A 57,671-nucleotide genomic window follows, 5' to 3' on the forward strand; every position below is an offset into this window, starting at 1 on the left:
TTCTTCGGCCATTCTCTCTATCGCTCCTTGCCTGGCGGGCTATTCAAAAATGAATTCGTGAATTGCCAAATCGTACAATTGTGGAGGAGCGAAGGATCGCCCACAATGGTCTTCAGGCGATGCCACAAGGGGAACGCGATGCAGGAGAACGTGATGCGCGACACCGTATTGATACTCGGCGCCAACGGCCGGCTCGGCCGCACCTTGGTGGACGCCTTTGCCGCCGCCGGCTGGACCGTGCTGGCGCAGGCACGCCGTGCGCTGGCCGGCACTGTGCCGCAAAATGTGCGCGGCCTGGCCATCGACGTGGCCGACACCGCGCAACTGCTCGCCGCGGCGCGCGGCGCCAGTGTGGTGGTGAACGCGCTCAACCCGGTCTATACCGAGTGGGAGCAGCACGCCGAAGCGCTGGCGCGCAGCGCGATGGCGGTGGCGCAGGCGCTGGACGCCCTGCTGCTGTTTCCCGGCAACGTCTACAACTTCGGCGAGTCGATGCCTGCGCTGCTGCGCCCCGACACCGCCGAGCGGCCCAGCGCGCGCAAGGGCGAGATCCGCCGCGCCATCGAGGCCGCCATGCGCGAGCGCGCGCCCGGGCTGCGCAGCGTGATCATCCGCGCCGGCGACTTCTTCGGCGGCCCGGGCCGCGGCGCATGGATGGACCTGGCGATCGCCAAGTCGCTCGATCAAGGCAAGGTGGTCTATCCCGGCCCGCGCGACCGCGCGCATGCCTGGGCCTACCTGCCCGACCTGGCGCAGGCCTTCGAGGCGGTGGCACGGCGCCACGCGGATCTGCGGGGACACACCGTGCTGCATTTCGCGGGATATACGCTAACGGGCGATGAACTGGTGAGCGCGCTGGCCGAAGCCAGCGGCATGCCGCACGCACCGCGCGTGGGGGGCATGCCGTGGTGGCTGATCCGCACCGGCGCAGCGGTGGTGCCGATGTGGCGCGAGCTGGCCGAGATGGCTTACTTGTGGAAGGTGCCGCACGCGCTCGATGGCACGGCGTTGGCAGCCTTGGTGGGCGAGCTGCCGCGCACGCCGCTCAAGCAAGCGCTGCGCGCAAGCCTGGGCGAACTGGGTTTGCGGGTGGCGGCCTGAGCGCGGGCTAGGCTTGCGCAATGATGTCGGCGCGTGTCACCACGCTGCCGAAATGATGCCGCCACAGCTTCGCGCCCAGCGCACCGGAAGGATCGAGAGAAGACCCGACGGTGAGGTCGGAGATCAGCGTAGGCTGCAGGCCCGCATCAAACAGCGCGAAGCCCGCAGCCAGCACGCAGGTCTCGGTCTGGATGCCTGCAACAAGGACACGTTCCGGCGCCAGCTCGCCCAGATACGCAATCGCGTCGGCGGACGGAAGATAACCATGCTTCACGAACACGCGATCCGCCGGAATCAGGGACTGGTCGCCGGTGCCGGGTGCCCAGCCGAGCTGGCGCATGAATGGCGTGCGCGATTCGTCATGGTGTTCCACGGTCGCCACCGAAGGCATCTGGCCGATCAGTGGCAGCAGGCCATCGATCAGCCATTGCGGCGGCGAGAACGTGGGCTGGACATCGACGATCAACAAGGCTTGTCGCAAGATATCCTCTCCGGCGGTCGCATCGAAATGCTTGGCCGGGAGATTATAGGAGACGGAGCCCGCGCCCGACAGCGCGCATTAGTCCAGCATCGCCGCCAGCGTAGGCGGCAACCCGCGATTCGGCTTGCGCGGCGGCCGCGCAAAGCTGCCCTCCGCCGCGCCTGTGGGCGCTAGCGCAACCAGGCTCTCGCAATGCCGGATCGCGCTCGACACGCCATCCACCACCGGCACCGGAATCCGGTCCTTGAGCGTACGCGCCAGCCCGGCCAGCGGCGCGCCGGCCACGATGATCACATCCGCGCCATCCTCGCGCACCGCCTTCAGGCTTAGCTCCTCCAGCCGCGCCGCGTGATCCTCCTGCACGCTGCCGATATCGCGCAACGGCTGCTGCAACGAACGCACGCTGGCCAGCCGCGAGGTCAGCCCGTTGGCCGCCACGCACTCGCGGTACCAGGCCTCGATCCGGTGCGAAATCGCAATGATGGAGAAGCGCTGCCCAAGCAGGCACGCGCTGGCCAGCGCCGCTTCCGTCATGCCCACCACCGGCACGTTGAAGAGTTCCTTCAAGCCCGCCAGGCCCGGATCGCCAAATGCCGCTACCACCAGGCCGTCGAACTGCCCCTGATGCTCGGCGGCCGCGCAAGCCGTCGCATAGCCGCCCACCAGCGCCTCGAACCGCGTCTCGATATAAGCCACGCCGAACTGCGCGGTAGCCATCGTCAGCGAAGTGCCAGGCGAAGCGGTACGCGTGGCCTCCGCGCGAATCAGCTCGGTAACGCTCTCTGAAATATTGGGATTAACAACAAGAATACGCATGATCGTGTCCGCAAAAATCAAACCAGCGAAGGCGCCCCCGCCGGCAAGAACCTTCCCCGCCCCGGCGCCGGCTCCAGGTACTTCCCATCCTCCACCAGCAACTCCCCACGCGAGAAGCAATGCACCGGCCAGCCGGTGACTTCGATGCCTTCATAGGGCGTGTAGTCCACCGCATGATGCAGGTCGCTATTGGCGATCCGCACCTTGCGCTGAGGATCCCACAACGCGATATCCGCATCGGCGCCCACGGCAATCGTCCCCTTGCGCGGATACAAGCCATACAGCCGCGCCGGCCGGTACGAAGTCAGCTCGACAAACTGATGCAGCGAAAGCCGGCCTTGCGCGATGCCGTTGAACAGCAGCGGCAGGCGCGTCTCGATGCCGGGCACGCCATTGGGAATGTGGTCGAACGGCTGAGCCGTGCCGCCCAGCTTCTTGCCTTGCGGATCGTCATAATTGAACGGCGCATGGTCCGAGGAAAACACGCTGAACACGCCATTGGTCAGCGCACGCCAGACCGCCGCCTGGTTCTCGGGATCGCGCGGCGGCGGGCTGCAGACGCACTTGGCGCCCTCATAGCCATCATCGCCAGGCAACCCCATATCCTCGGCGGTCAGGTACAGGTACTGCGGGCAAGTCTCCGCCAGGATCGGTAGTCCCCTGCCCTGTGCCCAGCGAATCTGCTCGATCGCTTCCTTGCCGGAAACATGCACGATCAGGATCGGCACATCGACCAGCTCGGCGAACGTGATCGCGCGGTGCGTGGCTTCGCGTTCCACCAGCGCCGGGCGCGCCATGCCGTGGAAACGCGGCGAGATGCGTCCTTCCCCGACCAGCTTCTCGGTGAGCCAGGAAATGCAGTCCGCGTTCTCGGCATGCACCATCACCAGCGCATCGTTGCGCTTGGCCACGTCGAGCACGTCCAGCATCTCGCGGTCGGACAACTTCAGGTCGTCGTAGGTCATGTAGACCTTGAACGAGGTGTAGCCCTTGCGAATCAACTCGGGCAATTCGTTTTGCAGGACTTCCGGCGTAGGATCCGCCACGATCAGGTGGAACCCGTAATCCGCCACCGCGCGGCCTTCGGCGCGGCGATGGTAGTCCGCCACCGCTGCCTTGAGCGAGCCGCCCTTTTCCTGCGCCGCGAACGGGATCACCGTGGTGGTGCCGCCGCACACCGCCGCGCGCGTGCCGGTGAAGAAATCATCCGCCATGCGCATGCCGTCGGGCATGGGCTGGTCCAGGTGGACGTGGCCATCCACGCCGCCCGGCAGCGCCAGCAGGCCGGTGGCATCCATTTCGCGCGCGGCGCGCGGCAGGTCGTGGCCCAGCATGGCGATGCGGCCGTCGCGCACGCCGATATCGCAAGTGAAGCGGTCGGAGGCGGTGACCACTTCGGCGTTGCGGATGACGAGATCGAGTTCGGTGTTCATGCGCCCTGCTCCTTCATTCCACTTCGGCAAACAGGCGGCCCCAGCCGCGCAGCGCGCGCGTGTCCACGCCGGCCAGGCGCAGCGATTTCCACACCACGGTGGAGATGGTGTCGTAGACGGGGATGCCGGTCTCGGCTTCCAGTTCTTGCACCAGGTGCGCGGCGCGCAGGTTGGTGCAGAAGGTGGTGATGGCTGACGGCTTGTGCTGCGCCACTTCGCGCACCATGCGGCGGATGGTGTCTTCTTCCACGTCGGCGAAGCTGTAGTTCACGTGCAGGTCCAGGTGACGCTCGGCCGTGCAGCTAAAGCCGTTGCGCTTGTAGTTCTGCACGATGCGTTGCTGCACGTCGTCCAGGTAAGGCGTCACCAAGGCGAAGTCGCCCGCGCCGGTCTTCTCCAGGATTTCGTTCAGCGCCAGCACCGAGGTGGTGGCGGGAATGCCGGTGGCTTCGGTGATCTGGCGGCACAGTGCCTGGTCTTTCTCGAAGCCGAGCCAGCCGGACGAGGTGCCGTTCCACGCGATCACGTCCACGCGCGCATCGGCCAGCAGCTTGGCCGCGCCGATGATCTTGTCGAGATCGAACTGGCCCAGCGCCTGGTCGCGCAGCGAGATCTCGGTGACGGTGAAGCGCGAGAAATGCGCGCTGACGTTTGGCAGGCCGCTCACCATGGCGCTGGTGATGGGCTCCAGCGCGGTGTTGGAAGACGGCGTGAGCATGCCGAGGAGGGTGCGTTTGGTCATGGGAATAAAGCTCTCAGGAGATGGCGTGGCCCGATGCGATGCGCCGCCCGGGCCATGCTCGTTATTGTTCGGGCTTGTCGTTGAAGGCGAGGGCGGTGCCGGGCTTGCCGTGGCTGGCGCGGGCCAGCACCAGCTCTTTCTGCAGCGCCGCTTGCCGCGCTGCGTCCGGCCTGACCTTGTTGCCGGCTTGCAGGGCAGGCAGCACGTAGTCGTTGACCATCTTGCGGTAGAGATCCAGGTAAGCCGCGTCGCGCAGGCCGCCGGCGGTGGACATGATGCTGTTCATCACCACCACGGTGTTTTGCTGCGGCAGCACGGTGATGAACTGGCCCTTGAAGCCCATCGCGCTGAACTCGCGCTCGCTCTTCACGATGTTGTTGACCCAGCAGTAGTAGCCATAGTCGGCGGCCGGACCGGCGGGCGTGGTCATGCGCGCCACCCAGTCAGCGGGCACGATCTGCTGGCCTTGCCATTTGCCCTGGTTGAGCATCAGCAGGCCGAGCTTGGCCATGTCGATGGAGCGCAGCCGCAAGCCCCAGCCGCCCGAGACCGCACCCTTGCCGTCGGCGCCGTCCCAGCGGTAGTGCGACATGCCGAGCGGCTTGAACAGGCGCGCCTCGGCATAGCGTTGCTCGGGCTGGCCGCTGACCTGCGTGATGGTGGCGCCCACCAGGACGGGGTTGACGTCGATGTAATCAAACTCCGTGCCGGCCTTGGTGCGCACCGCGGCGGAGGCGGCGACCTTCAGGCGGTCGGGCACGCCGTAGTAGAGCGTATCGGTGCCTTCCACCAGCTTATAGGACAGGCCGCTGGACATCGACATCAGGTGGCGCAGCTCGATGTCCTGCTTGTCGGCCAGCGCCGGCGCCAGGTCCGGGCGCGCCGCGGCCAGCAGCGGGGCGGGCTTGTCCTGCGGGGTGAGTTTGCCGTCGCCCACCAGCGTGCCGACCAGCAGCGCGCTGATGAACTTGGTGACCGAGTACAACTCGTGGTTGTAGTCGCGGCCGAGTTCGTCGCCATAGCGCTCGAACACCAGCTTGCCATCCTTGATGATGAGCAGGCTGCGCACGTCGAGCTGGTCGCGGCGGATCCATTGGGATAGCTCGATGAGCTTGCGCGAATCGACGCCGACGGCTTCGGGCTGGGCCGTGGGCAGGTCGGCGGACTGCGTGGCGGTTTGCGCTGCGGCCGGCGGCGCGGCGTTTTGAGCGTGGGCGTTGCCGAGCAGCAGCAGGGCGGCCAGCGTGGCGGCGCGCGCCAGCTTGCGTTGACTTGCTTTCATGAGGTGTCTCCTCCACCGCCCGGCGCGGGGTGCGCTGCCAGGACGGGAGCGGTTCATGCCGCGACGCTGCCGGTAGGTGCCGGCGCGGCGCGGGCTTGGGGTGGAACGGGTCGTGGAGATCGCGCCGGGCTCAGACCGGCAGCTTCTTCTCGTAGTCGATCGCGGTCGAGGACAGCAGCAGGCCCACGCCGGCGGCGGCAAAGAACATCAGCGCCAGGAAGTACGAGCCGGTGAACTGCACGATCATGCCGACGATGATGGGCACGGTGATGCCGCCGATATTGCCGCCCAGGTTCATGATGCCGCCCAGCACGCCCACCTTGTTGCGGGTGCCGAGGATGGACGGAATGCACCAGAACAGGCCGCACCAGCGCAGGAAGAACAGCGTGCAGGAGAGCAGGACCACCACGACTACCGGATCCTTCACATAGGCCACCGAGAAGATCGACACGGTAGCCACCACGGCGGCGATGCCAAACAGCGTGCGCATCACCAGGTTGGGCCTGCCGCCCGCCGCCTTCCACTTGTCCGCGATCCAGCCGCCGACCAGTTCACCAACGAAGCCGGAGAAGAAGATGATGAAGCTGGCGCCGCCCATCTGCTTGATGTCGAAGCCGTGCACCTTGTTCAGGTAGTTGGGCATCCACGTCAGCAGGCCGTAGAACACGCTGTTGAAGCACATCCAGCCGATTGCCATGCACCACACGGAGCGGTACTTGAGGAAGTCGAGCGAGCGGCCCGACAGGTTGGCCGGCTCGGCGCGATGCTCGGTGGCTTGCGCGGCTTCGATATAGCTGGCTTCTAGCTCATTGACGCCACGGTGCTCGCGCGGGGAGTTGCGCACGTAGTACCACGCTGCCAGGCCAGCCAGCACGGTGCCCACGCCGGCGACCACGAAGGCCAGGCGCCAGGAACCCAGCGCGGTGATCAGCCAGGTGATGATGATGGCGCCGAGCGCCGCGCCCAGCGGCGCGCCGCCATCCAGCAGGGTGGCGCCGCGGCCGCGTTCGTTCTGCGTCATCCAGATCGCGTTTAGCTTGCCGCCGGCCGGGTAGATCGGCGCTTCAGCCGCGCCCAGCCCGAGCCGGGTCAGCAGCAGGGCGCCGGCGCTGGTGCACACCGCCGCCAGGGCCTGGAAGGCGCCCCAGAAGATGGTGGCGATGGCGATCACGATGCGCGGCTTGTACTTGTCCGCCAGCATGCCGCCGGGAATCTGCATGACCGCGTAGGTCCAGAAGAAGGAACTGAGGATCAGCCCCTGCATGGTGGGGCTGAGGTCGAACTCCTTGGCGATCAGCGGCATCGCTACCGAGAGCGAGGCCCGGTCGATGTAGTTGATGGCGATGAGGAACAACATCATCAGGAAAATCTTCCAGCGTACGGAGCTCTTCGTCTCCGTTAGCGCTGCAGCCCGGCTTGTCGTTTGCATGACGCTTGTCTCCTTTGGGGGAATGGTAGAGCGGTTTGTGTTGTGTGTCGCGCAACTTGGACGGAGTATAGGATACGTAATCTGTAATTACAACTGTCGTAAGTCATTGATTTTATTGTTAAGAAAACGCACAATTTTGGGATGTGTTAGCCTTCTTGTGGTGCATGTTCCCCATCCCGATGATGTCTGTGACTCAAACGCTTCCTAAATCCACCCGCCTGCGCACCCTCGGCATGTCGGCCGAAATCGCCGCCCGGCTGCGCACCATGATCGAAGAGGGCGAACTGCCCCCGGCGCGCGCATCGACGAGCGTGCCTTCTGCGAGATGTTCGATGTCTCCAAGACGCCGCTGCGCGAGGCGCTCAAGGTGCTGGTGTCCGAAGGCCTGGTGCTGCATCGGCAGTACATCGGCTACCGCGTGGCGCCGCTCGACTTCGATGAGCTGCGCTCCACCTTCGAGACCCTGCACGGGCTTGAAGCCACGGCCGGCGAACTCGCTGCGGCGCGCCTGTCCGAGGCGGCCATGGCGCGGCTCGAGCGCAAGCACCAGGCCATGCTGGAGGCCCATGCCGCCGGGCGGCGCACCGAGTACTTCCGCACCAACCAGGAAATTCACCAGCTGATCATCGACGGCGCCGCCAATCCGGTGCTGGCCGGCATCTACGCCACGCTGATGAGCAAGGTCCACCGCGCGCGCGGCGCCGCCAATGCGGATATGCTGCGCTGGCAGGAGTCGCACGAGGAACACGAGGCCATCATGGCCGCGCTGCGCGAACCGGGCCGCCTGCGGCTGGCGCAGGTGCTGCGCCAGCATTCCGAGAACACTGCAAAAGAAGTCCTGACCGTGGTCGCGCGGACCCTTTCCGAGCCCGCCGGCCGCATCGCCACCGAAGCCAAGGGGAAACGATGAAACTAGTACGTGTGGGTAAGCCGGGCGCGGAGCGCCCGGGTCTGATCGATGCCGAAGGCCGCGTACGCGACCTGTCCGGCGTGCTCGACGGCCTCGGGCCGCGGGAGCTGTCCGCCGAGGCGCTGGCGCGCCTGGCCAAGCTGGACCCGGCCACGCTGCCGGTGGTGCAGGCAGAGCGCTTCGGCGTGCCCTGGACCGGCATCGGCAAGATCGTGGCGATCGGCCTGAACTACGCCGACCACGCCGCCGAGGCCGGCATGGCGCTGCCGGCCGAGCCCATCGTCTTCCTCAAAGCCAACAGCTCGCTCAACGGGCCCAACGACACGGTGATGCTGCCGCGCGGCTCCGAGAAGACCGACTGGGAAGTGGAGCTGGGCGTGGTGATCGGCAAGGTCGCGCGCGACGTCCCGCTCGCCGATGCGCTCTCGCATGTGGCCGGCTACTGCGTGGTGAACGACGTCTCCGAGCGCGAATTCCAGATCGAGCGCGGCGGCACCTGGGACAAGGGCAAGGGCTGCGACACCTTCTGCCCGGTCGGCCCGTGGCTGGTCACGCGCGACGAAGTGGCCGACCCGCAAGCGCTGGGGCTCTGGCTGGAGGTCAACGGCGAGCGCGTGCAAAGGGCAGCACCGCCACCATGGTGTTCGACGTGGCCACGCTGGTGAGCTACGTCAGCCGCTTCATGACGCTGCACCCCGGCGACCTGATCTGCACCGGCACGCCGCCGGGCGTGGGCATGGGCTTCAAGCCGCCGCGCTTCCTCAAGGCGGGCGACACCATGCGCCTGGGCATCGACGGCCTGGGCGAGCAGGGCCAGACGGTGGTGGCGTACGCGTAGGCTGGGTTATCCGAAAGACGCGAAGAAGGGCGGCCAGCAATGGCCGCCCTTCTTGCTTGTTGGCAAGCCTGGGGCATTAGCCGAAGCCGACAGGCCGGGCCAAAGCCGCGCGCCATGACGACGTCTGTTTCTCCCTCTCCCCTCAGGGGGAGAGGGCCGGGGAGAGGGGTGGCTTAGTCAATATGACTCCCCTGGGGCAAAGAGGGCTGGCCCGCCGCGAGGAATCAAACGCGGGTTAGCATGACTGCCAGAGCCGCATGGTGTGGACAGCGCCACACCCGGCGATTTCCAGCGCGGAGGCCAGCATGGAACACGATAGCACTTTGTACGTGGGTCTTGACGTCCATAAGGACTCGATCACGGTCGCCTACGCACTCGGCGCGGGCGAGGTCGAACTGCTTGGCAAGATCGGTACCTCGAAGGCCGATATCGATCGCCTGTGCAAGCGCCTGCAGTCTAAAGCGAGCCGGATCCGCATCGTCTACGAGGCAGGCCCTTGCGGCTATGGCCTTTACCGGCAGCTTGCAGGGAAGGGATTCGAGTGCATGGTGTGCGCGCCGTCGCTGATCCCGAAGAAACCCGGCGAGCGCGTCAAGACCGATCGGCGCGATGCGGTCAAGCTCGTGCGATCGCTGCGCGCCGGCGACCTCTCGGCGGTGTACGTGCCCAGTGTGGAGGACGAAGCGTTCCGGGATCTGTCACGCGCGTGGGTCAGCGCCAAGGACGATCTGAAGCGCGCCCGGCAACGGCTGAAGGCCTTTCTGCTTTCACATGGGGTGCGCTACAGCGGCAGAGCCGACTGGGGACCGGCGCACCGGCGCTGGATCAGTACCTTTGCGTTCGACACCGTGTGGCAGCAACTTGCCTTTGACGAATATCGACGTGCCATCGAGGATCGGCTCGCGCAATGCAGCCGTCTCGAAGCGGCCTTGCGCGAAGCCGTGGTCAACTGGCGCTTCTATCCGGCCGTACTGGGCTTGCAGGCCATGCGCGGCGTGCAGTTCACCACGGCGATAGGCATGCTCGCCGAATTGGGCGATCTCTCGCGCTTTGTGCATCCGCGCCAACTGATGGCCTGGCTCGGGGTGACGCCCGCCGAACATTCATCGGGGGAAAAACGGCGCCAAGGCAGCATCACCAAGAACGGCAATAGTTATGCAAGAAAGCTGCTAATCGAAGCCGCCTGGAGTTACCGGCACCCGGCACGTGTGAGCCCCGAGATTCAGCGACGGCACGAAGGCATCCCGAAGGCCATCGTTGACCGGTCCTGGGACGCCCAGGTTCGACTGTGCCGGCGCTATCGAAGACTTGCCGCGCGCGGCAAGAACCCGAACATTGCGGTGGTTGCGGTGGCCCGCGAACTGAGCGGGTTCATCTGGGACATCAGCCGGCTCGCCATGTCGCTTGCCATACCGAACGCGGCGCAGACAACGTAACCCAGCGCCAAGGTACCAACCTATCTGCCACCTACTGTGGAGCCAGTTTCCTGAAGGGCGACGTAGCCCGGCACACGAGCAACCCGCGACCTAGCTAGGCAACGGATTTCATCCGACTTGCGGCCTTAGATAGCGGCAGGCTCATTGGGCGGACCTCTGTAATGCGGTAACCAACCCGCGGATATCAGCGTGATCCACCGTCGAGACTTACTGCTACGTCGCCCTCCAGGAAATTGGGGAACAACCATGCAACCGTGAAACTGAATCAAACCAATCTCGATTGACACGGGGAGTCATATCAGCTAGGAGCTACTTGGAGCAAAGCCCGTGGTGTTTTCCAGCAAGCAGGCGTAACGAGCGCCCGCCCTCTCCCCCAGCCCCTCTCCCGCACGCGGGAGAGGGAGCATGACAACGCAGATCCGGCTTTTTGCCTGTCGCTTGTACCGCTGTCGACACCGGCGCCGCACACCTGCACCGCACGCCTGCAAATCTCCCCGCTATCCCTTTGAGCGCGGGATCGTCCCCCGTTCGCAACAGTTGTTCCCCTGATTTCGCTACAAAGGGTTAAACCGTTTGCGCTCTGCGCCCAGCGTGAAATACTGTTTTCTATACGCCCCGCAAAGGCCTCAGAAAAACGAGTACTGCCATGTCAGAACACGCCCCCGAACTGATCGAGTCACTTCTTGCCGACTCGCACGCGACCCGATCCGCCGCCGCCTCTCCCTCCACCTCCCGCGCTTCACGATTCTGTGAGCTGGCCGACACCATCGACAGCCGCGCCGAGCTGGAAGCCATCCGCCACAGCATCCACCAGCACCCCGAGCTCGCCTTCGACGAAGTGCGCACCGCCGAGCTGGTCGCCACCTGGCTCGAAGCCTGGGGCTACGAGGTGACGCGCAGCGTCGGCGGCACCGGCGTGGTCGGCACGCTGCGCGAAGGCGGTGGTCCGCGCAGCATCGGCGTGCGCGCTGACATGGACGCGCTGCCCATTCATGAGCGCACCGGCTTGGCGTACGCCAGCATCCACGCCGGCAAGATGCACGCGTGCGGCCACGACGGCCACACCACCGTGCTGCTGGGCGCGGCCCGCCAACTGGCCCGCACGCGCAACTTCAACGGCACCGTCAACCTGATCTTCCAGCCCGCCGAAGAAATCGGCTCCGGCGGCGGCGCCGAGCGCATGCTTGCCGACGGCCTGTTCGAGCGCTTCCCCTGCGACGCGATCTTCGGGCTGCACAACCACCCCGGCGTGGAAGCCGGCACCTTCATGTTCCGCGCCGGCCCGTTCATGGCGGCCTGCGATACGGTCGCCATCACCATCCGCGGCAAGGGCGGCCACGCGGCCCGCCCGCACCAGTCGATCGACCCGATCCTGGTCGCCGGCAGCCTGGTGATGGCGCTGCAGAGCATCGTGTCGCGCAATATCGACCCGAACGAAACCGCCGTGGTCACCATCGGGACGCTGCATGCCGGGCATGTGCCCAATGTGATTCCCGAGAGCGCCAAGCTGGAGCTGAGCGTGCGGTCGTTCAGTCCCGATGTGCGGCGCACGCTGGAAGATCGCATCCGCAAGCTGGTGACTTCACATGTGGAGGGCTATGGCGCTACGGTGGAGATCGATTACATCCGGGGCTACCCGGTGCTGGTCAACAGTGAGCGCGAGACCGAGTTCGCTCGCCAGGTGGCTGAGGAACTGGTTGGGCCTGACAACGTGGTGGCGAATTTCCCGCTGATCGCCGGGAGTGAGGATTTTGCTTACTTCCTGCAGCAGCGGCCGGGGTGTTTTGTGCGGATGGGGAATGGGGCGGGGCAGCCTTTGCTGCATAACGCTGGGTATGATTTTAATGATGAGAATTTGACGGTTGGGGCGGCTTATTGGGCTAGGTTGGTGGAGAGGTATTTGGAGGTGTAAAGGGGGATGGTTGGGGTGGTTGGGGGCAAGGGCAGACCAGTTAGCTCTTGTTGTATTGGTTGGTGTCTTTTTTGGGCGGCGTTGGTTTTTGGACCCAAGAGCCGTACGACATCCCCCTGCGGGGGCTGCCGGTCACTTTTCTTTGCGCGGCAAAGAGGGTGGAGACAAAAGAAAGAAAGACCTATTCTTCCTAAACTGAACATGGAGATGCAGTCATGGGGAAGATGGGAAGGCCCTTGGCCATAGACGAGGAGCATCACGCGCAGTTGCGGGAACTGGTGAGAGGCCATCCGAACGCGACGATGAGGGAGTTGGCCCAAAGCCTTGCCGAGCAAGGTGGCCCCAGGGTCAGCACGGTCACGCTGGCGGCGGCTTTGCGCCGCGCTGGATTGAAGCGAGTTGCGCAACCCAGCGCTGTACTCTATGCAAAGCCCAGTGAGCCCGCGCATTACGGCTACAGCGATTCTCATCGCCTGGAGCCGGCCGATCCTGGCAAGTACACCAGTTGCCTGACCGATGCCGAATGGGCGCTGGCGGCCGACCTGTTCGAACGGCCAGAGGGACATCGGGGACGACCTGCGGTGTACGAGAGGCGCCGCATGGTCAAGCGCACCCATGCCTGGAACGAGCGCTCGCGCCGCCTGATCATGCATCACGATCGCAGCATCGCCAGCGCAACCGCCTGGGTCTGGCTATCTCAGGCACGTTTGCTCGTACGCCGATTGACCAATGCCTGAATTTGTCCTCACCCTCAAAGAAAACTAACGAAAGAAAGCCGCCCTGCCGGGGGCAGAGCAATAAGGCTTATGTGGGGCCGGTGGTTGCGTCGTACGGCCCTGAGTGTTGGCTGGCGTGTCCTACCGGCCTGGAGGTCATCGCACCTGCATGACCCACGGGTTTCGTGGTGCGGCCCCTGACCTCGCGTGCGGTGACCATTCCCACATCTGCCGTTCGCGGTGCGGAGGGCCGCGATGCAGCCCACGTTTCTGGTTTCGTGGTTTTGTCTCTGGCGGCGAATGCCCGGCCATTTGATGCCCTGCCGTACCGGCGCTGCCGGCAACTTGCTATCAGTCCTCCTGGTTTCGTGGTGGGCACCGTGGCCCGGTCCGCGAGGGTTCACGCTCGAACACCACCGCGCTTGCCCTCCGAGACAAAACCACGAAACCAGCCACACCCGAAACAGGGCAGCCCCTCGCGCCGCGAACGGCAGATGGCCGAACGCGCACCGCACACGAGGTCAGGGGCCGCACCACGAAACCCGTGGGTCATGCAGGTGCGATGACCTGTGGGCAGGTAAGGCACGCCAGCCAACACTCAGGGCCGTACGACGCAACCACAGAGGCAAAAACAGCCTTATTGCTCTGCCCCCGGCAGGGCGGCTTTCTTCTCGTTAGTCTTCTTTGCCGCGCAAAGAAGAGTGACCGGCAGCCCCCGCAGGGGGATGTCGTACGGCCCTTGGGTGCAAAAGCCAACGCCGCAAAAATCAAAGCCCAACCACAAGACAAGAGCCCTCGAACATCACCGCGCTTGCCCTCCGAGACAAAACCACGAAACCAGCCACACCCGAAACAGCGCAGCCCCTCGCGCCGCGAACGGCAGATGGTCGAACGCGCACCGCACACGAGGTCAGGGGCCCCACCACGAAACCCATGGGTCATGCAGTTACGATGACCTCCAGGCCGGTGGGACACGCCAGCCAACACTCAGGGCCGTACGACGCAACCACAGAGGCAAAAAAAGCCTTATTGCTCTGCCCCCGGCAGGGCGGCTTTCTTTCGTTAGTTTTCTTTTGCCGGTCAAAGAAAAGTGACCGGCAGCCCCCGCAGGGGGATGTCGTATGGCACTTGGGTGCAAAAGCCAACGCCGCAAAAATCAAAGCCCAACCACAAGACAAGAGCCCTCGAACATCACCGCGCCTGCCCTCCGAGACAAAACCACGAAACCAGCCACACTCGAAACAGCGCAGCCCCTCGCGCCGCGAACGGCAGATGGCCGAACGCTCACCGCAAACGAGGTCGGGGGCTGCACGACGAAACCCATGGGTCATGCAGTTGCGATGACCTCCAAGCCGGTAGGACACGCCAGCCAACACTCAGGGCCGTACGACGCAACCACAGAGGCAAAAACAGCCTTATTGTTCTGCCCCCGGCAGGGCGGCTTTCTTCTCGTTAGTCTTCTTTGCCGCGCAAAGAAGAGTGACCGGCAGCCCCCGCAGGGGGATGTCGTACGGCCCTTGGGTGCAAAAGCCAACGCCAACAAACAAAGCCCAACCTCGCAGCAAGAGCCAAATGTGCTGCGCTTGGGCCCAAAAACCACCATCGATCCAAAAGCGCCCAAAGCCCCAAAGCCCCACGCCTAAAAAGCCCCACCCCACCCCCAAAATTCACCGAAAAAACCCACTAGGCGGCACCCCAAACTGCCTCCTAAACATAGTAGAAAACGCACTAGGACTCTCATACCCCAAATCCAAAGCCACATCCACCACCTTAGCCCCGGCGGCCAGCCCCTCCAACGCCGACAGCAACCTCGCCTGCTGCCTCCACTGCCCAAACGTCATCCCCGTCTCCCGCGCAAACCGCCGCTGGATCGTCTTGGGATCCACCCCTAGCCGCTCCCCCATTGCGCCAAAGTCAGCGCCGTATCGGGCGCCCCGACAATCGCATCGCAGATCTCCCGCAAACCGGCATCCGCAGGCCGCGGCAAGTGCAACGGCAACGTCGGCACCAGCATCACTTCATCCAGCAGCAGCCGCATCAGCCGCCCGTCGCGCGATTCGGCCGCGTAGGGTGTCGGGATATCGATCGCGGCGAGGATGAGCTCGCGCAGCAGCGGCGTGATGCCAAGCACGGTGCAGCGGGTGGGCAGGTTGGCGGCGGCGTCCGGCCGGATATAGGCGGTGCGCATGCGCACGTGCCCGACCATGCGGATCCAGTGCACCGTGCCCCCAGGCATCCACATGCCGCGGGTTGGGGGCACGATCCATTGCCCTTCGGCGGTGGCGACCACCATCACGCCATGCACCGCGTGGATGAGCTGCGCGTTGGGATGCTGGTGCGGCTTGGTGACGTGGCCGGGCTGGTAGTCGGCGGCCATGGCGGTGACCGGCATGGGGCTGCGGTCGTATTGCAGGTAGGCGGGCGATTTGGAGTAGGTGTCGGCGCGGTCCATGCCGGGCGGGGAGGGGATCAGGCGGGGCGTGGGGTTTTCGTCGTGCCGGGCGAGCGGTGTGTCGTCTAGCCCGTTGTTGCGCTGCGAAAGGTGCGTGACGGGACGGGGCATGTCCTTTTCTCCAAGGTTCCGGCCCTATTCTCGCAGGACAGGCGGATTTGCGCCATTTAGCATGGTCGCCACGATTCCCTAGTTGCCTTTTCAGCCCCTTAATTCTTCTCCAACATGAGCAGCCGCATCGATACCGCGCCCGGCGGCGCGAATGCCTCGCCGCAAGGCCAGGCGCAGACTTCTACAAGCGCGCAGGCCGCCGAGCGGACCGGTTTTCGCGTACTCGGGGCGATCAGTTTTTCGCACTTCCTCAATGACATGATCCAGTCGCTGATCCTGGCCATCTATCCGATGCTCAAGGGCGGCTTCAACCTCAGCTTTACCCAGATCGGGCTGCTTACGCTGACGTACCAGATCACTGCTTCGCTGCTGCAGCCGGTGGTGGGCCTGTACACGGACAAGCATCCCAGCCGCAGTCGCTGTCGATCGGCATGGGCTTCACGCTGTGCGGCTTGCTGCTGTTGTCGGTGGCGCCTACCTATGGCGTGCTGCTGCTGGCGGCCGCGCTGGTGGGCACCGGGTCGTCGATCTTCCATCCGGAGTCGTCGCGCGTGGCGCGCATGGCGTCGGGCGGGCAGCACGGGCTGGCGCAGTCGATCTTCCAGGTTGGCGGCAATGCGGGCAGCGCTACCGGGCCGCTGCTGGCGGCGTGGATCGTGCATCAGCAAAGCAGCGTGGCGTGGTTTTCGCTGGCGGCGTTGCTGGCGATTGCCGTGCTGTGGCAGATCGGCAGCTGGTACGGCCGCGAGCTGGCGCATACCACGCGCAAGCGCAAGGCTGCCGTCACCGCCGCGCCGCTGCCGCGCAGCACCGTGGTGCGTGCCATGGTGGTGCTGATGGCGCTGGTGTTCTCCAAGTATTTCTACATGGCGAGCCTGAACACCTATTACACCTTCTACCTGATGGAGCGCTTTGGCCTGACGCGGCAAAGCTCGCAGCTCTACCTGTTCGTATTCCTGTTCGCGGTGGCGGCCGGCACCATCCTGGGCGGCCCGATCGGCGACCGTATCGGCCGCAAGCGCGTGATCTGGGCGTCGATCCTGGGCGTGGCGCCGTTCACGCTGATGCTGCCGCATGCCAACCTGTTCTGGACCGGCGTGCTGTCGTTCATCATCGGCTTTATCCTGGCCTCGGCGTTCTCGGCGATCCTGGTGTTCGCGCAGGAACTGATCCCGGGCAAGGTGGGCATGGTGTCGGGGCTGTTCTTCGGCTTTGCTTTCGGCATGGGCGGCATCGGCGCCGCGGTGCTGGGCAAGCTGGCCGACGCGCATGGCATCCAATCGGTTTACCAGCTGTGCGCCTTCCTGCCACTGCTGGGCTTGCTGGCCATTTTCCTGCCCGACCTGGGCGGGCGAAAAAGCAGGCCTGAGCCTGCGCGCAGCGGCCCGCGGCCATATCGCTGTTCGATTTCATGCACCGTCGTGGTGCCAATGCGCCACATTGCAGCAACCCCACGCGGTGCGTGGCGCACCCGTGGGGCTGCCGTCTCAGCATCAAGCCTGTCCTGCAGGATGCCTGCCGCCTGGCGGATGCTGGACGATCACGCCGTACCACCCCAGCCCCGGATAGGTCTCGTAACCCGGCGTGCGGGCAAACGCCACCAGCGCGCCGTCCGGCGCCTCGTACCAGCCGGTGGGGTTGTTGTCGTCCTTCAGGGCGAAGGTCTCGGCCAGCAAGCCCACGCCATCCGACGCGGCGATGACGCGGTGCTTCGCGTCCACCAGCAGGCAGCGCGTGCGCTGCCAGTCTTCCGGGGATAGCCGCACGCCCTTGACCACCGTCTGCGCCTGCGGCGCCCAGTTGAAGAAGATGGCGAGCACGCCGGCGGGCTCGCCGTTGGCGCGGCCGCCTTCGCGGATGGCGGTGGCGTAGGTGGCCACGCTGGCGTTGTCGAGAAAGCGCGACACCGCGACATCGTGCGCGACATAGTCGTCGCCCGACGTGGTGGCAATCGCGCGCTTGAACCATTCCACGCCCGAGACATTGCGCCCTGCCACGCCGGGGTAGGCGTGCGGGCGGCCATTGGCGAGGACGCGTCCCTGCGCGTCGATGACCCACAGGTCGAGGTAGACGGTGTAGCTGTTCAGGATGACGCCAAGGCGTTCGCTCGCATGGCTGGCGGTGGTGCGCTCGGGGCTGCTCACTGCCTCCACGAGGGCGGCGTCGGTGGCCCACCAGCGCACGTCGCAGGAGCGCTCGTAGAGGTTGCGGTCGACCACGTCGATCATGTTCAGCGCCATGTCGGCCAGGCGCTGGCCCTGGTGGCCGCGCATCTGCCGGATCATGGCGTCGCCGAGCTGGGTGAGCTCGGCGATGGAGCCGCCCAGCTCCGTGGTCAGCTCGCCGGTGATGCCGGAGATGCGCTCGGAGACCTGCTTGACCTGATTCGCCACGACGCTGAAGCCGCGGCCCGCATCGCCGGCGCGCGCCGCCTCGATCAAGGCGTTCAGGGCGAGGAACTTCGTTTCCCGGTTGATCTCCGCGATGCTGGAGATCTTGTTGTCCGCGATATATCCAACGTGGTGAGACAGCTCGACGATGCGGTCTGCGCTTGCCATACGGTATCTCCCATTACAGATCCAGTGACCAGTCAGGAGCCCGGCGTGTGCTGTCGAAAACGGTCCGCACCATGTTTGTTCTGCGTCGCTCCTGTCGTTCTGCATAGGCGAGAAGCGTGCCAGCCTGGCATCAGGCTGGCATCAGGCTGGCACCAGCGACAGGATGAGCGAGCGGATCAGCGGCCGGTCTTGTCCTGCGACACGTCCATGATCATGCGCGTGAGCAGGTACAGGCGCGGCGTGACAGAGTTGAGGTCGACGTATTCCGCATCGTTGGAGTGTGCGCCAAAGCCGCGCAGGCCGAAGCGCTCGATCACCGGTGCCTTGGTGGCGGCCGCGGCGAACGCGGCATCGGTGCCGCCGCCCTCGGCGGTGTCGTACACGGCCAGCTTCTCGCCGATCTCCGCATACACGCCTTGCGCGTGCGCGGCCAGCTTGCGCGCGGCGTCGGTGACTTCCAGCGGCGGGCGGCGGCGTTCGAACTTGACCTCGACCTTGGTATCGGGGATCAGTTGCTTCTTCACGCGTTCGGCCAGCGTGCGTTCCAGGCTGTCGTAGTCGGCGGTGCGCAGCACGCGCACATCGGCCTGGGCCGTGGCGATGGCGGGGATCACGTTGCGGTTGGTGCCGGCGGAGGAAATCGTCCAGTTCACCTTGAGCCCGCTCTCGGGGTTGGACAGGTCGCGCATCTGCAGGATCTGGTGCGACAGTTCATACAGTGCGTTGCGGCCGTTCTCGGGCGAGCTGCCGGCGTGCGAGGCCTTGCCGTGCACGGTCAGCGAGATGGCACCGATGCCGCTGGTGGCGAGCGACAGGCGGTCGCCGGTCACGCGCGTGGCTTCGCAGGAGAACACCGCGTCTTGCTGGCTGCCCATCCTGGTCAGCATGGCGCGCGCGCCCGGCGAGCTGATTTCCTCGTCGCCATTGATCAGCACGGTGAGCGTGCCGTAGTCCTTGAAGCCCATCTTCTGGAGGATGGCCACCGTATGCAGGATCACCGCCACGCCGTTCTTGTCGTCGGCGATGCCCAGGCCATAGGCGCGCTCGCCGTCGACGCGGAACGGCTGCTGCGCCAGCATGCCGCGCAGGTAGACCGTGTCCATGTGGCCGATCAGCATGATGTTGCGCTTGCCCGTGCCCTTGAACTGCGCCATCACCATCTTGCCCACCTGCTTGGGCGTGTCTTCCATGCGGTAGACCTCGGTGGGCTCGATCAGCTGCGCGTCGCCGCCCATCGCGGCCAGGCGGTCGCGGATCAGCGTGGCAATGCGGTCCAGCCCTTCGATGTCCTTGCTGCCGGATTCGATCGAGACCAGGTCTTTGAGCGTGGCGATCAGTGCCGGCTTTTCTTGCTGGGACAGCTGGTAGGCGGGCTCCACCGGCGCCGCTTGCGCGGCAGCAGCGCAAAGCAGGGCGGCGAGCGCTGCGGCCGCCTTCAAGGAGGGACGAGGGGAAAACGCGCTGGTGCGCGGGGTAACGGTCAAACGCATGCGGTGGGCTCCGTGGTGCAGTGAGGAAAAACGCAGTGAGGGGAAACGGGTAAAGGGCAAGGCGGGGTGCAGGGTTCGTGCCAGCCGGGGCGCAAGCATCGCTGCGACGCGCCTTTCGGCCGCGCTATTCGTCGGCCGCCTCGAAGCCTTGCAGCCAGCGCCGCAGCAGGCTTGCCAGCTGCTTGCGCTCGGCGGCCGAGAGCCCTTCGAGCAAGCGATGCTCATTGGCCACGTGCACCTCCAGCGCGTGGTCGATGCGGGTGCGGCCCGGCTGGGTCAGCTCGATCAGCAGCCCGCGCCGGTCGTCCGGGTTGGGGCTGCGGCGCACCAGCCCGGCGCGCTCGAGATGGTCGATCCGGTTGGTCATGGTGCCCGAGGTGATCATCAGCGAATCGATCAGCGCGCCCGGCGACAGCGCATAGGGTGGCCCGGAGCGGCGCAGTGTGGCCAGCACGTCGAACTCCCAGGTATTCAGGCCGGTCGGCGCCAGCGCGGACTCCACCGCGCGATCGGTGTGGCGCGCCAGGCGCCAGACCCGGCCGATGATGCCCATCGGCGCGGCGTCCAGGTCAGGGCGCTCGCGTGCCCACTGGGCCAGGATGCGGTCGACGCGATCGCCCCCGCCTTCGGGTGCATCGTCGCTGCCAGCTTTAGGGGAGGGCGCCGTCGCGCTGCTTGCCTTGGGTTTGCCGCGAGTGGCCATGGTGGGCTGCTGTTTATCCTGGATGACGAGAATCTTGACATCAAGGCGTCCGGTTCGTAAAGTGAGATTTATATCTTGATATCAAGAATATTTGTCTGAAGAAAAATGGAGGCATGACGACATGAAGCCCGACGCCCAGCCCGCCTCGCCATCTCTGCTCGCGGCGCTCCCATCCTCGTCGTCCTGCACGTCCACCACGTCGTCCTCCACGGCTGCGCCGCAGGTCCAGGTACGCACGGCGGATGTCCTGCTGACCGCTTCGGCGCCCCTGATCTGGGGCAGTACCTACCTGATCACCAGCCAGTGGCTGCCGCCGGGACAGCCGCTGCTGTCCGGCGTGATCCGCGCGCTGCCGGCCGGCCTGGCGATGCTGGCGTGGGGCCGGCAACTGCCGCGCGGCGGCTGGTGGTGGAAGGCGGCGGTGCTGGGCGTGCTCAACATTGGCCTGTTCCAGGCCATGCTGTTTATCGCCGCCTACCGGCTGCCGGGCGGCGTGGCGGCCACCGTGGGCGCAATCCAGCCCTTGCTGGTGGTGCTGCTGGCGTGGCTGCTGCTGGGCGCGCGGCCGCATCTGGCTGCGTGGCTGGCGGGGCTGGGCGGCATTGGCGGCGTGGCCTTGCTGGTGCTGGGGCCCGCCGCGCGGCTGGATGCCGTGGGCGTGGCGGCGGCTGCGGCCGGCGCGGTGTCGATGGCGCTGGGCACGGTGCTCGCCAAGCGCTGGCGCCCGCCGGTCACGCCGCTGGTGCTCACCGCGTGGCAGCTCACCGCGGGCGCCTTGTTCCTGCTGCCGTTTGCGCTGGCCTTCGAGACGCTGCCGGCGCGCTTGACGCTGCCCAACGTGCTTGGCTACATGTGGCTGTGCGTGGCCGGCGCCGGCGTGAGCTATGCATTCTGGTTCCGCGGCATCGGCCGCCTGCCGACCGCCGCGGTCTCCGCGCTTGGCCTGCTCAGCCCCGTTAGCGCGACCGTGCTGGGCTTCCTGGTGCTAGGCCAGACCCTTAGCCCGGCGCAGATGGCCGGCGCACTGCTGGTGCTGGCTAGCGTGTGGCTGGGGCAGCGCGCGCCGAAGGCGGCGCAGGCCGTTGCCGGGGGCTCCGATAAGGCGCATCCGCCGTTGCCGCAGCGGCAAGGGTGAATGACAAGGGTGAATGGCGCGCCGATTTTGCGGCATCATGGCGGGCATGACGCCTGCCGTACCTTCCCCTACCCCCACCCGGCCCGCTTGCGATCACTGCCTGGCGCTAGCGGCGGATTCCCGCCGGCGCGAGCCGCATGAGCGGCTCGTGCTCAAGCACACCGCGCCGCTGGTCAGCCAGAGCGCCGCCGGCGTGCCGTTCAGCATGCTCACGTTCACCTGCCGCGAGTGCGGCACCGTATGGCGCCTCTATGACCGCGCCAACGAGCTCTTTGTCTCGTGGGTGCCGGACCGCCCGTTGGGCCGCGGCGCCGATCGGATAACATAGCGCCTGTTTCCTGCAGGCGTGCTGACGGGCCAGCGCCCGGTCCCGGGCCGCCCGGCGGCGCCAGCGCGGCCAAGTTCCGTTGTTCCGTCGTTCCGTCTCCCAACCGTTGTCCTCGTCGTTCCCTCCATGTCCGCTTCCCACCGAATTCCCCTGCTGGCTGCTGCCTCCGTGGTTGCCGCCGCCCTGGCGAGCCCGCTCGCCAACGCCGCTGACGCCGCTAACACGTATCCCGCGCGCCCGATCCGGCTGATCGTGGCCTATCCCACCGGCGGCATCAGCGACACCGTGGCGCGCGCGCTCGGCGAGCGCCTGTCGGCCCAGATGGGCGCCTCGGTGGTGGTGGAAAACAAGGCGGGCGCGGGCGGCAGCATCGGCATCGACGCCGTGGCCAAGGCCGCGCCGGACGGCTATACGCTGGGCTTTGCCTCGACCAGCCCGCTCACGCTCAACCCGCACGTGGGCCACGTCAACTACGATCCGCAGCGCGACATCGCGCCGGTCATGAGCGTGATGTACTCGCCGGTGCTGGTGATCGCCACGTCGAGCTTCGGCGGCAAGTCGTTCCAGGACCTGCTGGCGCAAGCCAAGGCCAAGCCCGGCTCGGTGCGCTGGGCCACGTCGGGCCTGGGCACGGTGGGCCATGTCATGCTGGAGCAGATCAAGTCCAAGGCCAAGGCCGACCTGACCCTGATCCCCTACAAAGGCGCGGGCCAGCAGATGAACGACGCCCTCGGCGGCCAGTTCGAGGTGATGAGCACCAACGCCAGCCCCATGCTGACCCAGCATATGCAGGCTGCCCGGCTGCGCCCGCTGGCGGTGGGCGCGCCCAAGCGCATCGAGTCGCTGCCCAATGTGCCGACCCTTGCCGAGCTGGGGTATCCGAAAGCCAACCTGACTTCCACCTTCGGCATCTTCGCGCCCGCCCACACGCCGGTGGCCATCATCACCAGGCTGAATGCCGAACTGAACAAGGCCCTGCAAGAGCCCGAGGTGCGCGAGCGCCTGCTCAAGGGCGGCGAAGTCCCCACCGGCGGCACCGCCGCGCAGTTCGCCAAGGCCATCCATGCGGAATACGACGACAACGCCCGCATCGTGAAGGAAGCGGGCATCAAGGCGGACTGACGGGACAAGGCTGGCGAAAAAGGACGGGCAGCCGCATTGCCGCATCACGGCTGCTCGATCAGGTCCAGCCGGCAGCCGGTGGCATACACCGCCGACAGGCGTACGCCGTTGCGCGGCTCCAGCGCCAGCTTGGTGCGCACGCGCGACAGGTGGCTGTCCACCGTGCGCGATGCCGGCGGCACGCCGCGGCGCCAGACCGATTCCTCGATGGTCTGGCGCAGCAACAACTGGCCGGCATGGCGGAACAGCAAGACCGCCAGCTCATACTCCTTGGGCGCCAGCTTGACCAGGCGGCCATTGACGAAGGCGCGCCGCTCGGCCAGCACAAAGCGGTAGGCGCCCAGCTTCAGGTCACCGCAGGCCGGCGCCACCGGCGCCATGCGCCGCAGCAGCGCATCGACGCGCGCCGCCAGCTCGGCGCGGCGCACCGGGGCCGGCAGGAAGGCATCCGCGCCATGGGCGAAGCACCGGGCGATATGTCGTCGTCATCGTGCTGGCTCAGCAGCATCACCGGCAATTCATTGCCGAGGGTACGGCGTATCCACAGCAAGACGTCGCGCGCCGGGATGCCGGGAATCTCCCAGGCCATCAGCAACAGCGCGTATGGCTCGTTGCGCAGCGCCTGCATCAGCGCGCCCCCTTCGCGAAAGCGCACCGCCTCATGGCCGCCGAGCCTGAGCGTCTGCTCCAGCAGGATGGCTCTTGCCGGGTTGTCCTCCAGTACTGCGACTCGCATGAACTCTCTCCTCGTGCGCGGCATTGCCAGGGCATCTTAGCGTCGCGGCCCGCGTCGCGGACAGTTAAAGGAAGCCTCCGCCGCAGATTACGAAAATTCTCATCCGAAAGACTTCTCCCGCGGTTTTTAATGACGGATAGCCCCGCATCGTCGGGTCATTCCCTGGCGCCGACCGCGCCAATCACCGCGAGACCGGCAGGCGTCCAAGCCTTTCCGGCCAAATTGCATGGGTATGAAGATCGCTTCACTGGAAGACGAACCCGCCGAGGCGGCCCTGATCCGGCAGATACTCGGCGAGGCCGGGCATGCCTGCACCACCTTCACGCGCAGCCGCGACCTGCTGCTGCAACTGCGCGAGGAAAACTTCGACCTGCTGCTGCTCGACTGGCAGATGCCGGATCTCTCCGGCAAGGAGGTCCTGACCTGGGTGCGCGCCAACCTGGACCGGCGCGTGCCGGTGATGTTCCTGACCTGCCGCGTGGCGGAGGAAGACATCGTCGATGGCCTCGCCACCGGCGCCGACGACTACATGCTCAAGCCAGTGCGCCGCGGCGAGCTGCTGGCGCGCACCCATTCGCTGCTGCGCCGCGCCTATCCGGACCCCGGCAGCAGCTGCGCGCAGGTAGCGCTGGCCGATTACGTCATCGACTGCGCCGCGCGCACGGTGGCGCATCGCGCCCAGCCGCTCAGGCTGACCCCCAAGGAGTTCGACCTGGCCGTGCTGCTGTTTCGCAACGAAGGCCGCATCGTGTCGCGCGACCATATCGTGGCGGCGGTCTGGGGGCGCGAGATCTCGCCGCTGTCGCGCACCATCGATACCCATATGTCGCGCGTGCGCAGCAAGCTGGCCCTGCATCCGGAGCACGGGCTGCGGCTGCTGCCCGTCTACACGCATGGCTACCGTCTCGAACTCACCAGCGCGGCGCGATGACGGCATGGCTGCGCTGTGAAATCCTGCGGTGGGTGGCTGGCCTGCGTGCTGCCGCGCGCTACCTGGAGCGTCTCGCTCACAGGATGGGGGCGGGCATGGAGGAGGGCAGGCGCGACAAGCCCACGGGCATGGCCGCCATCCGCGCCATGCTGCCTGCCGGCGGCGCCGTCGATGCGGCGGCCTGCGACAGCGCGGCGCTGGCATCCTGGCAAACCGCCATGCGCGCGCTGTCGCACGATTTGCGCGCGCCGCAGAGTGCCATCCTGGCGCTGGCGCAATTGCAGCAGGACGTGCCGTGCGCACACGCGTTCGAGGCCTTCGCCGCGCAGGCAGCGGGCTATGCGCAGGCGTCGCTGCGCCTCACCGACGACATCGCGCGGCTGTTGCGCGAGCTGGCGCATGATTACCGCATGGAGGTCCTGGAGCTGACGGCGCTGCTACGCGAGTCCGCCGACACGCTCTGGCCGCATGCCGGGCCCGCGCCCGAACTCGACCTGGCAGGCCGCAAGGCCTGGATACGGGCCGATGCCGCCATGCTGCCCGAGGCCCTGCGCGTGCTGATGGCGCTGGCCATGTCGGCAGCCGGGAGCACGCCGCCGCGGGTGCGCCAGCGGCTCGACGGCCGCCTCTGCCGGATCTCCATCGCCTTCGTGCCCGACCCCGATGCCGAGGCGTGGCAGGCGGCGCGCGGCGATGCGCCGGCCCTGCAGTTCTGCCGCCGCGTGCTGCTGCGCCATGGCGGCGCGCTCGACGCCGGCGGCAGTGCCGAAACCGATGCCGATCGGCGCGTCACCTGGCATCTGCGCCTGCCGGTGCTGCCATGAAAAACAAAAAGCACCCGAAGGTGCTTTCTTGTCGTCTGACGTGTCCCCCGCGCGAGCGGGGTCAAGCCTGAAGGGACAATCAGAAAATGTGGCGAATACCGACGGCCGCACCGGTCTGGTTGTTCTTGCCCGGCAGTTCGGTCTTCGTTCCGCCGGTCAACTTGTTGTAGTCCACGGTGCCGTAGACCTGGGTGCGCTTGGACAGCGAGTACTCGGCCAGCAGCACGCCGGTGTAGCGGTTGCCTTGGTTGTTGGACACGCCGTTCGCGTTCTTGACATGGTCGCCGTAGAACACGCCGGTCAGGGCCAGCGCCGGGGTGAGCTGGTAAGTCAGGCCCAGGTAACCGATGATGTCCTTGCGCGGGTTCGAGGTGAAGCTGCCCACCGGGACCGGGTTGGCGGTCCCAGCGGCCAGGGCGTCGCCGTTCAGGCTGGCGTCGACGGAACCGGTGCGGTCCTTGCCACCCACGTAGCCCAGGAATACCTTGGCCGGGCCGATACTGTACCGACCTGCCGCGCCCCACATTTGCTGCTTGTTGCCGTTCGTGTCGCGGGTTTCCTGGAACACGCCGCCGAAGCCGAACGGGCCGACGGTGTACGCAGCGCGGGTGCCCCAGTATTGCGAAGAGGTGAAGGAGCCAGCCTTTTCGCCAAAGCCGTAGCTGGCGCCCACGTTCAGGCCGCCGAACTTGCCGTCATAGCTGACCACATTGTCATTGCGGAAGTTCGTCAGGAAGAACGGCCAGGCATTGGCGGTGTAGTTGCCGATGGTCAGCGGATCGTAGTCGCCGAAGAAGGTAAAGCCCTCGGTGTACTGGCGGCCCAGCTTGATAGTGCCGAAGTCGCCGGCCAGGCCCACATATGCCTGACGGCCGAACAGACGACCACCTTGGTTAGCCCTGCCGGTATCCGGATCGAAGCCGTTTTCCAGTTGGAAGATCGCCTTCAGGTTGTTGCCCAAGGCTTCGGTGCCCTTGATGCCCCAGCGGCTGTTGGTGATGGCGCCGTTGGTCAGCTGGTACAGGCTGTCATTGTTGGCGTTCGAATTGTTGGTGTAGCGCAGGCTCTGGTCGACGATACCGTACAGGGTCACCGACGATTGGGCGTAGGCGCTGCCGGCCAGCAGCGTACCAAGTGCAAGGGTGAGGGCTGATTTCTTCATATGGCTCCTTTTCTATTCTGTGGTGTCCGCGGCCGGATCGCGGCGGCGGACGAGTTTACGTTTCGTGTAAACGCCCGCGAAAATTTAACAAAACAGAAAAGATTTAGACACTAATGCACACCGTTGACAGCCTCTAAGCCGGCAATTGGTGCAAAAGCGTTGCGACGCCGCGACAAATTTACATAATGGTGCATCGCGAGATGAAGCCAGCACTACTCGTGCACCCCACGGCCGTGGGGATGGTGCCGGCACTGCGAGCGCGCTCCGGTTGCCAAGGCTGGCCAGGCGGGCGTTTCATGGTGAAGCGCCGCCGCTTGAAGCGCGGGCCGGCGACCGCTGGCCCGGCTCAGGGTTATCCCTGTGGAATCTCGATCTTGACCTCGAGCACCTCGAGATTGTCCTGGCGTTCCAGGCTCACGCGCAGGTCCTGGTCGCTGATCTTGACATACTTCGAAATCACCGCGACCAGCTCGCGCTGCAGGGCGGGAAGGTAATCGGCCGGCGCGGAATGGCCGGTGCGTTCATGGGCGAGGATGATCTGCAACCGCTCCTTGGCAACCGAGGCGGACTTCTTCTTCTCGCCGAGCAGGAAGGACAGAATCGACATGATGGTAGACCCCCTTACTTGTTGCCGAAGATGCGCGAGAGCAGCCCCGGCTTTTGATAGTCGACAAAGCGCATCGGCTTGTCCTTGCCGAGGAAGCGGTCCACCAGGTCGCCATAGGCGTCGGCCACGTCGGAGCCTTCCAGGTGGATGGCCGGCGTGCCCTGGTTGGACGCGTGCAGCACGGCTTCGGATTCCGGCACCACGCCGATCAGCTTGATGCGCAGGATTTCCTGGATGTCGGTAAGCGACAGCATTTCGCCGCCGTGCACGCGCTTCGGGTTGTAGCGCGTGATCAGCAGGTGTTCCTTGATCGGGTCGCCGCCTTCGGCAGCGCGCTTGGTCTTGGACGACAGGATGCCCAGGATGCGGTCCGAGTCGCGCACCGAGGACACCTCGGGGTTGGTCACGACCAGGGCCTCGTCGGCGAAATACATGGCCAGGAGGGCGCCGGACTCGATGCCCGCGGGCGAGTCGCAGACGATGAACTCGAAGCCCATGTCGATCAGGCCATTGATGACCTTCTCCACGCCTTCCTTGGTGAGCGCGTCTTTGTCGCGCGTCTGCGAGGCCGGCAGGATGAACAGGTTCTCGCACTTCTTGTCCTTGATCAGCGCCTGGTTCAGGTTGGCTTCGCCCTGTACCACGTTGACCAGGTCATACACCACGCGACGCTCGCAACCCATGATCAGGTCGAGGTTGCGCAGGCCGACGTCGAAATCGATCACGGCAGTCTTGTGGCCACGCAGGGCCAGGCCGGCGGAAAAGCTGGCGCTGGTGGTGGTCTTGCCTACGCCTCCCTTGCCGGAGGTCACAACGATGATTTTTGCCATGGCTCTTGGATCCAGTAATGGTTGAAGCTTGCGCTGCTTTTGGTTTGGGCTCTGCGGCGGGTGTTACTTCATCCGGAGCGGTTCGAGAATCAGTTTCTCCCCGGACAGCCGCACCTGGGCCGACTTGCCCAGCACATCGGCGGGCAGCGGCAGTTCGGCGGTGCGGTAGATGCCGGCGATGGAGAGCAGTTCGGGCTCCAGGCAGGTGCAGAAGATGCGCGCCTGCGCGTAGCCCTTGACCCCCGCCAGCGCGCGGCCGCGCAGCGGGGCATAAATATGGATATTGCCTTCGGCGATGACCTCGGCGCCGTAGCTGACCAGGTCGAGGATCACCACGTCGCCGGCAGCGTAGATCTGCTGGCCGGAGCGCAACGGCTTGTCGATCAGCATGGTGGGCAGGCTGCGCGACGCGGCTTCGGCGATGGCAGCCGCGGCGGCGGCTTCCACTTCGGCGGCCGCGGCCTTTGCCTCGGCCTGGGCCGCAGCCTGGGCGTCGGCCAGTGCTTCGGCGGGCGAGGGCCTGCCGGCGCGGCGGGCTCGGCCTGCGGGGCCTCGTCCCGGCCGCCGCGCCGGCTCTGGCTATCCAGCAGCGGCAGGCCGAACGACTCGGCCCAGCCCCGCTGTGCCTCGCGGGCCACCACGCCGATGGCGCGGGCCTTGAGCAGGGCCAGGGTCTCGATCACCGTGTCCAGGGCTACCTGGTCGTCGCCTTCCAGCCGGCGCAGGTCCAGGGCCACCACATCGTTGGAGAAGAAATCGGGGGTCGATTCGAAACGGGACAGGAGATCGTCACGCAGCGCCGCGATGTCAGTGGTCTTGAGAGCGAGAAGGAGGGCGTCGACATTGCCACTGCGCAGCTCGAAGCGTGGCGATTTCTTCTGGGACATAGTCGGTGACCGTGGAAATGGGACATTCTAACTTCGTCTGGGTGCAGAACTGTAACAAATGCCGGATGACAGGAGACCAGTGCCGGATGCGGCGCGTTGACGGCGCTCTTGTTACGATTGCGCCATCTGAACAACGGAGCAATCATGGGCGCGATCGTCAACAGTGTGGCCTACCGCAGCGGCAAGCGCGTGGGCGATGTCGCCCTGGACCAGATCAGCGACGCAATCGCTGTCCCCGGCACCTTCGTCTGGCTGGGCTTGCACGAACCGGACCTGCCCCTGCTGCGCAAGGTGCAGCAGGAATTTGGCCTGCACGACCTGGCGGTGGAGGATGCCCTGGACGCCCACCAGCGCCCCAAGCTGGAGACCTACGGCGACTCTATCTTCATCGTGCTGAACACCGCACAACTGGTGGACGAGGAGGTGGTGGTGGGCGAGACCCACCTGTTCGTCGGCCCCAACTATGTGGTGTCGGTCCGTCACGGCGTGAGCAGCAGCTACGCGCCGGTGCGCGAGCGCTGCGAAAGCGACGCGCGCGCGCTGGCCAACGGCCCGGGGTACGTGCTCTACGCGCTGATGGATTTCGTGGTGGACCACTACATGCCCATCGTCACCCGGCTCGAGGATGCCTTCGAGCAGCTTGAGCAAGGCATCTTCCGCGACGAGTTCGACCGCGCCGCGATCGAGCACCTGTACCACATCAAGCGCCAGGTGCTGCGCCTGCGCAATGCGGTCTACCCGATCGAGGAGATCTGCGGGCAACTGATCCGCTTGCACGAGGACCTGGTGCCCAAGGAGCTGCGCGCGTACTTCCGCGACATCGAGGACCATGCCAGCCGCCTGGTGCGCACGCTCGACGTGGTGCGCGAGATGCTGACCACCGCGGTGCAGGTGAACCTGGCGCTGGTCACGGTGGGCCAGAACGAAGTGGTCAAGCGCCTGGCCGGCTGGGGCGCCATCCTGGCGATTCCCACCGTGGTGTTCAGCTTGTACGGCATGAACTTCAATTTCATGCCGGAGCTGAAGTTCCACTATGCCTATCCGGTGGTGATCGGGGTGACCGCGCTGGCCTGCGGCGGGCTCTGGCGCAAGCTGCATAAGTCCGGCTGGATCTGACCCGCGCGGCGCGGCCCTGCTGCCACGCCTGCCGTCCCCACGGAGCCCCCGTTTTTCCCTGCCATTCCTCCCCGCGCAGTCCGGGGCGGGACGCCATGCCATGTTTATGGGATTCCCACCTGCTGGCCGGCTGCTTAGTCTTGCCCGTGCCGGGGGACGCAAGCCCGCTGCCATCGGCCGGCTAACGAATAGCAAGGTCCTGCCGTAAATCAAATTGCCGGCACGGCGCTGGCAAAAAAGAAAAGCAGAAGAAACACCGGAATCCATTCTCAGGGGAGAAATCCAATGAAGCTTCAACTTCAGGCATTCGGGGTCGCGCTGAGCGGCGCGGCGCTGCTGGCGCTGGCCGCTTGCGGCGGCGGTGGCAGCGATAGCGCAAGCAGCGGTTCCACCGGCGACAAGCCGGTCCTGGCCGCGGCCGCGGTGACCGGCACGGCCGCCACCGGCGCCGCGCTCGCCAACGCCAACGTGGCCATTACCGATAGCGCGGGCGCGTCGCCCTGCCAGGAGGCCGCGATCACCACCAGCGCCCTGGGCAGCTACACCTGCACCCTGAAGACGGGCGAGGTCGCGCCGTTCTTCGTGGTCGTCACGGATCCCACGGGCAACACTGCCCCGCTGGTCAGCGTGAGCACCGTCACGCCGGTTGCCGGCGCCAAGCTGACCATCAACGCCACGCCGCTGACCACCGCCATCGTGGCGCAGCTGGCCGCCGACGGCAATCCGCTGACGCTCGTCAGCGGCAAGACGGTGGATGCGGCCGCCCTGCAAAAGGTCACCGCCAACGTGGTCGCGCAGCTCGCCAGCGTGCTCGCCGCCATCGGCGCCCCCGCCGGCTACGACCCGTTCTCGACCGCCATCACGGCCGCAACGTCAGCCGGCGTCGGCAATACCGCCGACCAGTTGCTCGATATCGTCAAGGTGGTGACGGACCCGGCCACCGGCAAGCTGGCGCTGGCCACCGTGGATAACCCGACGCCCGTGGCCATCGCCACCGCCACCAGCACGGGCGGCACGCTCGCTGCGCCGCCCGCCGCCGTCGCGGCCCTGCCGCAGGCAGCCCAGGCGGTCGCCAAGGCGTTCTCGGCCTGCTTCGCGCTGCCCGTCTCGCAGCGCGTGACGTCCTCCGATGCCACGCTGCCCGCCTCGCAAGGCGGCCCGGAGGTCAACGGGGTGGCATCCGCGTGCCAGAACATCGCTGCTGACATCAGCAACGCGGCCGCAGTCGATTTCCTGCACAACGGCTACTACTTCGGACAGCTGCTCTATGGCATCCTGACCAGCGATTCCATGACGAACGCCCAGTTCAGCGTGCCGGAAATCATGGCGTTCTATCCCGCCGCATCGACTGCCTCGGGGCGCGACGAAGCCATCCTCAACCTCAAGTACCTGGACGCCAGCGGCAATCCCGGCAACATCATCACCACGGCACGCGATATCGCGGGCGGCGCGACCAGCGCGCATCCGTCGAGCTGGTGGCTGGTCGGCAACCAGCAGCCGGTGGATGTCACGCTCAAGCTCCAGATCCGGCGCGTCGAGCAGCTCAACCCTGGCTTTAACAAGAACAACAACAACTACAGCCACTTCCAGAGCGGCATCCAGTTCCTGATCAACGCCAAGGGTCCGGGCAGCGTTGTCAACAACGCCCCCTGAGCTATGCGCGTGTGACCGGGCCCGGCTTGCCGAGCAATGGCATCGTCTATATCGCGCCGGTTTCGGCCGAGGTGGGCCAGACCTACATGGACGTGAGCAACAAGACCGGCACGGTGCCCGTCACCGCCCAGTGCGGCAACGAGTTCAGCCCACCCACGCCGTCGTACAACTGCCCGAACTTCTGGTTCTCGCGGACCGTCGGCCTCAGCGGTAGCGCAGCCAGCACCCTGGCGGGCAATCCCGCCAACCTGGTGTGGGCGCAAGCGGCGGACAACGCCGATGCCTCCAAGGTGGTCAAGGGTGCGAAGTACCGTATCGAGCTGTTCCACGGCACCAACACCTCGCCGACCTACAGCTACACCAAGACCCTGCTGAGCGACCTCGTGCCGGCCACCCAAGGGGTGAACCTGCCGTGGAACACGCTGGGCAGCAAATCGCTGGCCGCGCTGGACCCGTCAAACGCCAGCCTGGCCGGTGCGCAGTCGTCGCTGACGGCGGACTGGGTGCAGAACGTGGCCGCCCAGCAGATCGGCAGCGTGGCCGCCTCGGTCGACAGCATCGGGACCTGGAGCACGTCCACGCCGGCGCCCAAGGGCGCGACCTCGATCGTGGTCAATGCGGCGGTGCCGGCCTTCACGGCCACCACCACGCGCGGCCTGCTGTTCGGGTATCGCATGCTGGATAACACCAACAAGTCGGCGGTCTATACGTACAACTGATCTACAACGGATCTACAAGGGATTCTACGTATTCAACGGATCAGGCGCTCCTGACGCGGCCGGCGCCACAGCCGGCTTCGGCGTCCTGCATAGCCCCGCAAGGCCAAAAGCCTGCGGGGCTTTTTTTAGCCGGCACATGCGCCGTGCGGCGGCGCCGCCACGCGCCTTCGCGCCGTTTTTACGCGTTCTTTATATTTTCTTTACACCTCAGCCTCCCTCTCTACCCCGTTTTTACCGCTCGATCCCTAATCTGCCATCTGTGAATCACTCACGGTGTGTTGCCATGGACGGGATCTATTTCATTGGTTTGTTGCTGTTTGGTGCGCTGACTGGCGCACTGCTGCTCTTGTGCGCCGCGCTCGCAGGCAAACCGCCGGGAGCGTCCGAGGGACCGGGCGCAGACGCCGCCGACGCGCGCCGCAAGGACAGCGCCACGGACAGGAGGCTGTGATGGACTGGGCTGACCTCTTGGGCGGCGTGCTCGCCGTTGCTGTCTTTATCTACCTCCTGATCGCCCTGTTCCGGCCGGAGAAATTCTGATGTCCACCGAATTCCTGGGACTACTGGTCCTCTACCTTGCCATCCTGCTGGCGCTCGCGCCCTTCGTGGGGCGCTATATCCGCCGCGCGATGGAAGACGACCGCTACCGCGCCACGGCCTGGGGCCGCCCGTTCGAGCGCGTGCTGTATCGCTTGGCCGGCGTGCGCGCCAATGCCGAGATGGGCTGGAAGCAATATGCCATCGCGGTCATCGCTTTCAACATGCTGGGCGTGGTGGCGGTCTATGTGCTGCAGCGCGTGCAGGTCTGGCTGCCGCTCAACCCGCAAGGCTTCGGCGCGGTCTCGCCGGATTCCGCCTTCAATACCGCGATCAGCTTCGTGTCCAACACGAACTGGCAGGGCTACGCGGGCGAATCCACCATGAGCTATCTCACGCAGATGCTGGCGCTCACGGTGCAGAACTTCTTCTCGGCGGCCACCGGCATCGCCGTGGTGTTCGCGCTGATCCGCGGCTTCGCGCGCCAGAGCGCGGCCACCATCGGCAACTACTGGGTGGACATGACGCGCTGCACGCTCTACGTGCTGGTGCCGATTGCCGCCGCGATCGCGCTGGCGCTGGTCAGCCAGGGCGTGATCCAGAATTTCGACAGCTACAAGGAAGTCAGCCTGGTCACGCCCATCGAATACAGCCAGCCCAAGGTGGACGCAGCCGGCCAGCCCGTGCTCGACGCCAAGGGCGCGCCGGTGATGGAGGCCATGAAGACCGACAAGCAGACGCTGGCAATGGGCCCGGTGGCTTCGCAGGAAGCCATCAAGATGCTCGGCACCAACGGCGGCGGCTTCTTCAACGCCAACTCGGCGCATCCCTTCGAGAACCCGACCGAGCTCGCCAACCTGATCCAGATGCTGGCCATCTTCCTGATCCCGGCAGCGCTGTGCTTCACCTTCGGCGAGATGGTCAAGGACCGCCGCCAGGGCGTGGCGATCCTGGCCTCGATGGCGGTGATCTTCATCGTGATGGCATGCGTCGCGGCGGCCTCCGAGCAGCAGGCCAACGCTGCGCTGGCGGGTTTGCCGATCGACCACGCGGCCAGCGCGCTGCAGGCGGGCGGCAATATGGAAGGCAAGGAAACGCGCTTTGGCATCGCCGCCACCGCGCTGTTCGCCACCATCACCACGGCAGCGTCGTGCGGCGCGGTCAACGCCATGCACGACTCCTTCACCGCCATCGGCGGGCTGGTGCCGATGCTGCTGATACAGCTTGGCGAGGTGGTGTTCGGCGGGGTTGGCTCGGGCCTGTACGGCATGCTGGTGTACGCGGTGCTCGCCGTGTTCATCGCGGGCTTGATGATCGGCCGCACGCCGGAGTACCTGGGCAAGAAGATCGAAACCTATGAGATGAAGATGACCGCGGTGGCGATCCTCGTCACGCCGCTGCTGGTGCTGCTGGGCACGGCGGTGGCGGTGATGGTGGAGCCCGGCCGCGCGGGCGTGTTCAACCCCGGCACGCACGGCTTCTCGGAAATCCTCTACGCGCTCTCGTCGGCGGCTAATAACAACGGCAGCGCCTTCGGCGGCTTGTCGGCGAACACGCCCTTCTACAACGTGCTGCTGGCCGCCGCGATGTGGTTCGGCCGCTTCTGGATCATCGTGCCGATCCTGGCCATGGCGGGCTCGCTGGCCGCCAAGCGCAGGCTGCCGGTGACGGGCGGCACCATGCCCACGCACGGCCCGCTGTTCGTGGTGCTGCTGGTCGGCTCGGTGCTGATGGTGGGCGCGCTCACCTATATCCCGGCGCTGGCGCTGGGCCCGGTGGCGGAGCAGCTGCAGGCGCCGGTGGTCTCGGCTGCGAGCAAGTAATGGAGAAACGCATGCAACAAGAATCCATGGTGACGGGCGGCAAGAACGCCGGCGTGGCACCGGCAAACACAACCCAGGCAACCAGCGTGGTCACGCCGGGCCTGGCCGCGCAAAAGAGTGGCGGCCATCATCGCCCGGCGCGCGGCGGCATGTTCGCGCCCGAGCTGGTCAAGCCCGCCCTGCTCGATGCGGTGAAGAAGCTCTCGCCGCGCGACCAGTTGCGCAACCCGGTGATGTTCGTGGTCTATGCGGGCAGCATCCTGACCACCATCCTGTTCTTGCGCGCGCTGTTCTCGCCCGCCACGGCGGGCGGCGAGAGCGCCGGCTTTATCCTGGCCGTGTCGGTGTGGCTGTGGTTCACCGTGCTGTTCGCCAACTTTGCCGAAGCGCTGGCAGAAGGGCGCAGCAAGCAGCAGGCCGAAGCGCTGCGCGGACTCAAGACCACCGTCACCGCCAAGCTGATCAAGGAAGGCCGGCGCGACTACCGCGCCGCCGGCGCCACCGAGCCGCGCGGCGCTGCCGCGCTGCGCCGTGGCGACGTGGTGCTGGTCGAGGCCGGCGACATGGTGCCCGGCGACGGGGACGTGATCGAGGGCGTGGCCTCGGTGGACGAGAGCGCCATCACCGGCGAGTCGGCTCCCGTGATCCGCGAATCCGGCGGCGACTTTTCTTCGGTCACCGGCGGCACGCGCGTGCTGTCCGACTGGATCGTGGTGCGCATCACCACCAATCCGGGCGAGAGCTTCATCGACCGCATGATCACCATGGTGGAAGGCGCCAAGCGCCAGAAGACGCCGAACGAGCTGGCGCTGACCATCCTGCTGGTCGGGTTGACCATCGTGTTGCTGCTGGCCACCGCCACGCTGCAGCCGTTCTCGGTGTACAGCGTGTTCGTCGCCAAGGCCGGCATGCCCGTCACCATCACCGTGCTGATCGCGCTGCTGGTGTGCCTGATCCCGACCACCATCGGCGGCCTCTTGTCGGCCATCGGCGTGGCCGGCATGAGCCGCATGATGGAAGCCAACGTGATCGCCACCTCGGGCCGCGCGGTGGAGGCCGCCGGCGACGTGGACGTGCTGCTGCTCGACAAGACCGGCACCATCACCCACGGCAATCGCCAGGCTTCGCGCTTTATCGCCGCGCCCGGCGTGTCGGCGCAGCAACTGGCCGAAGCCGCCTGGCTGTCGTCGCTGGCCGATGAAACGCCGGAGGGCCGCAGCATCGTCACGCTGGCGCGCCAGCAGGCCGGCGCCGCCACGCCCGATATCAGCGCGCTGCGCCCGATCTTCGTGCCGTTTACCGCGCAGACCCGCATGAGCGGCGTGGATGCCGGCGGCCGCAGCGTGCGCAAGGGCGCCGCCGACGCCGTGCGCAAGTATGTGACCGAACGTGCCGGCAAGTTCCCCGACGCCGTGATGCTGGCCGTGGACGACGTGGCCCGCGCCGGCAGCACGCCGCTGGTGGTGGCTGAGTCCAGCACCGACGGCAATGGCGAGAACGTGCGCGTGCTCGGCGTGGTGGAACTCAAGGACATCGTCAAGTCCGGCATTCGCGAGCGCTTCGGCGAGCTGCGCAAGATGGGCATCAAGACGGTGATGATCACCGGCGACAACCGCCTCACCGCCGCGTCGATCGCAGCGGAAGCCGGCGTCGATGACTTCCTCGCCGAAGCCACGCCAGAAGCCAAGCTCAAGCTGATCCGCGACTACCAGGCCGAAGGCCGCCTGGTGGCGATGACCGGCGACGGCACCAACGATGCCCCGGCGCTGGCGCAGGCCGACGTGGCGGTGGCGATGAACAGCGGCACGCAGGCGGCGAAAGAAGCCGGCAACATGGTCGACCTCGACAGCAATCCGACCAAGCTGATCGAGATCGTCGAGATCGGCAAGCAGATGCTGATGACGCGCGGCTCGCTGACCACCTTCAGCGTGGCCAACGACGTGGCCAAGTACTTCGCCATCATCCCGGCCGCCTTCGCCACCACGTACCCGCAGCTCAACCAGCTCAACGTGATGGGCTTGTCCACGCCGGCCTCGGCCATCCTGTCGGCGGTGATCTTCAACGCGCTGATCATCGTGGTGCTGATCCCGCTGGCGCTGCGCGGCGTGGTGTATCGCCCGCTCGGTGCGGCCATCTTGCTGCGGCGCAACCTGCTGGTGTACGGCCTCGGCGGCATCCTGGTGCCCTTTGTCGGCATCAAGGTGATCGACATGATCCTCACGCTGTTCGGCTGGGTCTGAGCGCAGCATTGAACGCATCGCAAGCATCGCACGCGCTGCACATAAACGGAGCAATCCATGAATACGCAAGTCCAACCCGCCCAGCCCGCCACGCCCATCCAGGGTGGCCTGCTGCGCCCCATGCTGACGATCTTTGTCGTGCTCTCGGCCGTCACCGGCCTGCTGTACCCCGGCGTGATCACCGGCATCTCGCGCGCCGTGTTCCCGCATGAAGCGGCCGGCTCGCTGATCGTCAAGGACGGCCGTGCCATCGGCTCGGAACTGATCGGCCAGCCGTTCTCGGACCCGAAGTACTTCTGGGGCCGCTTGTCGGCCACCGCGCCGATGCCTTATAACGCGGCGGCTTCCGCCGGCTCCAACCTCGGCCCGAGCAACCCGGCCCTGACCGATGCCGCGCGCGCCCGTATCGACGCGCTGCGCGAGGCAGATCCCGGCAACAAGGCGGCGGTGCCGGTGGATCTGGTCACGGCGTCCGGCAGTGGCCTCGATCCGCAGATCAGCCCTGCCGCGGCGCAGTACCAGGCGGCACGCGTGGCCCGGGTGCGCGGCTTGCCGCTGGAGCGCGTGCAGGCGCTGGTTGCGGCCAACACGGAAAAGCCGCTGCTCGCGGTGATGGGCGATCCGGTGGTGAATGTGCTTAGTTGAATCTGGCGCTGGATGCGGAGAAGCGATGAGTTTGGGGCTACTGGTTCGCTCCGCCATCGTCATGGCGGCTGCGCTGGCCCATCCGTCGGCTCCGTTCAATGCCGCCGGTTCGCTCCCTCTCCCACTTGTGGGAGAGGGGTTGGGGGAGAGGGCGGGCGCTCGTCATGCCGTCGTGCTGGATAAAACCCGGGGCTCCGCTTCAAGTGGCTCCTAGCCAAACCGCCCCTCTCCCCAACCCTCTCCCCATGAGGGGAGAGGGAGAGACAGCCGTCGTCGTAGCGCGCGGTTTTTGGCCTGTTCTGCTGCTTCGGCATGCGCCCCGGGCGCGCTATTCGCGCGGCGTTTGACCGCAGGCGTGGCACAATCGTTTTCATCCATCCTGCTCTGCGGGCAATGACCCCCACCATGCCTGACACCGCCCAGCGCGACGCCCCCGACCGGCCCGATCCCGATGCCCTGCTGCAACGCATGCAGGAGGAGGGCGAGCGCGCCGCGCGCGGCAAGCTGCGTGTGTATTTCGGCGCTTCCGCCGGCGTCGGCAAGACCTTCGCCATGCTCACCGCGGCGCGGGCGCTGCGCGAGCAGGGCAGCGATGTCGTGATCGGCGTGGTCGAGACCCATGGCCGCGCCGAGACCGAGGCGCTGATCGCGGATCTGGAGCGGCTGCCGATGAAGGCCATGCCGCATCACAAGCTCGACGATCGCGTGCTGCTGGAGTTCGACCTGGACGGCGCGCTGGCCAGGCGCCCGGCGCTGATCCTGGTCGACGAGCTGGCGCACTCCAACGCGACCGGCAGCCGCCATCCCAAGCGCTGGCAGGACATCGAGGAATTGCTGTCGGCCGGCATCGATGTGTGGACCACCGTCAACGTCCAGCACCTGGACAGCCTCAACGAGGCGGTGGGCGGCATCACCGGCATCCGCGTGTGGGAGACGGTACCCGACACGGTCTTCGACGACGCCGACGAAGTCATCCTGGTGGACCTGCCCGCCGACGAATTGCTGCGGCGGCTGCGTGACGGCAAGGTCTACCTGCCGGAGCAGGCGCGCACCGCGGCCACCAATTTCTTCCGCAAGGGCAACCTGATCGCGTTGCGCGAGCTCGCGCTGCGCCGCACCGCCGACCGCGTCGACGATGACGTGCGCGCTTACCGCCATGCCGAATCGATCCGCCCGGTGTGGCGCACGCGCGAAGCGGTGCTGGCGTGCATCGGCACCGGCGACGATGCCGGGCAGGTGGTCAAGAGCGCGCGCCGGCTAGCCGGGCAACTGGATTGCGACTGGCATGTGGTCACGGTGGCCACGCCCCGCCTGGCGCCGTTTGCCGTGCATGAGCGCACCAACGTGCAGGAGGCGATGCGGCTCGCGGAAGAGCTCGGCGCGCGCACCGAAACCCTGGCCGGCAGCGATATCGTGCAGGCGGTGACGGGCTATGTGCGGCGCCACAACCTGACCAAGGTGGTGGTGGGGCGCGCACCCGGCAACTGGCGCCCCGGCGGCGGCGGCCTGCTGGCGCGTGGCCGCGCGTTGATCGCGCTCAGTCTGGCGCCGTTCCTGGGCGCGCGCGCATGGCTGTTCGGGCGCCATAGCTTTGCCGATTCGCTGGCCCTGGGCTGCCCCGAGATCGACGTGATCCGCGTTGCCGCCGATGCCATGGGCGCCGACACGCGCGGCCGCGCGCAGCCGGAGCTGGGGCGCGCCGACGTGCGCGAGGACCCGGCCCGCAACGACGTCAGCGGCGTGGTGGCGCACCGCGTGGACTACCTGTGGGCGATCGCGTGGTGCGCGGGCGCCAGCTTGTTGTCGGCGGTGGCGCGCCCGTGGTTCGAGCTGGTCAACATCGCCATGCTGTTCCTGGCCGCCGTGGTGGCGGTGGCGCTGCGCCACGGGCGCGGGCCCGCCGCGCTGGCCTCGGTGGTGTCGGTGGCGGCCTTCGACTTTTTCTTCGTGCCGCCGCGCATGTCGTTCTCGGTGAGCGATGTGCAGTACCTGGTGACGTTCGTGGTGATGCTTGCCGTGGGCCTTGTGATCGGCCAGCTCACTGCCGGCCTGCGCGAGCAAGCGCAGGTGTCGGTGGAGCGCGAAACCGATGCGCGCACCCTGTACGAGCTGGCGCGCGAGTTGTCCGCCGCTTTGATGCCCGAGCAGATCATCGACATCAGCAGCCGCTTCCTGCAAGCCGCGCTTGGCGCGCGCTCGGCATTCTTCCTGGTCTCGGCCAAGGGGCGGCTGATGCCGCCCGTGATCGATCCCACGCAGCGCGGCAGCGACGCGATCGATCCCGTGCTGGCGCAATGGGTGTTCGATCACGGCCAGCCTGCCGGCACCGGCACCCACACGCTGCCGGGCAGCACCGTGCTCTACCTGCCGCTCAAGGCGCCCATGCAGACGCGCGGCGTGCTGGCGGTGGAGCCGCAGGAGTGGCGCGCTTTCGCGCGGCCCGAGCGGCGCCGGCAGATCGATGTGTTCGCCACGCTGATCGCGATCGCCATCGAGCGGCTGCACTATGTGGCGGTGGCGCAGCAGGCGCTGGTGTCGATGGAATCGGAGCGGCTGCGCAGCTCGCTCTTGGCCGCGGTCTCGCATGATCTGCGCACGCCGCTGACCAGCCTGATCGGCATGGCCGAGACCATGCAGCGCGCGGAGCCGCCGCTGCCGCCGTCGCTGTCGGAAACGGTCGGCGCGATGCGCGAGCAGGCGCTGCGCATGCGCACCATGGTGGTCAACCTGCTCGACATGGCGCGCCTGCAAAGCCGCGACGTGCGCATGCAAAAAGAGTGGCAGTCGCTCGAAGAGCTGGTCGGCGCGGCGCTTGCCGGCATGCGCGATGCGCTGTCGCGGCACCGCGTGTCGGTCGCTGATTTATCGGCGCTGCCGCTGGTGGAGTGCGATGCGGTACTGATGGAGCGCGTGCTGTGCAACCTGCTGGAGAACGCTGCCAAGTACACGCCGCCGGGCACCGGCATCCGCATCTCCGGCGAAGTGGTCGAAGCGGAGGTGCGGCTCGCGGTGGCGGACGACGGCCCCGGCGTGCCGCGCGGGCAGGAGCTTTCGATCTTCCAGAAATTCACGCGCGGCGAGCGCGAGTCCGCGACCGCGGGCGTTGGCCTCGGCCTGGCCGTGTGCGAAGCCATCGTGCAGGTGCACGGCGGGCGCATCTGGGTGGAGAGCGTGAACGCGGACCACACTGGCGCACGCTTTGTCGTGGCGCTGCCGCGCGGCAATCCGCCTGCGATCGAGCCCGAGCCATCCGAGTCGCTTGAGCCGGAGCTACACGCCACGCACGGAAACGGCGCTGGGCTGGTCGCGCACGATGCGGCGAACAAGGAGTCCAACTGAAATGGCATTTGAATTTTCGCCGACTGTCCTGCTGGTCGAAGACGAGCCGCATATCCGGCGCTTCGTGCGCGAGGCGCTGCAGGCAGAAGGCTGCGCCGTGCATGAGGCCGAGACGCTCAAGCGCGGCCTGATCGATGCCGGCACGCGCCAGCCCGACGTGGTGATCCTCGACCTGGGCCTGCCCGACGGCGACGGCATGACGCTGATCCGCGAGATGCGCACCTGGACCGAAGTGCCCGTGCTGGTGCTATCGGCACGCTCCGGCGAGGACGACAAGATCGCAGCGCTGGACGCCGGCGCGGACGATTACCTGACCAAGCCTTTCGGCGTGGGCGAGCTGATCGCGCGCGTGCGCGTGCTGCTGCGCAGGCATGCCAAGACCAATCCGCAAGGCACGCCGCAGATCGCCTTTGGCGAGGTGCAGATCGACCTGGCCAACCGCGTGGTCACCCGCGCCGGGCAGGATGTGCACCTGACGCCGATCGAGTATCGCTTGCTTGCCGTGCTGATCGCGCATCGCGGCAAGGTCATGACGCATCGCGAACTGCTGCGTGAAGTATGGGGGCCGGCGCACTCGGAGAGCAGCCATTATTTGCGGGTGTATATGGGGCATTTGCGGCACAAGCTGGAGGCTGATCCGGCGCAGCCTTCGCATTTGATGACTGAGGTGGGGGTGGGGTATCGGTTTGTGGGGTGAGGGAGTGGGGGAGTGGTTGTTGGTTGCAAGATTAGCTGCAACTGCAACTGCAACTGCAACTGCAACTGCAACTGCAACTGCAAAATCAGCTTCAAGTTCAACTGCTTAACGTCAAGGGCAACTGCAGTTTCACCTCCCCTGCGGGGAGGCGACCTACTTTCTTGTCTCGCCAAGAAAGTAGGCAAAGAAGGCGACCCGGATGGGGCGAAAGACTCCTCGTCGGCAGGCAAAAAGAGCGGCCGGAGGCCAAACTCGCATCGCCTTAAGGCGATACTCAAACATGGCCTCCTCGTTTCCGCTCTTTTTGCCTGCCGACGAGGCGCCCCATAACGGGAGATGAAAACCTTGACGGCTCGCTGCGCATCGCGGGCGGGTGATTGCCGCCTAGGGGCGGGAATCACGGCTACACCGAATGGTGATTTGAGGACATCGCTCTCCCACTGGTTCGGCCGTGTTTCCCGCCCGAGGGGCGGAAACACCCACGCGCGATGCGCAGCGAGCCGTCAAGGTTTACCTAGGCCGTATGGGGCGCCTCGGGACTTCACGAAAAGAGCGGCCGGAGGCCAAACTCACATCGCCTTAAGGCGATGCTCAGCTGCGCATCGCGGGCGGGTGATTGCCGCCTGGGGGCGGGAATCAAGGCTACACCGAATGGTGATTTGAGGACATCGCGCTCGCGCTGGTTCGGCCGTGTTTCCCGCCAGTCAGGCGGGAAACACCCATGCGCGATGCGTAGCGAGCCGTCGAGGTTTACCTAGGCCGTATGGGGCGCCTCGGGATTCGACGAAAAGAGCGGAAAAGAGGGACCCATGTTTGAGTATCGCCTTAAGGCGATGCGAGTTTGGGTCCCGGCCGCTCTTTTCGTCGAATCCCGAGGGGTAGTCGCCCCATCCGGCGCGCCTTTTTTGCCTACTTTTTTGGCAAGCGGCGTGTGTCAAGGTAGTTGTCGGTGTGCCAAGAAGGAAAGCGACAGTACGTCGTCGTACATGCTGTATCTGTGATGAGGGTAGGCCCCTCGGTTTCGCCGATCAGGCGGTGATACCAAACCACCCTGAGCTGCAGCCGTTAAGAGCGGTTGTGGTGAGCGTCAAGGGAAAAGGCGGGATGAATCTCGTCAGGTAGGCAAGGAGGAGGCGAACGCAAGTGAACCATCGAAGAAGTGTCGAGAATTGCAATGATGTCAAAACCGAGGGCTCGACAACACCTCGGGATAAGTCAGACGGCAACCTGGAGGTGGGTCTGACGGCATCCGGCATAGAGATGGCGCGACCTTCCTGCAGGCATGGATACGGAACTTGGGAACCTGTCGTCTCGATGCTAAGGGAGAAACTCAAGCGGAGAACCCGTGAGAGTCAGAGTACCAATGCGAGGCACAGGGGCGGAGTCATGCGTAGTAGCGGTGAAAGGGTTGTAATGACCTCTGGAGCGAAGGCATGACCTTGTCCGGCAGAGACCATAGAACAACCGCGATGCGGGAGGATTCCAGGGTCGACGCCAAGTCGTTCGAGATACCCAAGCGGTTGATTTGGGAAGCCTGGAAGCGTGTGGCCGCCAATCAAGGCGGGCCGGGCGTGGACAGCGAAAGTATTGAAATCTTCCGAAATCGTTTGGCAAGGAATCTATACGCCCTGTGGAATCGAATGAGTTCGGGGAGTTATTTTCCCCAGCCGGTCAAAGAGGTGCTGATTCCGAAGGGGAGCGGGTTTCGTCCTCTCGGGATACCGACCATCACTGACCGAGTGGCGCAGATGGCGGTCAAGTTAATGGTGGAGCCGAGAATCGATGCGATATTCCATGCATCATCGTTCGGTTATCGGCCGAACAAATCGGCGAAGCAAGCTGTGGCGCAAGCGAGAAGGAACTGTTGGCGCTACGATTGGGTAGTCGATATTGACTTGAAATCCTTCTTTGACACCATCGACCACGAGCTTCTCAGGCGTGCGGTAGAAAAGCATGTCACGGAGCCATGGGTACGACTCTACATTAGACGCTGGCTAGAGAGCCCGGTGCAGAAGCAAACCGGGGAATTGGTTGCTCGGGATAGAGGCACTCCGCAAGGCGGGGTGATCAGTCCATTGTTGGCTAACCTCTTTCTTCACTATGCGTTTGATCGATGGGTCCAGACCGAGCATCCGGAGGTGCCGTTTGAACGGTATGCCGACGATGTGGTTTGTCATTGCAGGACGAAGCATCAGGCGGAACAGTTCTTGTCTGCCTTGAGGGAACGGCTTACCGATTGTGGGCTTTCGCTACACCCGGAAAAGACGCGCTTGGTTTACTGCAAAGATGGACGACGTCGAGAGGACCATATCCATACAAAGTTCGACTTCCTTGGATTCAGCTTTCACGCTCGGACGGTACAGGACCGAGCGGGAAATTTGTTCAACGGATTCGGACCTGCGGTAAGTCAAAAGGCACTAACGCGCATGTCTCAGGCCATCCGAAGCATGAGTCTCAATCGAAGTACCTCAATGACGCTGCGCGAACTGGCGCAGCGCATAAACCCAATGGTACGGGGATGGGTGAATTACTACGGTGCTTTCTATCCAGAGCGGCTGAAACAGTTCTTGATCAGAATAGACTTACGGCTTGGCAGGTGGGCGCGAAATAAGTACAAGCGGTTGAGAGGACATAAACGAGGATCTTGGGCGTGGCTCAAACGATGTCGGGAAAGTCTTCCTCAGCTGTTCGCGCACTGGGATTTCTGTTTCGAAGAACGGCGGACAAGAAGAGCCGTATGAATCGAGAGATTCACGTACGGATCTGTGAGAGCCTGAGGGGGCAGTTCCCTCGGGCCACTCGACCCTCAGCCGTTACGCTGCTTTCTTGCAATCCCCCACGTTTTGCTGCGCTCGTTCCGGGTTCAGGTACACGGCATCGACTAGCTGCCAGTTACGGATGCCCGCAGCCCAACGCTGCGGGTTCCGGGCTCGCGCGGCCTGATACAGCGCCGTGCGCTGCGCCAGCAGGGCAGTGGCTTTGCCCTGATGCCGCTGGCTTGGCGTGACGTATTTCAGGCTGCTGTGGCGGTGCTCGTCGTTGTACCAACGCACGAAGCTCAGCACCCAGGCACGCGCTTGCTCCAGGCTCTCGAACGGGCGCTCCGGCCACAGCGGGCAGTACTTCGCCGTGCGGAACAACGCTTCGGCGTAGGCGTTGTCGTTGCTCACCCTGGGCCGGCTGTAGGACGGCACCACGCCCAAGTCATACATCGTTGCCAGCATGCTCGCCCCCTTCATGGCCGTGCCATTGTCCGAGTGCAGCACCAGCGGGCGGCCCGCCGTCTGCTCGCGCAAACAACCGTGCATCAGCAGACGGCTGGCATGCTCGGCCGACTCGCTCTCATGCACCTCGTTGGCGACCAGTTTGCGGCTGTAAATGTCCTTCATCATGTACCAGTAGAAGAACCGTCCCTTGACTGTGGTCGGTAGCCAAGTGATGTCCCAGCACCAAACCTGATTCGGACCTTCCGCCCGGTGCGTCGTCAACGGACGAGCGCTCGGGGCCTTGCTGCGGCCACGCCGTCTGCCTTGTCCCGCCGCCTTCAGGACCCGGTAGAACGTCGATTCCGACGCCAGGTAGATCCCTTCGTCCGCCAGCTTCGGCACGATCTGGTGCGGCGTCAGGCTGGCATAGCCAGGCTGGTTCGCCGCCGTCAGCAATGCCTGCCGTTCCGCTTCGCTGAGCTTGTTGGCAGGCGCGTCGCGACGCGCCTCAAGCCGCTTATCGGCAGGGGCATGCCGCCAGCGCTGCAAGGTTCGCTCGGTCAAGCCCAGCGCTTCGCAGGCCATTGCCTGTCGCGCCCCGGCGCTCACCGCTTCATCGATCAACTGTATGGCTTCAAAGCGATCCGGGGTGCTGATCAGTCTTCCTCGTCCCGTCCCCAGATCGCTGCGGCTTTTTTGCAGTACCAGCAGCGCTGCCGTTTCCGCCAGCGCCGCATTCTTGCGCTTGAGCTCGCGCTCCAGTTCTCGTACACGCTTCTGCGCCGCTTCGTCTTCCCGGCGCTGCGCCAGGCTTCGCTTGGCCGGTGCCACCGCATTAGCCTGCTCGCACGCCTCGCGCCATTGCCGGATCTGCTCCGGCTGGATGCCCTTCATCCGGCAGTATTCCGACAGTTCCGCCTCACTCAGTGGCGCCGTCTCCAGCACCACGCGAAACTTGTCCGCACTGGACCATTGATCACTTTGCTTCCCGTCACCCGGCACAATTCTTCCTGCAGCTCTCGCCATCTCGCGCCAAGTCCGCAAGGTCACTGTCGTGATCCCCGTGGCCTTGGCCAACTCCACTACCGATCGGTTAAGCGGAGGCATCATCTGCTCGACCGCCCACTCCCGGCGCTCGGCCGTATATCGTTTCATCTTCCAGTCGCACACCACCCTCCATTTTGCTTCATCAAAGAAGACGGAGACGACAAGTATCCTGACATGGAGGGCAAGACAAAAAAGTAGGTCGCCTCCCCGAAGGGGAGGTGAAACTGCAGTTGCTTTTGAAGTTAAGCCGTTGAATTTGAAGCTGATTTTGCAGTTGCAGTTGCAGTTGCAGTTGCAGTTGCAGTTGCAGTTGCAGTTGCAGTTGCAGTTGCAGTTGCAGTTGCAGTTGCAGTTGCAGTTGCAGTTGCAGTTGCAGTCCACACCCTCCCCCTACCCTCACCACACCCCAAAAACACCCCCGCCTGCTTATAAACATTAGTCTTGGCCACCACCTCCCCATGACTAACCGTAGTGCGCGGCTTGAGCGTGCAAAACCATTCCAGCAGGTGCAGCCGCATCGCCGAGCGGATGGCTTCGTGGCTGGCATCCTCGCCCAGGTCGAAGAACTCATCCGGGTCGCGTTCCAGGTCGAACAGCTGCGGGCGGAAACCCTGCCAGTGCACATACTTCCAGCGCGCATTGCGCACCATCCACGCCCGGCACTCGCCCGGTTGCCGGCCCAGCGCAATCCGCGCGCCGCGATAGGCGTAGTCCAGCTCCGACACCACGAAGTCCCGCCACTGGCCATTGCCGCGCTCGCGCGTGAGATCCAGCAGCGAGCGGCCTTCCACGCGATGGTCGGCCGGTGGCAGGCCCAGCGCGTCCAGCACCGTCGGCACCACGTCCACGGCCGAGACCATGCGCGCATCCGTGCTGCCGCGGGTGGCGTCGGCCTGGGCCGAGGGGTCGTAGACAATCAGCGGGATGTTCTGCACGGTGTCGTAGAACTGCTCCTTCTCGCCGAGCCAGTGGTCGCCCAGGAAGTCGCCGTGGTCTGCCGTGAACACGATCAGCGTGTCTTCCCAGCGGCCCAGGCGCTCCAGTTGTTCCCACAGCTCGCCGAGCCGGTCGTCGATCTGCTGCACCAGGCCTTGATAGGCGGGACGCACCGTGTCCGAGACTTCGCTGCGCATGAAGTTGGCGCACTCTTCCTGCGTGCGGTACGCGTCGAGCACCGGATGCGGGTTGTCCAGCTCCGCGTCGTGGCGCTTGAGCGGCAGGCAGTCGTCCAGCGAGTAAGCCGCGTGGTAGGGCGCGGGCGCCATATAGGGCCAGTGCGGCTTGACCAGTGACAGGTGCAGCACCCAGGGATCATCGCCGCGCGCGGCGATGTACTGCATTGCCTGGCCCACCGTATAGGCCGTCTCCGAATGCGGCTCCGCCACGCGTGCCGGCAAGCCCGCATTGCGCATCTGCCAGCCCGACACGATCTCCCTTGCGCGTTCTCGGCGCTGATCACGTAGTCCGTCCAGGGGTCCGCGCTGTCGTAGCCCTGCTTGCGCAGCCACTCGGCGTAGGCGCCGTGCGGCTCGGCGTGGTGGCCGTCGTGGCGGTCGACTTCAACAAAGTGCCCGCTTCGCAGCAACGTTTCCAGCTCGCTGCCACCGTCGAGGTGCAGGCGCTTCATGTTGGCGTTGTCGGGCATGACGTGGGTCTTGCCGGCCAGCGCCAGGGCACGGTGGCTGTCCTTCAGGTATTCGCCCAGCGTCACTTCGCCGACGGACAGCGGCACGCGGTTCCAGGTGGCGCCGTGGCTGCTCGGGTAGCGCCCGGTGTAGAAGCTCATGCGGCTCGGGCCGCAAACGCCGGAGGTGACGAATGCCTTGGTGAAGCGCACGCCGCGCGCGGCGAGGGCGTCGATATTCCTGGTGCGCAGGGTGGGGTGGCCGTAGCAGGCCAGGTGGTCCTGGCGTAGCTGGTCGCACATGATGAAGAGGGTGTTTCGTGTGGACATGGTTTTGTTGAAGCCGGTCAGGCCGCTGACCTGATCGGCATCAATTCAATAGATAACTGAGCGAATACTCATGAGGATTTCATCCATGCATCAAATAACATTCATGAAATGAATAATCTGTATGAAATCTGCCGGAACATTTTCAATCGCCGGTATAGCCAGAGGCCTTGACCACCGGCCCCCACCGCCCGGCATCCGCCGCCAGCACCTTCCCGAACTGCTCCGCGCTCCCGGTTTGCGGCTCCAGCCCCAGCTTCAGGAACCGCTCCTTCAGATCCGCCGACTGCACCGCATGCACGATCGCCGCATTCAGCCGCTCGATCGTTGCCTTCGGCACGCCGGCCGGCGCCAGGAACCCGTACCGGCCCAGCCCTTCGATGTCCTTATAGCCAAGCTCGGTAAACGTGGGCACATCCGGCAATGCCACCGAGCGCTGCGTCCCTGAGCTTGCCAGTACGCGGATCTTGCCCGCGCGATGCATCTCGGTGAGATCGGCGAGCGTATCGACCGAGGCCGGCACCTGCCCGCCCACCAGCGCATTCATCAACGGTGCCGAGCCGTTGAATGGCACGTGCAGCATCTCCACGCCAACCTGCTTGCCGATCAGCAAGCCAAAGAAGTGTGGAATGCTGCCTAGCGCCGGCGAGGCGTAGGAATTGTTCTTGGCAGGGCTGGCCTTGAGCCACTCGATGTATTCCTTGAGCGTCCTGGCCGGCGTGCCGGGGCCGGTGGCCAGGGCCAGCTGGAAGTTGGCGGTTTGCGCCACCGGCGCGAAATCGCGCTGGATGTCGTAGTTCAGCTTGCGGTAGACCAGCGGGGCGATGGTCATCACCGCGGAGTTGGCGACCACCAGCGTGTTGCCGTCGGCGGGCAGGGTTCGCGCATAGTCCATGACCAGGCGGCCGCCCGCGCCGGGCTTGTTCTCGATGACCACGGTTTGCTTGAGTTCCTCGCGCAGCTTGTCGCCGATCAGGCGGGCGGCCAGGTCGGCGGTGCCGCCGGCGGGGTAGCCCACCAGGATGCGCAGCGGGCGGTCGTTCTGGGCCCTGGCCGGCGCGCTGGCGAGGCACATGGCGGCCAGTGTGGTCATGGTGGCGAGGGTGGGGACTAGCGCGCGCAGCAGTTTGGCGGGTTTCACGGGTTCTCCTGTTCTGTTGGTTCGGCAGCGGCGGGAAGCCGGCCAATTTATCGATACGGCCCGCGGGCGCCAAAGAAGGATTTCGCGCATCGATGTGCGCGTTTCGTTCCTGGGTTCATCCTGCCCGGCTGTACCCCGGCGGGTGCGCTTTGCGCGCGGCCCGCCGGTTCTTATGTAGCGGCACAGACGCTAACACCCACCCATATAATTGACAAAATCAACTAAATTTGCGGGTGCGGCATGAATGGCAGCGAAGTGGGCGAGCAGGCGCGGGAGCCAGCGCGGGACGCAGGTCAAACGCTGCAGCATCCCGCCCGGCTGGCGGATTTCCTCAACTACCGCCTCTATCACCTGACCCGCGTCGCCCTGCAAGCCAGCGGGCATCACCTGCGCGCCGCGGCCGGGGTGAGCCGGCGCGAGTGGCGCATGCTGGCCTTCCTCGGCGAGCAGCCGGGCACGCGCCTGACGGAGCTGGCGCAAAGCGCAGGGCTGGACAAGGTGCTGGCCAGCCGCGCCGTGCACGCGCTGATGGCGCGCGGGCTGGTGCAGCGCGCCACGCGCGAGCAGGACCGGCGGGCGGCGGCGTTCGTGCTTAGCGACGAGGGCGAGGTGGTCTACCAGCTTGCCTTTGCGCAGGCGCAGGCCTTCAACGCCCGCCTGGCCGCCTGCCTGGATGCGGAGGAGGCGCGGGTGCTGGCGCGGTGCCTGTCCCGGCTGCATGTGCAGGCGGAAGCCTTGCTCGCCGAGGCGCAAGCGCTGCCCAGCAGCGTACCTGCGCCCACGCAACCGGCGCAGGACTGGTGGCGCCAACCGTAAGGTTTGGCCGGCCGCTTCCGACTGCACCTGGCGACTTTCGAGTCTTACACTTGTACACTTGGAGTCAGCGCGTGCCCTGCCTGGAGCCTGCCATGCCGCTTGTCCGTCTCTTTCCTTCCCGCTTTCCTTCGCGATTGCGCGCTGCCTTCTTTATTGCCGCTCTTCCCCTGTACCTATTGGCCTCCCAGCACGCCCAGGCCGCGCGCCAGCCCCCGGCACCAGCGCAGGAACTGACGCGCCAGGCGGTGACCGCCTACGACGCCGGCGCCTTCGATTCGGCCTTGCGGGATTTTGCCAAGGCGGCCCAGCAGGGCAACCGGCTCGCGCAGTACAACTACGCCATGATGCTGCTGCGCGGCGAGGGCACGCCGGTGCGCCAGGAGGAGGCGCTGATCTGGCTGCACCGCGCGGCCGAGAACGACATGACGCAGGCCCAGTTCACCTTTGGCGAGATGTACGAGCATGGCGAACTGGTGCCGCGCTCGCTGGAGTCCGCCAACCAGTGGTACCGCCGCGCTGCCGAAGGCGGCCATGTGCAGGCGCAGGTGGAACTGGCGACCAACTACTTCACCGGGCGGGGCCTCGCGCGGGACTATGGCAAGGCCTTCGAGTGGTACACGCGCGCCGCCACGGCGGGCGACGGCGGTGCCCAGTACATCGTCGCCAGCTATTACGAGCGTGGCGAGCCCGGCGTGGTCGAGAAGGACATCGAGCAGGCCAAGATCTGGTACGCGCGCGCCGCCGCGCACGGTGACCCGGGGCGCTGGCCAAGCTGCGCTCACTGATAGAGCAGGGACTGAAGGCAAAACAGGCTGGCGCGATGTAATGCTGCGGTAGCCTGAGCATGATGCCATGGAGGGTCCGCTGCCCAGGCGTACGCCGCGCATGCTGTGTGTGCATCCGGGGGCGGTACAACTCTTGCTTGAGACAACAACACGAAACCTGCGCCAATGGGAGGCACTAGTGGCAACACACGTCGCACTGAACCATGTCACCCACTACCGGTACGACCGGCCCGTGAAGCTTTCGCCGCAGGTGGTCAGGCTCCGTCCTGCCCCGCACTGCCGCACGCCGATCCTTTCGTATTCGCTGCGCATCGAGCCCGAGCAGCACTTCGTGAACTGGCAGCAGGACCCGTTCGCCAACTACCTCGCCCGGCTGGTGATCCCCGAGCCGACCACTGAGTTCAAGATCACCGTCGACCTGGTGGTCGAGATGGCGGTCTACAACCCCTTCGACTTCTTCCTCGAGCCCTACGCCGAGAATTTTCCTTTCACCTACGAGCCCGGCCTGGCGTACGAGCTGGCGCCCTACATGGTCAAGGGCGAGCCGACGCCGCGCTTTGCCGCCTTCGTGGAGAGCATTCCGCGCAACAAGCAGACCACGAGCGATTTCCTGGTGGCGCTAAACCAGCGCCTGCAAGAGGACATCCGCTACCTGATCCGCATGGAGCCGGGCGTGCAGACGCCAGAGCAGACTCTTGCGACCGGTGCAGGCTCCTGCCGGGATTCCGGCTGGCTGCTGGTGCAGACGCTGCGCCACCTGGGGCTGGCCGCGCGCTTCGTGTCCGGCTACCTGCTGCAACTGGCGCCCGACGTGAAATCCATCGACGGCCCCAGCGGCACCGAGGTGGACTTCACCGACCTGCATGCGTGGTGCGAGGTCTACCTGCCCGGCGCGGGCTGGATCGGGCTTGACCCTACCTCCGGCCTGCTGGCCGGCGAGGGCCATATCCCGGTGGCATGCACGCCCGAGCCGGGCAGCGCGGCGCCGGTCAGCGGCGCGGTCGACGAGAGCGAGGTGACCTTCCACCACGAGATGTCGATCACCCGCATCTATGAATCGCCGCGCGTGACCAAGCCCTATACCGAGGCGCAGTGGCAGGCGGTGGCGGCCGTGGGCGCCGAGGTCGACCTCCAGCTCAACGCGCAGGATGTGCGCCTGACCATGGGCGGCGAGCCGACCTTTGTCGCGGTCAAGGATCGCGATGGCGCGGAATGGAACACCGATGCGCTCGGCACCACCAAGCGCGCCTATGCCACCGAACTGGTGCATAAACTGCGCGCGCGCTACGGCAAGGGCGGCTTCCTGCACTTCGGCCAGGGCAAGTGGTACCCGGGCGAGCAATTGCCGCGCTGGGCCCTGTCGATCTGCTGGCGCGCCGATGGCCAGCCCTGCTGGCAGGACCCGTCGCTGTTCGCCGACGAGCGCGAGCCGGCCGACTATACCGAGGCCGACGCGCGGCGCTTCCTCGATAGCCTGGCCACCCGCCTCGGGCTGAACCCCGGCTTTGTGCAGGCGGGCTATGAGGACACCTGGTATTACCTCTGGCGCGAGCGCCGCCTGCCGGTCAACGTCGACCCGCTGGAAGCACGGCTCGACGACGAGATGGAGCGCATGCGCCTGCGCCGCGTGTTCGATGGCGGCCTGGCGCGGCCCACCGGCTACGTGCTGCCGCTGCGGCGCACCGGCGAGGAAGACGGCCCGGCGCTGGCCGCCCACCGCTGGATCAGCGGGCCGTGGTTCTTCCGCGACGACCGCATGTACCTGCTGCCCGGCGATTCGCCGATGGGCTACCGCCTGCCGCTGGACGCCCTGCCCTGGGTGAGCGAGGCGGACTACCCGTGGCAGTTCGACCAGGACCCGTTCGCGGCGCGCTCGCCGCTGCCCACCGGGGCCCAGTTGCGCGCGCAACTGCCGGGGCTTGGCGCCCCAGGCGCCGAGCCTGGCCAGGCGGCGGAGTTCCGCGCCAGCACCGCGGCCTACCCCGCGCCCGGCTCGGCAGCGGCTGCGCGTGCCGGCAGGCTTGCCGGGGCCAAGCCGGGGACAGGCACGATCGGCGGCACGGTCGCGCCCGCCGCCCTGGCGGCGGACCTGGCGCGGGTGCCTGAGCGCGGTGAATCCGCGGGCTGGATCACCCGCACGGCGCTGTGCGTGGAAGTGCGCCATCCCAGCCGTGCCGCGGGCCCCAAGGCCGAGAAAGCGGCAGCGGGCGACAAGCGCGGCATGCTCTATGTGTTCATGCCGCCGCTGACCGTGCTGGAGGACTACCTGGAGCTGCTGGCCGCGGTGGAAGCCACCGCCGCCGGGCTGGGCGTGAAGATTGTGCTCGAAGGCTACCCGCCGCCGCGCGACGTGCGCCTCAAGCTGCTGCAGGTCACGCCCGATCCGGGCGTGATCGAGGTCAACATCCATCCCGCCGCCAACTGGGACGAACTGGTCGACCACACGGAATTCCTCTACCAGGCCGCCCACGAAACCTATCTCAGCACCGAGAAGTTCATGCTCGACGGGCGGCACACCGGCACCGGCGGCGGCAACCACTTCGTGCTGGGCGGCGCCACGCCGGCCGACAGCCCCTTCCTGCGGCGCCCCGATGTGCTGTCCAGCCTGATTGCGTACTGGCACAACCATCCCTCGCTGTCCTACCTGTTCTCGGGCATGTTCATCGGCCCGACCAGCCAGGCGCCGCGCGTGGACGAGGCGCGCAACGACCAGCTCTACGAGCTCGAGATCGCCTTTGCCGAACTGCAGCACCAGCTCGACCGGATCTCCGGCCCGGAGGGAGGGGTTGGCGCGCACATGCCGCCCTGGCTGGTCGACCGCGCACTGCGCAATATCCTGATCGACGTCACCGGCAACACCCACCGCAGCGAGTTCTGCATCGACAAGCTCTACTCGCCCGACGGCCCCACCGGCCGCCTCGGCCTGCTGGAGCTGCGGGCGTTCGAGATGCCGCCGCATGCGCGCATGAGCCTGGTGCAGCAGTTGCTGCTGCGCGCGCTGGTGGCGCGCTTCTGGCGCGAGCCCTATCGCGGGCGGCTCACGCGCTGGGGCACGGAGCTGCATGACCGCTTCCTGCTAGGCACCTTCGTGCAGATGGATTTCGAGGACGTGCTCACCGAGATGCGCGAAGCCGGCTTTGCGTTTGACAACGCCTGGTTCGCGCCGCACTTCGAGTTCCGCTTCCCGCGCGTGGGCGAGCTCGCGGCCGGCGGCCTGTCGCTGACGCTGCGCACCGCGCTCGAGCCCTGGCATGTGATGGGCGAGGAGGGCAGTGCCGGCGGCACCGTGCGCTATGTGGATTCGTCGCTGGAACGCATCGAGGTGCGCGTGCTGGGCATGAACGACAGCCGCCACGTGGTTACCGTCAACGGCCGCGCGGTGCCGCTGCAGCCCACCGGGCGCGTCGGCGAGTTCGTGGCCGGGGTGCGCTACCGCGCGTGGGCGCCGCCGTCTGCGCTCCATCCCACCATTGCCTCCCATGCACCGCTGACTTTCGACGTTGTCGACACATGGATGGGGCGCAGCATCGGTGGATGCCAGTATCATGTTTCGCATCCGGGCGGGCGTAGCTATGAGACCTTCCCGGTCAATGCGTACGAGGCTGAGAGCCGGCGCCTGACACGCTTCTTCACACTTGGCCACACGCCGGGCGTGATGCGCGTGGAACCGCCCCGGCGCAGCCTCGAGTTTCCGTTCACGCTGGATTTGCGACAACGCTGATCCGGCACGCCCCCAAAGTCGCGCCCCGTGCCTCTCCAGCCGTCACTGCCTTTTGATGAAACCGCCCCTGCCGTCGACGCGGTGATGCACCGCGCGCGGCCGGTGCCACCTGGGCATCTTGATGAGCTGGGGGCATGCGGGGACGGGTTGCGCGAGCCCTGGGCGAGCTTTTTCAAGGTGCTGGGCGAGGAGGGCGTCGAAGGCCTCGACCAGCAGGCCGTCGCCATGGCGCGCCAGATCCGCGACAACGGCGTGACCTACAACGTCTACGCCGACTACACGGACAAGGCCGGCGCGCGCGCCTGGGCGCTTGACCTGCTGCCTTTCCTGGTTGCCGAGGAGGACTGGCAGAAAATCGAGCGCGGCGTGGCGCAGCGCGCGGAGCTGGCCAACGCCATGGTGGCCGACATCTACGGGCCGCAGACCTTGCTGTCCAAGGGTTTGCTGCCGGCCGGCCTGGTCTTTGGCCATCCCGGCTACCTGCGCCCGCTCAAGGGCTACCAGCCGCCGGGCGGCAACTTCCTGCATATCGTGGCGGTGGACCTGGCGCATACCGTGGAGGGCGGCTGGACGGTGATGGCCCACCGCACGGAGACGCCTTCCGGGATGGGCTACGCGCTGGAGAACCGCCTCATCATCTCCAGCCTGTTCGCCGACGCCTTTCGCGAGCTGCGCGTGCGGCGCCTGCCCGCCGCATTCTCGCAACTGGTGGCCACGCTGGCGCAGCAGCCCGCGGCGCAGCCACCCGCGCCGGAATCCGCGGTCAACGCCGCCGCCACGGTCAGCAAGCACATCGTGCTGCTCACCCCGGGGCCCTATAACGAAACCTATTTCGAGCACACCTTCCTGGCCCGCTACCTCGGCATCACGCTGGTCGAGGGCAAGGACCTGACGGTGCGCAACGACGTGGTCTACCTGAAGACGCTGGCCGGGCTGGAGCGCGTCGACGTGGTGCTGCGCCGTCTCGACGATTCTTATTGCGACCCGGTCGAGCTGCGCCAGGATTCCACGCTCGGCGTGCCCGGGCTGTTGCAGGCGATGCGCGCGGGCAATGTGCTGGTCTCCAACGCGCCCGGATCCGGCTTCCTGGAGACGCCGGCCATCCACGGCTTCCTGCCGGCCATTTCCCGCGCGTTGCTGGGCGAGGAGTTGTTGCTGCCGGGCGTGCCCAGCTGGTGGTGCGGCGAGGCCACGGCGCGCGAGGAGGCACTCGGGGAATTCACCGAAGCCTTCCTGATGCCAACCTACCCGCGCGGCATGGCGCAGCCGTTGGGAAGGCCCGCGCCTGGGCATGGAGCGCGGCCTGCAGCGCCTGGCGGGCTGGCGCGAGCGCATCGAGCAGGTGCCGGATCTGTTCACCATCCAGGCCGACCTGCCGCTGTCGCACGCACCGCGCTGGGAAGGGCCGCATATCGGCTCGCGCGCCGCCATGCTGCGGGTCTATGCCATTGCCGACGGACGGGGTGGCTGGCAGGTGATGCCCGGCGGCTTTACCCGGCTCGCGGGGAAGGCCAGCCGGCCGTATCGATGCAGCTCGGCGGCTCCAGCACTGACACCTGGGTGTTGTCGAGCCAGCCGGCGCAGCCGGGAGGCGCGCCGCTGCAGTTCCCCATGGCCGGCGCGGCGCCCGGTCCGGCGGCCAAGCCGCTGGCGGTATCCAGCCGTGCCGCCGAGAACCTGTTCTGGGCCGGCCGCTACGCCGAGCGCGCGGAAAACAACGTACGCCTGTGCCGCCTGGTGCTGGGTTCGATCGAAAGCAGCGACGACCGCGACGACAGCGCGCTCGACGTGATCGGTGAACTGGTGCGCGCCTGCGGCCTGTTGCCGACCGGCGCCCCGCAGCCGCGCGCTTCGCTGCGCGTGTTCGAGCGCAGCCTGGTGTCCGCGCTGGCGGAGAGCGCCGGCTGGACCAGCGTGGGCCAGAACCTGGCCAGCCACGTGCACGCCGCCACCGAGATCCGCAACCGGCTGTCCAACGATCACTGGCGCACCATCCTCGCCGCGCGCAACGATTTTGGCGACGCCATGGAGGCGGCCTGCGCGGGTAGCCCTGGCGGCGCCGGCAGCGACGCGGGCAACTACGACCGCCCGCGCGTGCTGGCGGCGCTGGATCGCCTGTCCATGCAGCTCGCCGCCATCAGCGGCGCGCAGGGCGACCGCATGACCCGCGACGAAGCCTGGCGCCTGCTGTTCATCGGCCGCCATATCGAGCGCGTGGCCACGCTCTCGACCTTCCTGCAGGTGTTTGCGCACAACGGCGCGCTGCTGCACCGGACCTGTTTCGATCTGCTGCTGCACCTGTTCGACAGCACGCTGACCTTCCGCGCGCTGTACCCGGGCCGCTCCGATGTGCCCGCGCTGGTCGACCAACTGGTGATCGAGCCCACCAACCCGCGCGGGCTCTACGGCTTGCTGGCGCGGCTGCGCGTCAAGCTCGGCCAGATCTCGCCGCCGGCCAGCCCGGCCGGCACCGGGCGCGTGCCGCTGCCGCAATGGCTGCCCACCGTGGAGACGCTGCCCGGCTGGGAAGCACTCTGCCAGCGCGGCGCCGACGGGAAATACACCAATCTGGTGCAACTGTGCGAGCAACTGACTGACATGGTGGTGCAGCTCTCGGACGAAATCAGTGCGCGCTACTTCAGCCATGCCGGCATGGCCGGCACCCGCGTCGGGGCGCAACCATGAATGCGACGCTGAACGACACCATGAACGCGACGATGCGCCAGGCTGAGGAAGTTGCCGTGCCCGCGCCAGGACGCGCCGCCTCCGTGCTGACGATCCATCACAAAACCATCTACGACTACTCCTCCCCGGTGGAAAACGCCCAGCAGCGCGCCGTGGTGTTCCCGGTCAGCTGCCCGTGGCAGGCCGTGCACGCGCACAGCACGCAGATCGAGCCGCCGCCGTCGCACCAGCATGCGGACGTCGACGCCTTCGGCAACCACGTGCTGTACTTCACCATCGACGTGCCGCACGACTACATGCAGCTCGCCTGCGAGAGCACGGTCAGCCTGACGCCGCGCTGGGCCGCGCTCGACCCCGCCGCCAGCATGCCGTGGGAAGCGGCCGTCGCCGCGCTGCGTTTTCGCGCCGGCCAGCCCTTCCTGCCGGAAAGCGAGTTCTGCTTCGCCTCGCCCAACGTGGCGCTGCATCCCGACCTCAAGGCCTACGCGCTCGCCAGCTTCGCGCCCGGCGTGCCGGTGGTGGCCGGCGCCATCGACCTGATGCACCGCGTCCACGCCGACTTCGAATACCAGACCACC

At 66.2% G+C, this 57,671-nt stretch carries 40 protein-coding genes and 11 pseudogenes (2 of these 51 only partly in view); 30 read left to right on the forward strand and 21 right to left on the reverse strand.

The features are described 5' to 3' along the window. Nucleotides 1–12: the beginning of a LysR family transcriptional regulator gene (locus tag OMK73_RS28635; RefSeq protein ID WP_267604987.1), read on the reverse strand. Its footprint begins 933 nt before the window's first position; the window shows 12 of its 945 coding nt (coding positions 1–12); it begins with the start codon at nucleotides 10–12; its stop codon lies off the left edge, out of view. 93 nt (nucleotides 13–105) lie between these two features. Here OMK73_RS28635 and OMK73_RS28640 point away from each other — a divergent pair, with 93 nt between their 5' ends. After that, nucleotides 106–1,101, forward strand: a complete 996-nt coding sequence (locus OMK73_RS28640; protein ID WP_267604988.1) for a sugar nucleotide-binding protein — start codon at nucleotides 106–108, stop codon at nucleotides 1,099–1,101. A gap of 7 nt (nucleotides 1,102–1,108) precedes the next feature. On the opposite strand, the gene OMK73_RS28645 is transcribed toward OMK73_RS28640, so the two are convergent. The 6 genes from OMK73_RS28645 to OMK73_RS28670 all read right to left on the reverse strand — a co-directional run bounded on the left by OMK73_RS28645 (nucleotide 1,109) and on the right by OMK73_RS28670 (nucleotide 7,284). Beyond that, the gene (locus OMK73_RS28645; RefSeq protein ID WP_267604989.1) at nucleotides 1,109–1,582 is read right to left on the reverse strand and encodes an isochorismatase family protein; all 474 of its coding nucleotides are present in this window, start codon (nucleotides 1,580–1,582) and stop codon (nucleotides 1,109–1,111) included. Between the two features lie 78 nt (nucleotides 1,583–1,660). Then, a complete protein-coding gene (locus OMK73_RS28650) occupies nucleotides 1,661–2,398 on the reverse strand; it encodes an aspartate/glutamate racemase family protein (protein ID WP_267604992.1) in 738 nt (245 codons plus the stop codon). Nucleotides 2,399–2,415: 17 nt separating this feature from the next. Next, entirely contained in the window at nucleotides 2,416–3,831 is a 1,416-nt protein-coding gene (gene hydA / locus OMK73_RS28655) for a dihydropyrimidinase (RefSeq protein ID WP_267604995.1), read from the reverse strand. 13 nt (nucleotides 3,832–3,844) lie between these two features. Beyond that, entirely contained in the window at nucleotides 3,845–4,573 is a 729-nt protein-coding gene (locus tag OMK73_RS28660) for an aspartate/glutamate racemase family protein (RefSeq protein WP_267604998.1), read from the reverse strand. Between the two features lie 61 nt (nucleotides 4,574–4,634). Continuing rightward, nucleotides 4,635–5,855: a serine hydrolase domain-containing protein gene (locus OMK73_RS28665; protein ID WP_267605001.1), complete on the reverse strand. Its 1,221-nt coding sequence runs from the start codon at nucleotides 5,853–5,855 to the stop codon at nucleotides 4,635–4,637. A 130-nt stretch (nucleotides 5,856–5,985) separates the two neighbouring features. Then, complete coding sequence (locus OMK73_RS28670) at nucleotides 5,986–7,284, reverse strand: MFS transporter (protein WP_267605002.1); 1,299 nt, start codon at nucleotides 7,282–7,284, stop codon at nucleotides 5,986–5,988. 182 nt (nucleotides 7,285–7,466) lie between these two features. On the opposite strand from OMK73_RS28670, the pseudogene OMK73_RS28675 reads away from it, so the two are divergent. From OMK73_RS28675 to OMK73_RS39440, 5 genes and pseudogenes are all read left to right on the forward strand, one after another. After that, nucleotides 7,467–8,194 (forward strand): annotated as a pseudogene (locus OMK73_RS28675) (GntR family transcriptional regulator). Beyond that, nucleotides 8,191–9,032: pseudogene (locus OMK73_RS28680) on the forward strand (fumarylacetoacetate hydrolase family protein). The pseudogenes OMK73_RS28675 and OMK73_RS28680 overlap by 4 nt, the downstream one beginning before the upstream one ends. Before the next feature lie 305 nt (nucleotides 9,033–9,337). Beyond that, nucleotides 9,338–10,468: an IS110 family transposase gene (locus OMK73_RS28685; RefSeq protein ID WP_267605003.1), complete on the forward strand. Its 1,131-nt coding sequence runs from the start codon at nucleotides 9,338–9,340 to the stop codon at nucleotides 10,466–10,468. A gap of 646 nt (nucleotides 10,469–11,114) precedes the next feature. After that, a complete protein-coding gene (locus OMK73_RS28690) occupies nucleotides 11,115–12,380 on the forward strand; it encodes a M20 aminoacylase family protein (RefSeq protein ID WP_267605004.1) in 1,266 nt (421 codons plus the stop codon). 599 nt (nucleotides 12,381–12,979) lie between these two features. Further along, nucleotides 12,980–13,117: pseudogene (locus tag OMK73_RS39440) on the forward strand (IS5/IS1182 family transposase); the annotation flags it as partial. Nucleotides 13,118–14,763: 1,646 nt separating this feature from the next. On the opposite strand, the pseudogene OMK73_RS28700 reads toward OMK73_RS39440, so the two are convergent. Then, nucleotides 14,764–15,687, reverse strand: a pseudogene (locus OMK73_RS28700) (AraC family transcriptional regulator). Nucleotides 15,688–15,773: 86 nt separating this feature from the next. Here OMK73_RS28700 and OMK73_RS28705 point away from each other — a divergent pair. Further along, nucleotides 15,774–17,017, forward strand: a pseudogene (locus OMK73_RS28705) (MFS transporter); the annotation flags it as partial. 135 nt (nucleotides 17,018–17,152) lie between these two features. Here OMK73_RS28705 and OMK73_RS28710 read toward each other — a convergent pair. The 3 genes from OMK73_RS28710 to OMK73_RS28720 form a co-directional block, all read right to left on the reverse strand. Then, the gene (locus OMK73_RS28710; protein WP_267605006.1) at nucleotides 17,153–18,217 is read right to left on the reverse strand and encodes a methyl-accepting chemotaxis protein; all 1,065 of its coding nucleotides are present in this window, start codon (nucleotides 18,215–18,217) and stop codon (nucleotides 17,153–17,155) included. A 176-nt stretch (nucleotides 18,218–18,393) separates the two neighbouring features. Beyond that, a complete protein-coding gene (locus OMK73_RS28715; RefSeq protein ID WP_267605007.1) occupies nucleotides 18,394–19,707 on the reverse strand; it encodes a M20/M25/M40 family metallo-hydrolase in 1,314 nt (437 codons plus the stop codon). A gap of 124 nt (nucleotides 19,708–19,831) precedes the next feature. After that, nucleotides 19,832–20,410 (reverse strand): MarR family winged helix-turn-helix transcriptional regulator, encoded by a 579-nt coding sequence (locus OMK73_RS28720; RefSeq protein WP_267605008.1) that lies wholly within the window; start codon nucleotides 20,408–20,410, stop codon nucleotides 19,832–19,834. 121 nt (nucleotides 20,411–20,531) lie between these two features. Between OMK73_RS28720 and OMK73_RS28725 the strand changes: the two genes are divergently transcribed. From OMK73_RS28725 to OMK73_RS28735, 3 genes are all read left to right on the forward strand, one after another. Then, complete coding sequence (locus tag OMK73_RS28725; protein WP_267605009.1) at nucleotides 20,532–21,545, forward strand: EamA family transporter; 1,014 nt, start codon at nucleotides 20,532–20,534, stop codon at nucleotides 21,543–21,545. A gap of 37 nt (nucleotides 21,546–21,582) precedes the next feature. After that, nucleotides 21,583–21,873 (forward strand): hypothetical protein, encoded by a 291-nt coding sequence (locus tag OMK73_RS28730; RefSeq protein ID WP_267606552.1) that lies wholly within the window; start codon nucleotides 21,583–21,585, stop codon nucleotides 21,871–21,873. Nucleotides 21,874–21,999: 126 nt separating this feature from the next. Further along, nucleotides 22,000–22,995, forward strand: a complete 996-nt coding sequence (locus tag OMK73_RS28735) for a Bug family tripartite tricarboxylate transporter substrate binding protein (protein WP_267605010.1) — start codon at nucleotides 22,000–22,002, stop codon at nucleotides 22,993–22,995. Between the two features lie 44 nt (nucleotides 22,996–23,039). On the opposite strand, the gene OMK73_RS38450 is transcribed toward OMK73_RS28735, so the two are convergent. Together OMK73_RS38450 and OMK73_RS38455 are read right to left on the reverse strand one after the other, a co-directional pair. Continuing rightward, nucleotides 23,040–23,375, reverse strand: a complete 336-nt coding sequence (locus OMK73_RS38450) for a winged helix-turn-helix domain-containing protein (RefSeq protein WP_324291774.1) — start codon at nucleotides 23,373–23,375, stop codon at nucleotides 23,040–23,042. Next, nucleotides 23,342–23,731, reverse strand: coding sequence for a hypothetical protein (locus OMK73_RS38455; RefSeq protein WP_324291775.1), 390 nt, complete (start codon nucleotides 23,729–23,731; stop codon nucleotides 23,342–23,344). Before OMK73_RS38455 ends, OMK73_RS38450 begins: the two co-directional genes overlap by 34 nt. A gap of 232 nt (nucleotides 23,732–23,963) precedes the next feature. On the opposite strand from OMK73_RS38455, the gene OMK73_RS28745 reads away from it, so the two are divergent. Both OMK73_RS28745 and OMK73_RS28750 read left to right on the forward strand, forming a co-directional pair. Further along, on the forward strand, nucleotides 23,964–24,662 hold the full coding sequence (locus OMK73_RS28745) for a response regulator transcription factor (protein ID WP_267606553.1): 699 nt from the start codon (nucleotides 23,964–23,966) through the stop codon (nucleotides 24,660–24,662). Continuing rightward, nucleotides 24,659–25,486 carry a hypothetical protein gene (locus OMK73_RS28750; RefSeq protein WP_267605011.1) on the forward strand — a complete coding sequence of 276 codons (828 nt, stop codon included), beginning with the start codon at nucleotides 24,659–24,661 and terminating at the stop codon, nucleotides 25,484–25,486. The genes OMK73_RS28745 and OMK73_RS28750 overlap by 4 nt, the downstream gene beginning before the upstream one ends. Nucleotides 25,487–25,565: 79 nt before the next feature. On the opposite strand, the gene OMK73_RS28755 is transcribed toward OMK73_RS28750, so the two are convergent. The 5 genes from OMK73_RS28755 to OMK73_RS28775 all read right to left on the reverse strand — a co-directional run bounded on the left by OMK73_RS28755 (nucleotide 25,566) and on the right by OMK73_RS28775 (nucleotide 28,972). Beyond that, a complete protein-coding gene (locus OMK73_RS28755; RefSeq protein ID WP_267605012.1) occupies nucleotides 25,566–26,648 on the reverse strand; it encodes a porin in 1,083 nt (360 codons plus the stop codon). Between the two features lie 352 nt (nucleotides 26,649–27,000). Beyond that, nucleotides 27,001–27,255, reverse strand: a complete 255-nt coding sequence (gene minE / locus OMK73_RS28760) for a cell division topological specificity factor MinE (protein ID WP_006164360.1) — start codon at nucleotides 27,253–27,255, stop codon at nucleotides 27,001–27,003. Nucleotides 27,256–27,269: 14 nt separating this feature from the next. Then, on the reverse strand, nucleotides 27,270–28,085 hold the full coding sequence (gene minD, locus OMK73_RS28765; protein WP_267605014.1) for a septum site-determining protein MinD: 816 nt from the start codon (nucleotides 28,083–28,085) through the stop codon (nucleotides 27,270–27,272). A gap of 63 nt (nucleotides 28,086–28,148) precedes the next feature. After that, nucleotides 28,149–28,532: a septum site-determining protein MinC gene (gene minC, locus OMK73_RS28770; protein WP_267605015.1), complete on the reverse strand. Its 384-nt coding sequence runs from the start codon at nucleotides 28,530–28,532 to the stop codon at nucleotides 28,149–28,151. Next, nucleotides 28,469–28,972: a hypothetical protein gene (locus OMK73_RS28775; protein ID WP_267605016.1), complete on the reverse strand. Its 504-nt coding sequence runs from the start codon at nucleotides 28,970–28,972 to the stop codon at nucleotides 28,469–28,471. Before OMK73_RS28775 ends, minC begins: the two co-directional genes overlap by 64 nt. 144 nt (nucleotides 28,973–29,116) lie before the next feature. On the opposite strand from OMK73_RS28775, the gene OMK73_RS28780 reads away from it, so the two are divergent. From OMK73_RS28780 to ltrA, 11 genes and pseudogenes are all read left to right on the forward strand, one after another. Further along, complete coding sequence (locus tag OMK73_RS28780; protein WP_267605017.1) at nucleotides 29,117–30,088, forward strand: magnesium and cobalt transport protein CorA; 972 nt, start codon at nucleotides 29,117–29,119, stop codon at nucleotides 30,086–30,088. A gap of 285 nt (nucleotides 30,089–30,373) precedes the next feature. After that, on the forward strand, nucleotides 30,374–31,741 hold the full coding sequence (locus tag OMK73_RS28785) for a hypothetical protein (RefSeq protein ID WP_267605019.1): 1,368 nt from the start codon (nucleotides 30,374–30,376) through the stop codon (nucleotides 31,739–31,741). Nucleotides 31,742–31,752: 11 nt separating this feature from the next. Further along, complete coding sequence (locus OMK73_RS28790; protein WP_267605020.1) at nucleotides 31,753–32,460, forward strand: hypothetical protein; 708 nt, start codon at nucleotides 31,753–31,755, stop codon at nucleotides 32,458–32,460. Between the two features lie 283 nt (nucleotides 32,461–32,743). After that, complete coding sequence (locus OMK73_RS28795) at nucleotides 32,744–32,911, forward strand: hypothetical protein (RefSeq protein WP_267605022.1); 168 nt, start codon at nucleotides 32,744–32,746, stop codon at nucleotides 32,909–32,911. Beyond that, on the forward strand, nucleotides 32,911–33,000 hold the full coding sequence (gene kdpF, locus OMK73_RS28800; RefSeq protein ID WP_006164365.1) for a K(+)-transporting ATPase subunit F: 90 nt from the start codon (nucleotides 32,911–32,913) through the stop codon (nucleotides 32,998–33,000). The genes OMK73_RS28795 and kdpF overlap by 1 nt, the downstream gene beginning before the upstream one ends. Then, nucleotides 33,000–34,820, forward strand: a complete 1,821-nt coding sequence (kdpA, locus tag OMK73_RS28805) for a potassium-transporting ATPase subunit KdpA (protein ID WP_267605025.1) — start codon at nucleotides 33,000–33,002, stop codon at nucleotides 34,818–34,820. The genes kdpF and kdpA overlap by 1 nt, the downstream gene beginning before the upstream one ends. Before the next feature lie 11 nt (nucleotides 34,821–34,831). After that, nucleotides 34,832–37,060 carry a potassium-transporting ATPase subunit KdpB gene (gene kdpB / locus OMK73_RS28810; RefSeq protein ID WP_420715597.1) on the forward strand — a complete coding sequence of 743 codons (2,229 nt, stop codon included), beginning with the start codon at nucleotides 34,832–34,834 and terminating at the stop codon, nucleotides 37,058–37,060. Between the two features lie 57 nt (nucleotides 37,061–37,117). After that, nucleotides 37,118–37,734: pseudogene (gene kdpC / locus OMK73_RS28815) on the forward strand (potassium-transporting ATPase subunit KdpC). A 376-nt stretch (nucleotides 37,735–38,110) separates the two neighbouring features. Next, on the forward strand, nucleotides 38,111–41,044 hold the full coding sequence (locus tag OMK73_RS28820) for a DUF4118 domain-containing protein (RefSeq protein ID WP_267605027.1): 2,934 nt from the start codon (nucleotides 38,111–38,113) through the stop codon (nucleotides 41,042–41,044). Nucleotide 41,045: 1 nt separating this feature from the next. Then, on the forward strand, nucleotides 41,046–41,741 hold the full coding sequence (gene kdpE, locus OMK73_RS28825; protein WP_267605029.1) for a two-component system response regulator KdpE: 696 nt from the start codon (nucleotides 41,046–41,048) through the stop codon (nucleotides 41,739–41,741). A gap of 1,433 nt (nucleotides 41,742–43,174) precedes the next feature. Next, a complete protein-coding gene (ltrA, locus tag OMK73_RS28830; RefSeq protein ID WP_267605030.1) occupies nucleotides 43,175–44,482 on the forward strand; it encodes a group II intron reverse transcriptase/maturase in 1,308 nt (435 codons plus the stop codon). Nucleotides 44,483–44,554: 72 nt separating this feature from the next. Here ltrA and OMK73_RS28835 read toward each other — a convergent pair whose 3' ends face one another. The 3 genes and pseudogenes from OMK73_RS28835 to OMK73_RS28845 all read right to left on the reverse strand — a co-directional run bounded on the left by OMK73_RS28835 (nucleotide 44,555) and on the right by OMK73_RS28845 (nucleotide 49,038). Then, the gene (locus OMK73_RS28835) at nucleotides 44,555–46,102 is read right to left on the reverse strand and encodes an IS3 family transposase (RefSeq protein ID WP_267605032.1); all 1,548 of its coding nucleotides are present in this window, start codon (nucleotides 46,100–46,102) and stop codon (nucleotides 44,555–44,557) included. Between the two features lie 296 nt (nucleotides 46,103–46,398). Further along, a pseudogene (locus OMK73_RS28840) lies at nucleotides 46,399–47,948 on the reverse strand (sulfatase-like hydrolase/transferase); the annotation flags it as partial. A 142-nt stretch (nucleotides 47,949–48,090) separates the two neighbouring features. Further along, complete coding sequence (locus tag OMK73_RS28845) at nucleotides 48,091–49,038, reverse strand: Bug family tripartite tricarboxylate transporter substrate binding protein (RefSeq protein ID WP_324291828.1); 948 nt, start codon at nucleotides 49,036–49,038, stop codon at nucleotides 48,091–48,093. 288 nt (nucleotides 49,039–49,326) lie between these two features. On the opposite strand from OMK73_RS28845, the gene OMK73_RS28850 reads away from it, so the two are divergent. From OMK73_RS28850 to OMK73_RS28870, 7 genes and pseudogenes are all read left to right on the forward strand, one after another. Continuing rightward, nucleotides 49,327–49,902 (forward strand): MarR family winged helix-turn-helix transcriptional regulator, encoded by a 576-nt coding sequence (locus OMK73_RS28850; protein ID WP_267605034.1) that lies wholly within the window; start codon nucleotides 49,327–49,329, stop codon nucleotides 49,900–49,902. A 92-nt stretch (nucleotides 49,903–49,994) separates the two neighbouring features. Beyond that, a pseudogene (locus tag OMK73_RS28855) lies at nucleotides 49,995–50,728 on the forward strand (tetratricopeptide repeat protein). A gap of 137 nt (nucleotides 50,729–50,865) precedes the next feature. Further along, entirely contained in the window at nucleotides 50,866–54,408 is a 3,543-nt protein-coding gene (locus tag OMK73_RS28860) for a DUF2126 domain-containing protein (RefSeq protein WP_267605035.1), read from the forward strand. A gap of 225 nt (nucleotides 54,409–54,633) precedes the next feature. Next, nucleotides 54,634–55,602: pseudogene (locus OMK73_RS38460) on the forward strand (circularly permuted type 2 ATP-grasp protein); the annotation flags it as partial. A 97-nt stretch (nucleotides 55,603–55,699) separates the two neighbouring features. Next, complete coding sequence (locus tag OMK73_RS38465; protein WP_324291829.1) at nucleotides 55,700–56,200, forward strand: circularly permuted type 2 ATP-grasp protein; 501 nt, start codon at nucleotides 55,700–55,702, stop codon at nucleotides 56,198–56,200. Continuing rightward, a pseudogene (locus OMK73_RS38470) lies at nucleotides 56,125–57,093 on the forward strand (alpha-E domain-containing protein); the annotation flags it as partial. The gene OMK73_RS38465 and the pseudogene OMK73_RS38470, both read left to right, overlap by 76 nt. A gap of 32 nt (nucleotides 57,094–57,125) precedes the next feature. Then, a pseudogene (locus OMK73_RS28870) lies at nucleotides 57,126–57,671 on the forward strand (transglutaminase family protein); it runs 380 nt beyond the window's last position.

It is taken from the genome of Cupriavidus sp. D39, from assembly GCF_026627925.1.
Classification (GTDB): Bacteria; Pseudomonadota; Gammaproteobacteria; order Burkholderiales; family Burkholderiaceae; genus Cupriavidus; species Cupriavidus ulmosensis.

Bases quoted from the DNA above. Each gene is read 5' to 3' on its own strand.
- OMK73_RS28750 (WP_267605011.1), top strand. From the start codon at position 24,659: ATGACGGCATGGCTGCGCTGTGAAATCCTGCGGTGGGTGGCTGGCCTG.
- kdpE (WP_267605029.1), top strand. From the start codon at position 41,046: ATGGCATTTGAATTTTCGCCGACTGTCCTGCTGGTCGAAGACGAGCCG.
- OMK73_RS28715 (WP_267605007.1), bottom strand. From the start codon at position 19,707: ATGCGTTTGACCGTTACCCCGCGCACCAGCGCGTTTTCCCCTCGTCCC.
- ltrA (WP_267605030.1), top strand. From the start codon at position 43,175: ATGACCTTGTCCGGCAGAGACCATAGAACAACCGCGATGCGGGAGGAT.
- OMK73_RS28690 (WP_267605004.1), top strand. From the start codon at position 11,115: ATGTCAGAACACGCCCCCGAACTGATCGAGTCACTTCTTGCCGACTCG.
- OMK73_RS28720 (WP_267605008.1), bottom strand. From the start codon at position 20,410: ATGGCCACTCGCGGCAAACCCAAGGCAAGCAGCGCGACGGCGCCCTCC.
- kdpB (WP_420715597.1), top strand. From the start codon at position 34,832: ATGCAACAAGAATCCATGGTGACGGGCGGCAAGAACGCCGGCGTGGCA.
- OMK73_RS28650 (WP_267604992.1), bottom strand. From the start codon at position 2,398: ATGCGTATTCTTGTTGTTAATCCCAATATTTCAGAGAGCGTTACCGAG.
- kdpF (WP_006164365.1), top strand. From the start codon at position 32,911: ATGGACTGGGCTGACCTCTTGGGCGGCGTGCTCGCCGTTGCTGTCTTT.
- OMK73_RS28820 (WP_267605027.1), top strand. From the start codon at position 38,111: ATGCCTGACACCGCCCAGCGCGACGCCCCCGACCGGCCCGATCCCGAT.
- OMK73_RS28725 (WP_267605009.1), top strand. From the start codon at position 20,532: ATGAAGCCCGACGCCCAGCCCGCCTCGCCATCTCTGCTCGCGGCGCTC.
- OMK73_RS28640 (WP_267604988.1), top strand. From the start codon at position 106: ATGGTCTTCAGGCGATGCCACAAGGGGAACGCGATGCAGGAGAACGTG.
- OMK73_RS28755 (WP_267605012.1), bottom strand. From the start codon at position 26,648: ATGAAGAAATCAGCCCTCACCCTTGCACTTGGTACGCTGCTGGCCGGC.
- OMK73_RS28710 (WP_267605006.1), bottom strand. From the start codon at position 18,217: ATGGCAAGCGCAGACCGCATCGTCGAGCTGTCTCACCACGTTGGATAT.
- OMK73_RS28795 (WP_267605022.1), top strand. From the start codon at position 32,744: ATGGACGGGATCTATTTCATTGGTTTGTTGCTGTTTGGTGCGCTGACT.
- OMK73_RS28730 (WP_267606552.1), top strand. From the start codon at position 21,583: ATGGCGGGCATGACGCCTGCCGTACCTTCCCCTACCCCCACCCGGCCC.
- minE (WP_006164360.1), bottom strand. From the start codon at position 27,255: ATGTCGATTCTGTCCTTCCTGCTCGGCGAGAAGAAGAAGTCCGCCTCG.
- OMK73_RS38465 (WP_324291829.1), top strand. From the start codon at position 55,700: ATGGAGCGCGGCCTGCAGCGCCTGGCGGGCTGGCGCGAGCGCATCGAG.
- OMK73_RS28850 (WP_267605034.1), top strand. From the start codon at position 49,327: ATGAATGGCAGCGAAGTGGGCGAGCAGGCGCGGGAGCCAGCGCGGGAC.
- OMK73_RS28660 (WP_267604998.1), bottom strand. From the start codon at position 4,573: ATGACCAAACGCACCCTCCTCGGCATGCTCACGCCGTCTTCCAACACC.
- OMK73_RS28780 (WP_267605017.1), top strand. From the start codon at position 29,117: ATGGGCGCGATCGTCAACAGTGTGGCCTACCGCAGCGGCAAGCGCGTG.
- kdpA (WP_267605025.1), top strand. From the start codon at position 33,000: ATGTCCACCGAATTCCTGGGACTACTGGTCCTCTACCTTGCCATCCTG.
- OMK73_RS28735 (WP_267605010.1), top strand. From the start codon at position 22,000: ATGTCCGCTTCCCACCGAATTCCCCTGCTGGCTGCTGCCTCCGTGGTT.
- OMK73_RS38450 (WP_324291774.1), bottom strand. From the start codon at position 23,375: ATGGCGCCGGTGGCGCCGGCCTGCGGTGACCTGAAGCTGGGCGCCTAC.
- OMK73_RS28775 (WP_267605016.1), bottom strand. From the start codon at position 28,972: ATGTCCCAGAAGAAATCGCCACGCTTCGAGCTGCGCAGTGGCAATGTC.
- OMK73_RS28835 (WP_267605032.1), bottom strand. From the start codon at position 46,102: ATGAAACGATATACGGCCGAGCGCCGGGAGTGGGCGGTCGAGCAGATG.
- OMK73_RS28845 (WP_324291828.1), bottom strand. From the start codon at position 49,038: ATGACCACACTGGCCGCCATGTGCCTCGCCAGCGCGCCGGCCAGGGCC.
- OMK73_RS28685 (WP_267605003.1), top strand. From the start codon at position 9,338: ATGGAACACGATAGCACTTTGTACGTGGGTCTTGACGTCCATAAGGAC.
- OMK73_RS28745 (WP_267606553.1), top strand. From the start codon at position 23,964: ATGAAGATCGCTTCACTGGAAGACGAACCCGCCGAGGCGGCCCTGATC.
- hydA (WP_267604995.1), bottom strand. From the start codon at position 3,831: ATGAACACCGAACTCGATCTCGTCATCCGCAACGCCGAAGTGGTCACC.
- OMK73_RS28785 (WP_267605019.1), top strand. From the start codon at position 30,374: ATGAAGCTTCAACTTCAGGCATTCGGGGTCGCGCTGAGCGGCGCGGCG.
- OMK73_RS28670 (WP_267605002.1), bottom strand. From the start codon at position 7,284: ATGCAAACGACAAGCCGGGCTGCAGCGCTAACGGAGACGAAGAGCTCC.
- OMK73_RS38455 (WP_324291775.1), bottom strand. From the start codon at position 23,731: ATGCGAGTCGCAGTACTGGAGGACAACCCGGCAAGAGCCATCCTGCTG.
- minD (WP_267605014.1), bottom strand. From the start codon at position 28,085: ATGGCAAAAATCATCGTTGTGACCTCCGGCAAGGGAGGCGTAGGCAAG.
- OMK73_RS28665 (WP_267605001.1), bottom strand. From the start codon at position 5,855: ATGAAAGCAAGTCAACGCAAGCTGGCGCGCGCCGCCACGCTGGCCGCC.